51 protein-coding genes and 1 tRNA gene (2 of these 52 only partly in view) are annotated in these 57,168 nt (G+C 62.6%); 35 read left to right on the top strand and 17 right to left on the bottom strand.

Annotation, left to right across the window (positions count from 1 at the left end):
* On the bottom strand, positions 1–144 hold the 5' end (the start) of the coding sequence (locus tag FJ492_RS14265; protein WP_140770495.1) for an FAD-binding oxidoreductase. It extends 1,143 nt beyond the left edge of the window; 144 of the gene's 1,287 nt are visible here — the first part of the coding sequence; it begins with the start codon at positions 142–144; its stop codon lies beyond the left edge, outside the window.
* Between the two features lie 94 nt (positions 145–238).
* Complete coding sequence (locus tag FJ492_RS14260; protein WP_181166661.1) at positions 239–1,675, bottom strand: glutamine synthetase family protein; 1,437 nt, start codon at positions 1,673–1,675, stop codon at positions 239–241.
* A 147-nt stretch (positions 1,676–1,822) separates the two neighbouring features.
* Between FJ492_RS14260 and FJ492_RS14255 the strand changes: the two genes are divergently transcribed.
* Entirely contained in the window at positions 1,823–2,539 is a 717-nt protein-coding gene (locus FJ492_RS14255) for an HAD family hydrolase (RefSeq protein ID WP_140504700.1), read from the top strand.
* 72 nt (positions 2,540–2,611) lie between these two features.
* Here the strand turns inward: FJ492_RS14255 and FJ492_RS14250 are convergent, their stop codons facing one another.
* From FJ492_RS14250 to aceA, 3 genes are all read right to left on the bottom strand, one after another.
* Positions 2,612–3,025 (bottom strand): response regulator, encoded by a 414-nt coding sequence (locus FJ492_RS14250; RefSeq protein ID WP_246672679.1) that lies wholly within the window; start codon positions 3,023–3,025, stop codon positions 2,612–2,614.
* Positions 3,026–3,295: 270 nt separating this feature from the next.
* Entirely contained in the window at positions 3,296–3,538 is a 243-nt protein-coding gene (locus FJ492_RS14245) for a hypothetical protein (protein WP_006202762.1), read from the bottom strand.
* A 64-nt stretch (positions 3,539–3,602) separates the two neighbouring features.
* The gene (aceA, locus tag FJ492_RS14240) at positions 3,603–4,892 is read right to left on the bottom strand and encodes an isocitrate lyase (protein WP_140504696.1); all 1,290 of its coding nucleotides are present in this window, start codon (positions 4,890–4,892) and stop codon (positions 3,603–3,605) included.
* Between the two features lie 238 nt (positions 4,893–5,130).
* Here aceA and FJ492_RS14235 point away from each other — a divergent pair, with 238 nt between their 5' ends.
* From FJ492_RS14235 to FJ492_RS14210, 6 genes are all read left to right on the top strand, one after another.
* The gene (locus FJ492_RS14235) at positions 5,131–6,579 is read left to right on the top strand and encodes an XRE family transcriptional regulator (RefSeq protein WP_140770492.1); all 1,449 of its coding nucleotides are present in this window, start codon (positions 5,131–5,133) and stop codon (positions 6,577–6,579) included.
* A 136-nt stretch (positions 6,580–6,715) separates the two neighbouring features.
* Positions 6,716–7,687, top strand: a complete 972-nt coding sequence (locus FJ492_RS14230; RefSeq protein ID WP_140504693.1) for a DMT family transporter — start codon at positions 6,716–6,718, stop codon at positions 7,685–7,687.
* A 328-nt stretch (positions 7,688–8,015) separates the two neighbouring features.
* The gene (locus FJ492_RS14225; protein ID WP_140770489.1) at positions 8,016–9,113 is read left to right on the top strand and encodes a polyamine ABC transporter substrate-binding protein; all 1,098 of its coding nucleotides are present in this window, start codon (positions 8,016–8,018) and stop codon (positions 9,111–9,113) included.
* Positions 9,114–9,188: 75 nt separating this feature from the next.
* A complete protein-coding gene (locus FJ492_RS14220) occupies positions 9,189–10,325 on the top strand; it encodes an ABC transporter ATP-binding protein (RefSeq protein WP_140770486.1) in 1,137 nt (378 codons plus the stop codon).
* A gap of 8 nt (positions 10,326–10,333) precedes the next feature.
* A complete protein-coding gene (locus FJ492_RS14215; RefSeq protein ID WP_140770484.1) occupies positions 10,334–11,302 on the top strand; it encodes an ABC transporter permease subunit in 969 nt (322 codons plus the stop codon).
* The gene (locus FJ492_RS14210; RefSeq protein ID WP_015316315.1) at positions 11,299–12,117 is read left to right on the top strand and encodes an ABC transporter permease subunit; all 819 of its coding nucleotides are present in this window, start codon (positions 11,299–11,301) and stop codon (positions 12,115–12,117) included. Before FJ492_RS14215 ends, FJ492_RS14210 begins: the two co-directional genes overlap by 4 nt.
* Before the next feature lie 24 nt (positions 12,118–12,141).
* On the opposite strand, the gene FJ492_RS14205 is transcribed toward FJ492_RS14210, so the two are convergent.
* Entirely contained in the window at positions 12,142–13,995 is a 1,854-nt protein-coding gene (locus tag FJ492_RS14205) for an AsmA family protein (RefSeq protein ID WP_140770481.1), read from the bottom strand.
* 204 nt (positions 13,996–14,199) lie between these two features.
* On the opposite strand from FJ492_RS14205, the gene FJ492_RS14200 reads away from it, so the two are divergent.
* Positions 14,200–16,158 carry an acetoacetate--CoA ligase gene (locus FJ492_RS14200; RefSeq protein WP_140770479.1) on the top strand — a complete coding sequence of 653 codons (1,959 nt, stop codon included), beginning with the start codon at positions 14,200–14,202 and terminating at the stop codon, positions 16,156–16,158.
* A gap of 240 nt (positions 16,159–16,398) precedes the next feature.
* Here the strand turns inward: FJ492_RS14200 and FJ492_RS14195 are convergent, their stop codons facing one another.
* On the bottom strand, positions 16,399–20,397 hold the full coding sequence (locus tag FJ492_RS14195; RefSeq protein ID WP_140770477.1) for a PAS domain S-box protein: 3,999 nt from the start codon (positions 20,395–20,397) through the stop codon (positions 16,399–16,401).
* Between the two features lie 247 nt (positions 20,398–20,644).
* On the opposite strand from FJ492_RS14195, the gene FJ492_RS14190 reads away from it, so the two are divergent.
* Both FJ492_RS14190 and FJ492_RS14185 read left to right on the top strand, forming a co-directional pair.
* Positions 20,645–21,103, top strand: coding sequence for a phasin (locus FJ492_RS14190; protein ID WP_140713436.1), 459 nt, complete (start codon positions 20,645–20,647; stop codon positions 21,101–21,103).
* Positions 21,104–21,453: 350 nt separating this feature from the next.
* Positions 21,454–21,530, top strand: a tRNA-His gene (locus FJ492_RS14185).
* Between the two features lie 169 nt (positions 21,531–21,699).
* Here the strand turns inward: FJ492_RS14185 and FJ492_RS14180 are convergent.
* Positions 21,700–22,569, bottom strand: coding sequence for a LysR family transcriptional regulator (locus FJ492_RS14180; RefSeq protein WP_181166660.1), 870 nt, complete (start codon positions 22,567–22,569; stop codon positions 21,700–21,702).
* 235 nt (positions 22,570–22,804) lie between these two features.
* Here FJ492_RS14180 and FJ492_RS14175 point away from each other — a divergent pair, with 235 nt between their 5' ends.
* The 6 genes from FJ492_RS14175 to FJ492_RS14150 all read left to right on the top strand — a co-directional run bounded on the left by FJ492_RS14175 (position 22,805) and on the right by FJ492_RS14150 (position 27,913).
* A complete protein-coding gene (locus FJ492_RS14175; RefSeq protein WP_140713440.1) occupies positions 22,805–22,960 on the top strand; it encodes a DUF1127 domain-containing protein in 156 nt (51 codons plus the stop codon).
* Positions 22,961–22,976: 16 nt separating this feature from the next.
* Positions 22,977–23,954: an aldo/keto reductase gene (locus FJ492_RS14170; protein WP_246673746.1), complete on the top strand. Its 978-nt coding sequence runs from the start codon at positions 22,977–22,979 to the stop codon at positions 23,952–23,954.
* Between the two features lie 639 nt (positions 23,955–24,593).
* Positions 24,594–25,298, top strand: coding sequence for a Crp/Fnr family transcriptional regulator (locus tag FJ492_RS14165; RefSeq protein WP_246676029.1), 705 nt, complete (start codon positions 24,594–24,596; stop codon positions 25,296–25,298).
* Positions 25,299–25,771: 473 nt separating this feature from the next.
* The gene (locus FJ492_RS14160; RefSeq protein ID WP_051442742.1) at positions 25,772–26,203 is read left to right on the top strand and encodes a DUF2231 domain-containing protein; all 432 of its coding nucleotides are present in this window, start codon (positions 25,772–25,774) and stop codon (positions 26,201–26,203) included.
* A complete protein-coding gene (locus tag FJ492_RS14155) occupies positions 26,200–27,549 on the top strand; it encodes a sorbosone dehydrogenase family protein (protein ID WP_181166659.1) in 1,350 nt (449 codons plus the stop codon). The genes FJ492_RS14160 and FJ492_RS14155 overlap by 4 nt, the downstream gene beginning before the upstream one ends.
* Positions 27,550–27,694: 145 nt before the next feature.
* A complete protein-coding gene (locus FJ492_RS14150; RefSeq protein ID WP_140504671.1) occupies positions 27,695–27,913 on the top strand; it encodes a hypothetical protein in 219 nt (72 codons plus the stop codon).
* A gap of 161 nt (positions 27,914–28,074) precedes the next feature.
* On the opposite strand, the gene FJ492_RS14145 is transcribed toward FJ492_RS14150, so the two are convergent.
* On the bottom strand, positions 28,075–28,332 hold the full coding sequence (locus FJ492_RS14145; RefSeq protein WP_140504669.1) for a hypothetical protein: 258 nt from the start codon (positions 28,330–28,332) through the stop codon (positions 28,075–28,077).
* 245 nt (positions 28,333–28,577) lie between these two features.
* Complete coding sequence (locus tag FJ492_RS14140) at positions 28,578–28,994, bottom strand: HD domain-containing protein (protein ID WP_027144822.1); 417 nt, start codon at positions 28,992–28,994, stop codon at positions 28,578–28,580.
* Between the two features lie 460 nt (positions 28,995–29,454).
* Here FJ492_RS14140 and FJ492_RS14135 point away from each other — a divergent pair, with 460 nt between their 5' ends.
* The 3 genes from FJ492_RS14135 (at position 29,455) to FJ492_RS14125 (ending at position 32,217) form a co-directional block, all read left to right on the top strand.
* Positions 29,455–30,438, top strand: coding sequence for an ABC transporter substrate-binding protein (locus FJ492_RS14135; protein WP_140713442.1), 984 nt, complete (start codon positions 29,455–29,457; stop codon positions 30,436–30,438).
* Positions 30,439–30,532: 94 nt separating this feature from the next.
* On the top strand, positions 30,533–31,336 hold the full coding sequence (locus tag FJ492_RS14130) for an ABC transporter permease (RefSeq protein WP_140748272.1): 804 nt from the start codon (positions 30,533–30,535) through the stop codon (positions 31,334–31,336).
* 122 nt (positions 31,337–31,458) lie between these two features.
* Positions 31,459–32,217 (top strand): ABC transporter ATP-binding protein, encoded by a 759-nt coding sequence (locus FJ492_RS14125; protein WP_210241538.1) that lies wholly within the window; start codon positions 31,459–31,461, stop codon positions 32,215–32,217.
* A 115-nt stretch (positions 32,218–32,332) separates the two neighbouring features.
* Here FJ492_RS14125 and FJ492_RS14120 read toward each other — a convergent pair whose 3' ends face one another.
* Positions 32,333–33,952, bottom strand: coding sequence for a GMC family oxidoreductase N-terminal domain-containing protein (locus tag FJ492_RS14120; protein WP_140770470.1), 1,620 nt, complete (start codon positions 33,950–33,952; stop codon positions 32,333–32,335).
* Between the two features lie 387 nt (positions 33,953–34,339).
* Between FJ492_RS14120 and FJ492_RS14115 the strand changes: the two genes are divergently transcribed.
* The 5 genes from FJ492_RS14115 to FJ492_RS14095 are packed head-to-tail and all read left to right on the top strand — an operon-like array spanning position 34,340 to position 39,299.
* Complete coding sequence (locus tag FJ492_RS14115) at positions 34,340–35,614, top strand: NAD(P)/FAD-dependent oxidoreductase (protein WP_140770550.1); 1,275 nt, start codon at positions 34,340–34,342, stop codon at positions 35,612–35,614.
* A gap of 44 nt (positions 35,615–35,658) precedes the next feature.
* Positions 35,659–36,123 carry a RidA family protein gene (locus FJ492_RS14110; protein WP_140713446.1) on the top strand — a complete coding sequence of 155 codons (465 nt, stop codon included), beginning with the start codon at positions 35,659–35,661 and terminating at the stop codon, positions 36,121–36,123.
* A gap of 5 nt (positions 36,124–36,128) precedes the next feature.
* Complete coding sequence (locus FJ492_RS14105) at positions 36,129–36,803, top strand: DUF1028 domain-containing protein (RefSeq protein WP_140770468.1); 675 nt, start codon at positions 36,129–36,131, stop codon at positions 36,801–36,803.
* Positions 36,804–36,823: 20 nt separating this feature from the next.
* On the top strand, positions 36,824–38,332 hold the full coding sequence (locus FJ492_RS14100) for an aldehyde dehydrogenase (protein WP_140770465.1): 1,509 nt from the start codon (positions 36,824–36,826) through the stop codon (positions 38,330–38,332).
* A gap of 31 nt (positions 38,333–38,363) precedes the next feature.
* Positions 38,364–39,299, top strand: a complete 936-nt coding sequence (locus FJ492_RS14095) for a LysR family transcriptional regulator (protein WP_027144830.1) — start codon at positions 38,364–38,366, stop codon at positions 39,297–39,299.
* A gap of 15 nt (positions 39,300–39,314) precedes the next feature.
* Here FJ492_RS14095 and argE read toward each other — a convergent pair whose 3' ends face one another.
* Positions 39,315–40,475, bottom strand: coding sequence for an acetylornithine deacetylase (gene argE / locus FJ492_RS14090; protein WP_140770462.1), 1,161 nt, complete (start codon positions 40,473–40,475; stop codon positions 39,315–39,317).
* 223 nt (positions 40,476–40,698) lie between these two features.
* Between argE and FJ492_RS14085 the strand changes: the two genes are divergently transcribed.
* Positions 40,699–42,768, top strand: coding sequence for an NAD(P)-binding protein (locus FJ492_RS14085; protein WP_140770459.1), 2,070 nt, complete (start codon positions 40,699–40,701; stop codon positions 42,766–42,768).
* A 334-nt stretch (positions 42,769–43,102) separates the two neighbouring features.
* Here the strand turns inward: FJ492_RS14085 and FJ492_RS14080 are convergent, their stop codons facing one another.
* On the bottom strand, positions 43,103–44,425 hold the full coding sequence (locus FJ492_RS14080; protein ID WP_140770457.1) for an MFS transporter: 1,323 nt from the start codon (positions 44,423–44,425) through the stop codon (positions 43,103–43,105).
* Positions 44,426–44,631: 206 nt separating this feature from the next.
* On the opposite strand from FJ492_RS14080, the gene cyoA reads away from it, so the two are divergent.
* The 8 genes from cyoA (at position 44,632) to FJ492_RS14040 (ending at position 52,903) form a co-directional block, all read left to right on the top strand.
* Positions 44,632–45,813 carry a ubiquinol oxidase subunit II gene (cyoA, locus tag FJ492_RS14075; RefSeq protein WP_140770454.1) on the top strand — a complete coding sequence of 394 codons (1,182 nt, stop codon included), beginning with the start codon at positions 44,632–44,634 and terminating at the stop codon, positions 45,811–45,813.
* A gap of 10 nt (positions 45,814–45,823) precedes the next feature.
* Complete coding sequence (gene cyoB, locus FJ492_RS14070; protein WP_140504645.1) at positions 45,824–47,821, top strand: cytochrome o ubiquinol oxidase subunit I; 1,998 nt, start codon at positions 45,824–45,826, stop codon at positions 47,819–47,821.
* A 10-nt stretch (positions 47,822–47,831) separates the two neighbouring features.
* Positions 47,832–48,458 carry a cytochrome o ubiquinol oxidase subunit III gene (cyoC, locus tag FJ492_RS14065; RefSeq protein WP_140713461.1) on the top strand — a complete coding sequence of 209 codons (627 nt, stop codon included), beginning with the start codon at positions 47,832–47,834 and terminating at the stop codon, positions 48,456–48,458.
* Positions 48,455–48,832: a cytochrome o ubiquinol oxidase subunit IV gene (gene cyoD / locus FJ492_RS14060; RefSeq protein WP_140770452.1), complete on the top strand. Its 378-nt coding sequence runs from the start codon at positions 48,455–48,457 to the stop codon at positions 48,830–48,832. The genes cyoC and cyoD overlap by 4 nt, the downstream gene beginning before the upstream one ends.
* Positions 48,829–49,629 carry an SURF1 family protein gene (locus tag FJ492_RS14055; protein WP_140770450.1) on the top strand — a complete coding sequence of 267 codons (801 nt, stop codon included), beginning with the start codon at positions 48,829–48,831 and terminating at the stop codon, positions 49,627–49,629. Before cyoD ends, FJ492_RS14055 begins: the two co-directional genes overlap by 4 nt.
* The gene (locus tag FJ492_RS14050; protein ID WP_140770447.1) at positions 49,626–50,978 is read left to right on the top strand and encodes an ATP-binding protein; all 1,353 of its coding nucleotides are present in this window, start codon (positions 49,626–49,628) and stop codon (positions 50,976–50,978) included. The genes FJ492_RS14055 and FJ492_RS14050 overlap by 4 nt, the downstream gene beginning before the upstream one ends.
* Entirely contained in the window at positions 50,968–51,504 is a 537-nt protein-coding gene (locus FJ492_RS14045; RefSeq protein ID WP_210241537.1) for a response regulator transcription factor, read from the top strand. The genes FJ492_RS14050 and FJ492_RS14045 overlap by 11 nt, the downstream gene beginning before the upstream one ends.
* A gap of 136 nt (positions 51,505–51,640) precedes the next feature.
* Positions 51,641–52,903 carry a DUF763 domain-containing protein gene (locus FJ492_RS14040; RefSeq protein WP_140770445.1) on the top strand — a complete coding sequence of 421 codons (1,263 nt, stop codon included), beginning with the start codon at positions 51,641–51,643 and terminating at the stop codon, positions 52,901–52,903.
* An 18-nt stretch (positions 52,904–52,921) separates the two neighbouring features.
* Here FJ492_RS14040 and FJ492_RS14035 read toward each other — a convergent pair whose 3' ends face one another.
* Both FJ492_RS14035 and FJ492_RS14030 read right to left on the bottom strand, forming a co-directional pair.
* Complete coding sequence (locus tag FJ492_RS14035; RefSeq protein WP_027144841.1) at positions 52,922–53,122, bottom strand: KTSC domain-containing protein; 201 nt, start codon at positions 53,120–53,122, stop codon at positions 52,922–52,924.
* Positions 53,123–53,193: 71 nt separating this feature from the next.
* Positions 53,194–53,631, bottom strand: coding sequence for a GFA family protein (locus tag FJ492_RS14030; protein ID WP_140770442.1), 438 nt, complete (start codon positions 53,629–53,631; stop codon positions 53,194–53,196).
* Positions 53,632–53,799: 168 nt separating this feature from the next.
* Between FJ492_RS14030 and FJ492_RS14025 the strand changes: the two genes are divergently transcribed.
* Positions 53,800–54,411, top strand: coding sequence for an alpha-ketoglutarate-dependent dioxygenase AlkB (locus FJ492_RS14025; protein ID WP_140770548.1), 612 nt, complete (start codon positions 53,800–53,802; stop codon positions 54,409–54,411).
* Positions 54,412–54,597: 186 nt separating this feature from the next.
* Here FJ492_RS14025 and FJ492_RS14020 read toward each other — a convergent pair whose 3' ends face one another.
* The gene (locus tag FJ492_RS14020) at positions 54,598–55,383 is read right to left on the bottom strand and encodes a DUF1236 domain-containing protein (protein WP_140504630.1); all 786 of its coding nucleotides are present in this window, start codon (positions 55,381–55,383) and stop codon (positions 54,598–54,600) included.
* 123 nt (positions 55,384–55,506) lie between these two features.
* The gene (locus tag FJ492_RS14015; protein WP_140770440.1) at positions 55,507–56,292 is read right to left on the bottom strand and encodes an SDR family oxidoreductase; all 786 of its coding nucleotides are present in this window, start codon (positions 56,290–56,292) and stop codon (positions 55,507–55,509) included.
* Positions 56,293–56,391: 99 nt separating this feature from the next.
* Between FJ492_RS14015 and uxuA the strand changes: the two genes are divergently transcribed.
* Positions 56,392–57,168: the 5' portion of a mannonate dehydratase gene (gene uxuA / locus FJ492_RS14010; protein WP_140770436.1), read on the top strand. The gene runs 408 nt beyond the window's last position; the window shows 777 of its 1,185 coding nt (coding positions 1–777); its start codon is at positions 56,392–56,394; its stop codon lies beyond the right edge, outside the window.

Genomic DNA, 57,168 nt, shown 5'->3' with positions numbered 1-57,168 from the left:
CGCTGCAGACAGGCCAGTAAACCCGCCGCCGATGATGACGACATCGCAGATCCGGTCGCCGTCGAGCGCCGGATATTCAGGTCGTTGCCCAGCCGTGTCCTCATACCAGGATCGGCCAGGGGAGATTGGGGATTGATAAGGCATGATGTGGCGAAGACTCGAGGGAGTTTGGAAGGAATAGAAGAGAAGTAGCGAATAAGAAAAAAACCGATATTGTTTCTATTCGCTATTCGCCTCTTCAGACGTTGAGCAGCAGATATTCCCGCTCCCACGGACTGATCACTTCCATGAACGTCTCGAATTCCGCGCGCTTGATCGCGGCATAGGTGGCGGCGAAGGACTTGCCCAGCAACGCGCAGAGTTCCTCGTCGCCTTCGAACAGGTCCACGGCTTCGAGCAGGCTGCGCGGCAGGTCTATCTCGTCCGCGTTGGCGGTTGTCAGCACGGGCGGCTCGGCCTTGACCTTCCTGGTGATGCCGATCAGCCCGCAGGCGAGCGAGGCTGCCAGCGCCAGGTAGGGATTGGCGTCGGAGGACGGAATGCGGTTCTCGACGCGCCGCGCCGCAGGGTCGGAGCGCGGCACCCGGAACGCCGTGGTGCGGTTGTCGTAGCCCCATTTGTTGTTGACGGGAGCCGACGCCGCCTGCGTCAGCCGCCGGTAGGAGTTGACGTAGGGCGCGAACATCACCAACGCGTTCGGCACGTGCTTCTGCATGCCGCCGATGAAATGGAAGAAATCCTCGGTTTCGGAACCATCCTCGGCCGAAAAGATGTTCCTGCCCGTCTTCTTGTCGACGATCGACTGATGGATGTGCATGGCGGAGCCCGGTTGGCCCTGGATCGGCTTGGCCATGAAGGTCGCGTAGATCTCGTGCTTGAGTGCCGCCTCACGGATGGTGCGCTTGAACATGAACACCTGGTCGGCAAGTTCGATCGGGTCGCCATGGCGCAGATTGATCTCGAGCTGGCCGGCGCCCTCTTCGTGGATGAGCGTGTCGATCTCCAGCCCCTGGCTTTCGGAGAAATGGTAGATGTCGTCGATCAGTTCGTCGAACTCGTTGACGCCGGCGATAGAATAGCCGGCGCCGCCGCCGATCGCGCGGCCCGAGCGGCCGACGGGCGGGGTCAACGGATAGTCCGGGTCCGGATTCTTGCGCACGAGGTAGAACTCGATCTCGGGCGCCACGACCGGCTTCAGCCCAAGCCTGTCATAGGCTGCAAGGACGCGCTTCAGCACATTGCGCGGCGTGAACTCGACCGAGCGGCCGTCCTGGTGGACGAGGTCGCAGATCACGGCGGCCGTCGGGTCTTCTTCCCAAGGCACCACGGTCAATGTCGACAAATCCGGCATTAGCTTGAGGTCGCCGTCGTCTTCAGGGTAGTGGAAGCCGTTGCCGTCCTCTGGATAGCCACCGGAAATCGTCGTCATGAAGACGGCCGAAGGCAGCGCCAGCGAAGTGTTGGAGGTGAATTTCTTCGACGGCATCATCTTGCCGCGCGCCACGCCAGCCTGATCGGGTGTGATGCATTCGATATCCTCGATGCCGCGCCATTCCAGCCAATCGCTGACTTCCTTCCAGTTCTTCACACCACGCAGGTTTTTCACAAAGGCAGGCGTGCGCGCCCGTCCTCCGCGGCTCGACGGACGGACTTCCTTTTTTGCAGGCGGCATCATTCACCAGATTGAGTTGCGGATTTCGGAGTATAGCCGTGCCGCGCGATGGAAGGGAAGGGAGCCACCGCCGGCATTTTCCGTTGCAGGTTGAAAACCGCCCGCCGCTCGGCTTAGGTTTGGTGTCTTCCCGCATTCGAGAAGCCGGTGATGCGAACCAGCAGCGAACTGACCACGATCGGCTTCGATGCCGACGACACGCTTTGGCAAAACGAACAATTCTTCCGCATGACGGAGAAGCGCTTTGCCGCCATGCTGGCCGATCATGGCGAGGAGAAGCAGATCTCGGCGCGACTGCTGGAGGCCGAGAGGCGCAACCTTGCGATCTATGGTTTCGGCATTAAAGGATTTACGCTCTCGATGATCGAAACGGCGATCGAGGTCACCGACGGGCGCGTGCCGGCCTCGGTCATATCGGAGATTCTCGACGCCGGTCGCGAGATGCTGGGCCATCCGATCGAGCCCTTGCCCTATGCGCGCGAGACGGTCGAGAAACTCGCCGGCACCTTCCGCTTGGTGCTGATCACCAAGGGCGATTTGTTCGATCAGGAGCGCAAGCTGGCCGGCTCCGGGCTGGGCGATCTGTTCGATGCCGTCGAGATCGTCAGCGACAAGACGGCCGCGACCTATGCGCGCCTCTTCAACCGCCATGGCGACGGCCCGGCGAGGAGCATGATGGTCGGCAATTCGCTGAAGTCGGACGTGGTGCCCGCCATCGAGGCCGGCGGCTGGGGTGTCCATGTCCCGCACGAACTGACCTGGGTGCTCGAACATGTCGAGGCGCCAGTCGCAGAGCCGCGTTTCCGCCAGATATCGGATCTCGGTCAATTGCCGGAACTGATAGAAAGCATCGCGAAGCCAAGCTGATCGCGACTGCGATTATTTGCTTTTTGAATAAATCCGGGCGGAAAACCGCGGCACCACTGTCCCGGAATTGTCTCAGCGGTTGATCAGGCGATCGATCACCGGTTGCAGCCGTTCGGGCGTGATCGGCTTTGCCACCACCACGTCGACGACTTTCGCCAGGCCAAGGCTCTCCGGCGTGCCATTCTTGGTTGAAAGCAGGATCACGGGAGGAAGCGATTTGCCCGAAGTCCGGCGCAACATTTCGATGCCGGGCATCAGATTGTCGCAGTCCTTGTTGTCGGGGCCACCATCGAGGACGATCGCTCCCGGCACCAGCGTCCGCAAGGTTTTCGCTGCGATATCAGGCGGTTCCGAGATTGGTCTGAGCCCGGACCGTTCGACGATTTTCGATACGACGACCCGGTTGATCGGCGATTTCCCGACAACAAGCACCCGCGAGAGATCGCGGATCGTGTTGGTGCTTGAATCCCGGGTCCCCAGATTCACATGTTTTGCGGTCTCGCTCTCGCGGTTCACTGGGCACCCAAGTCGGCCAAGAAGTTCGCCCCCATTTCAATGCAGAGTTGAAATCTGGGCGACAATTGGCGTGAGATCGCACCCTTGTCAAGTTGAAATAAAAGAACCTGGAGGCGTCCTCCACAACAGTGGATTCAAAGCAACAGTACTGTACTGCTCTGTCCATGGCTTGGTTGCGTAAAAATAAAATTCACCTGCGCATTCATTGCGCAGGTGAAAGGCCGCCTAGACGATTTCGGATCAGCCATGGCTCTGTTGCGTGACGATGACCGGGATCAAAAGGTCACCCCAATTGCCGTCACCGCCATGATGCCTTGCGGAGCGCACGAGCTCCACCGAGACGCCCGCCTCCACCGCCTTCATCACCGACTGGTTGAGCCTGTGCAGATCGTTGGCCAGCATGCGGATCGTCGCCTGCTGGTCGACGCTCATCGTGGTCGATTGCTCTTCTGCCCGTTCCTTGACGCGGCTTATCGATGCCATTGGTCGTCTCCCATGTCCTTGCCCTCTCGGGCGTTTCCTCTGTTGGTCGTCTTTTTTGGCGAACTCACTCCGCCGCCGGCTTGAACTGCGCGTGCTCGGTCGACTCATGCATGGCGGTGGTCGATGACCGGCCCCCGGTGATCGCCATCGAGACGGCATCGAAATAGCCGGTGCCGACCTCACGCTGGTGCTTGGTCGCGGTATAGCCATTGGCCTCCGCCGCGAATTCCGCTTCCTGCAACTCGGAATAGGCCGACATCTGCCGCGCCTTGTAGCCGCGGGCGAGTTCGAACATGCCGTAGTTGAGCTGGTGGAAGCCGGCCAGCGTAATGAACTGGAACTTGTAACCCATGGCGCCCAGTTCCCGCTGGAACTTGGCGATCGTCGCGTCATCGAGGTTCTTCTTCCAGTTGAACGACGGCGAGCAATTATAGGCGAGCAGCTTGCCTGGATGGTGCCTGCGCACCCCCTCCGCGAATTTCTTGGCCTGCGCCAGGTCGGGCTTCGAGGTCTCGCACCAGATCAGGTCGGCGTGGGGCGCATAGGCAACGGCCCGTGCGATACAAGGCTCGATGCCGTTCCTGACCTGGTAGAAGCCTTCCACCGTACGGCCGGCATCATAGTCGACAAAGGGCTGGTCGCGCTCATCGATATCGGAGGTGAGCAGCTTTGCCGCTTCCGCGTCGGTGCGCGCCACGACCAGGGTGGGCGTGGCCATCACGTCGGCCGCGAGTCGCGCGGCGTTGAGGTTGCGGATATGCGCCGCGGTCGGGATCAGCACCTTGCCGCCGAGATGGCCGCACTTCTTCTCCGACGCCAGCTGGTCCTCATAGTGGACGCCGGCGGCACCCGCCTCGATGAACGCCTTCATGATCTCGAAGGCGTTGAGCGGGCCGCCGAAGCCGGCTTCCGCGTCGGCGACGATCGGCGCGAACCAGGTCTCGACCGAAAGCCCGTTGCCTTCGGAGGTCTCGATCTGGTCGGCGCGCTGCAGCGTGCGGTTGATGCGCTTGACCAGTTCGGGCGCCGCATTGGCCGGATAGAGCGACTGGTCCGGATACATCGCCGAGGCGGTGTTCGCGTCGGCGGCAACCTGCCAGCCCGACAGATAGATCGCCTTCAGCCCGGCGCGCACCTGCTGCATCGCCTGGTTGCCGGACATGGCGCCCAATGCGTTGACGAAGTCCTCCTCGTGGATGAGCTTCCACAGCCGGTTGGCACCCATTTCGGCAAGGCTCTGCCTGATCTGCACCGAACCTCGCAGCCGCTTCACATCCTCCGGCGAATAGGGACGTTCAATGCCGTTGAAGCGGCCTTCAGGCGCCGACGGGACGAGGTTGTAAAAATCAGTCATTGGTTCGCTCCGAAGGGTTTCTGCACGACGTCCGCGCGCCAGTTGTCGGGGGCACTTCTATGTGACTGAATTTACATTGCGACGCAAAATGAGCCACAAAAATCAGGAAACCTCGCCGGACATAAGGGAAAATCTGTGTTGTGTTTGACAGGAAGGCACTGTAAATTTGTCAATCCTGTAAAGACAAGCAGGCTGGGATCGCGGCTGATGTCGTGTAAATTCCTGTCAAGGATAGTCGATGGCTGATCAGAAGATTTTCGCCGGGCCGCGCATTCGCCGCATCCGCAACGCCAAGGGCCTGACCCAGACGGCAATGGCCGAGGGGCTCGGCATCTCGCCGTCCTATCTCAACCTGATCGAGCGCAACCAGCGGCCGCTGACTGTGCAGTTGATCCTGAAGCTGGCCTCCGTCTACAAGGTCGATCCGCACGACCTTCAGGGCGAGGCAAGGGGATCGGTCGCTGCCCTGAAGGAGGTGTTCACCGATCCGCTGCTGGTTGGCGAACTGCCGGGAGATCAGGAACTGATCGAGCTTGCCGAGGCGGCACCCAATGCCTCCGCCGGGGTGATAAAACTGTTCCGCGCCTATCGCGAGCAGGCCGAGCGGCTGTCCGACATCAACGAGCTTCTGGCGCGCGAGGGTCGGACGACAGCGCTCTCCGGCGCCCGCCTGCCGATCGACGAGGTGCGCGAGGTTTTCGAGCGGCGGCCGAACCATTTTTCCTCGCTCGAGGAAGAGGCCGAGGCGTTCACGTCGGTGCTTGATCCCGGCGACGACCTCTTTGGCGCATTGAAGGCATGGCTGAAGCGCGAATATGGCATTGTGGTCAAGGTTCTGCCGGTCGCCACCATGCCGAACTGGCGCCGCCGCTACGACCGCCACTCGCAGCGCCTGTTCCTGTCCGAGCGCCTGTCACCATTCGACCAGTTGCGTGAAGTCGCGATGGAGGCCTGCCTGATCCGCATGACCGTCGCGATCGCCGGCGAGATCCAGGCGCTGAGGCTGGCCACGGACGAGGCGCGCCGCCTTGCCCGCTTCGAACTCGGCCGCTATGCCGCTCACGCGCTGATGATGCCCTATCAGCCTTTTCACGCGGCGGCCGTTCGCTCACGCTACGACATCGAAGTCCTGCGCTCGCGCTTTGGCGTCTCTTTCGAGCAGGCGGCAAACCGGCTGACCATGCTGCAGCGGCCAGGTGCTTCTGGCGTGCCCTTCTTCATGCTCGAGGTCGACAATGCAGGAAACCGCTTTCGCAAGGCCGGCAGCCAGGGCTTTCCGCAAAGCCGCTTTGGCGGCGGCTGTCCGAAGCTTCCCGTGCATGTCGCCTTCACCCAGCCCGGTCAGGTCTTCGTCGAGGCGGTGGAAATGCCTGATGGCGCCGAGTTCCTGTGCATCGCCCGCACGCTGGAGGGGCCGCAAGGCGCATTCTCCGAACGCCCGCGCCGCACGGCACTGCTACTCGGCTGCGACATCGGCTTTCGCGACGACATCGTCTATGGCGCGGTGCTGCCTGGCGCGGCAGTCGGCGCGAAGGTGGGGGCAGGCACCATCGCGGCGACGCCTGTCGGCCCGGCCTGCCGGCTTTGCGAGCGCGTCGGCTGCCTGGCGCGCGCCGAGCCGCCGGTGACGCGACCCCTCGGCCTCGACGAGATGGTGACCGGCCTGAGTGCGTTCGATTTTCAGTAACGCTGCGGCAAAGGTGCCACAATCGTCGCCGGTCTCTGGATCACCCGCGGCTTAAGTCTTTGCGTTACGTGAACAGAGTAGTTTTTTGTCGTCCCTTGCGCATCGTCCCGTCCACAAAAGCTCGACAGTCGCGCCCATGACAGACACAGCATCATCTCCGACCCTTGTTGCATCGACCGGCCTTGCTACCTCGACAGTCTCGCCGCGCGACGAACGCGTCGGCATGCTTCTGGTCTTCCTGTCGGCGCTGATGTGGAGTTTCGGCGGCACCATCGCTCGCTTCATCAGCGCCGGTGACAGCTGGACGGTTATTTTCTGGCGTTCCGTTTGGGCCGCCGCCTTCCTGCTCTGCTTCATGGTCTGGCGTGACGGCTGGCGCGGCATGGTGAAGTCATTCCGGGACATGGGCTTGCCAGGCATTGCTGTGGGATTCTGCTTCGCCATTGCCTCGACCTCGTTCGTCGTGGCGCTTGCCTATACCACCGTCGCCAACATCCTCTTGATGCAGGCCGGCGTGCCGCTCCTGGCGGCCTTGTTTGCCTGGGCACTGTTTCGCGAAAGAGTAACCGTCGCGACCTGGATGGCCATTGCCGCCGTTATCGCCGGCGTAGCCATCATGGTGTCGGAATCACTGGATGGTGCCGTCTCGCCCATAGGCGATGGACTTGCGTTGCTGATCGCGTTCATGTTCTCGATCGCCACCGTCATCACGCGGCGCTTCTCCAGCGTGCGCATGACGCCGGCGACCTGTCTCGGCACGATCCTGGCGGCGGGCTTGGCTGCCTCGCAAGCCTCGACCTTCATGGTGTCGGCCGGTGACATGTGCTTTCTCTTCGTCTTCGGCATGGTCAATCTCGGCCTTGGCCTTGCTTTCTTCGCCACCGGCGCGCGCCTAATCCCGGCGGCGATCGCGGCACTGCTCGGCACGTTCGAGCCGATCCTGGGACCAATATGGGTCTGGCTCATCCATTCCGAGGTGCCGTCCGGGCGCACCATGATCGGCGGCGCGGTGGTGGTCACGGCGCTGCTTGTCCATATTGGGCTGGAATTCAAGCGCCAGGCACGGCCGCAGCGGGCTGGGGTCACCGGAGTGCCTTCGCCTAATTGATGCCGGCGCCGAAGCTTTGCCCATTGACAATGTCGCTGCCGCCCGGGCAGGCTGGGACTACGGCAACAACAAGACAGGCTTATCTTGCCAAGTCTCCCCGGCGGCTCGATCGAGACCGGACCACATTCTTGTATCTCTCTCCGCGCGGCGGCGAAAGCTTCTGACGGCACCGCAATTCCTTCCCGCCCCGAACGACCGGGTTGCCGCAGGCGGCGTGCCGGATGGCGCTTGTCGGCCTCTGGAAAGCTCAATAGTCTGAAGCAAAATGCCCGGCAGCGCGGCATGTCGCGACGCGCCGGCAATGGAACACTCACCAAAGGAGAATAGCATGATCCGCAAAGCGCTCTGGCTTTCGGCAACCTCGGTATTTCTGGCGCTTTTGACGCCCGCCGGTCACGCCGCGGACCGCGTCGTCAACGTCTTCAACTGGTCGGATTATATCGACAGTTCGATCATCGACGATTTCACCAAGAAAACCGGCATCAAGGTCGTTTACGATACGTTCGATTCCAACGAGATCCTCGAAACCAAACTGCTCGCCGGCGGCAGCGGCTACGACGTCGTTGTGCCGAGCGGCAATTTCCTGGCCCGCCAGATCCAGGCCGGTGTGTTCCAGAAGCTCGACAAGTCGAAGCTGCCGAACCTCTCCAACATGTGGGACACGGTTACGGAGCGCACCGCCAAATACGACCCCGGCAACGAATACTCGGTCAACTACATGTGGGGCACGGTCGGCATCGGCTACAACACCAAGAAAGTGCAGGCAGCGCTCGGCACCGATAAGATCGACAGCTGGGATGCTTTCTTCAATCCGGACAGCCTGGCCAAATTGAAGGATTGCGGCGTCTATGTGCTGGATTCTCCATCCGACATCCTGCCGGCGGCGCTGAAATATCTCGGTCTGGACCCCAACAGCACCTCGCCCGACGATATCGCCAAGGCCGAGGAAGCTCTTCTCAAGGTCCGTCCCTATATCAGGAAGTTCCACTCGTCCGAATACATCAACGCACTTGCCAATGGCGACATCTGCCTGGCGGTCGGCTGGTCGGGTGACGTGTTCCAGGCTCGCAACCGCGCGGTCGAGGCCAAGCAAGGCGTGGAAATCGGCTATTCCGTGCCGAAGGAAGGCGCCCAGATGTGGTTCGATCAGATGGCGATCCCCGCCGATGCGCCGCATGTCGCCGAGGCGCTTGAATTCATCAACTACATGATGACGCCGGAAGTGATCGCGAAATCGTCGAACTATGTCCTTTATGCCAACGGCAACAAGGCATCGCAGCAGTTCGTCGACAAGGCGCTGCTCGACGATCCCTCGGTTTATCCGGACGCCGCGACCTTGCAGAAGCTCTATACCGTCCAGCCTTACGATCCCAAGACGCAGCGCATCATCACGCGCAGCTGGACCAAGATCGTCACCGGCCAGTAGGCAATCCGACGCGACCCCGGCAGCCAACTGCCGGGGTCGATTTCTTTTGGGGAATAAAAAGTACGGAGTGGGGATATGAAATCGCTTGGCAGCATCCGCAGGGACTTCGCGCCATGGAACGACCCGAGGGCCAAGCCATATATTCAGTTCGACGGCGTCACCAAGAGGTTCGGCGACTTCACCGCCGTCAACAATCTGTCGCTGACCATTTTCGAGCGTGAATTCTTCGCGTTGCTCGGCGCCTCGGGTTGCGGAAAGTCGACGCTGCTCAGAATGCTTGCCGGCTTCGAGGAACCGACAGCCGGTCGCATCCTGCTCGATGGTCAGGATCTGCGCGGCATTCCGCCCTATCGCCGGCCGGTCAACATGATGTTCCAGTCCTATGCCCTGTTCCCGCATATGACGGTCGAGAACAACATCGCCTTCGGCCTCAAGCAGGAAGGCATGCCGAAGCCCGATATCGAAAAGCGCGTCGCCGACATGCTGAAGCTGGTCAAGCTCGAGCAGTTCGCCAAGCGCAAGCCGCACCAGCTCTCCGGCGGCCAGCGCCAGCGCGTCGCGCTTGCCCGCTCGGTCGCCAAGCGACCGAAGGTGCTGCTGCTCGACGAGCCGCTCGGCGCGCTCGACAAGAAACTGCGCGAGGAAACCCAGTTCGAACTGATGGATCTGCAGCAGGAGCTTGGTCTCACCTTCGTCGTCGTCACCCATGACCAGGAAGAGGCGATGACGATGGCCGATCGCATCGCCATCATGGACAAGGGCGAGGTGATGCAGGTTGCGACACCGGCGGAGGTTTACGAGGCTCCGACGTCGCGCTTCGTCGCTCATTTCGTCGGCAACGTGAATATGTTCGAGGGCAAGGTTGCCGAGCGCACCGACAAGACAACACGCATCACCGGCGCGACCGGAGCCCAGATCATCGTCGAGAATGGCGCCGCCGCAACAGGCGCCGACATCATCTTCGCCATCAGGCCGGAAAAGATCAGGGTTTCGTCGAAGAAGCCGGCCGATGCCGTCAACGCACTGGAGGGCGAGGTTTACGACATCGCCTATCTCGGCGACATGACCGTCTATCACGTCAGGCTGGATGACGGGCAGATCGTGCGGGCAAGCGCCATGAACGCGGCTCGTGTGACCGAGGATCCGCTGACCTGGAACGACCGTGCCTGGGTGTCCTTCCGGCCCGACGCCGGCGTCGTGCTGGCACGGTAGGGGCGGGCATGTCCAATACCGCCGTCGCCGATGCCGCTGCGCCATCGACTGCCGCCAATCCGTTCCTGACGCGTTTGGGTGCCGGCTTCGTCAGCCGGCTCGTCATCATCGTTCCCTATCTCTGGCTGCTGTTCTTTTTTCTCGTCCCCTTCGTTATCGTCTTCAAGATCTCGCTGTCGCAGACGGCTATCGCCATGCCGCCCTATACGCCGGTGCTCGATTTCAGGGACGGCGTTTCCGGTTTCTTCGCCGGCTTTCGCGACCTCAACTTCGACAATTATGTCTGGCTGACGCAGGACGCACTCTATTTCAAGGCCTACCTCACCAGCGTCGTCATCGCTGCCATCTCCACGGGGTTGACCTTGCTGGTTGGCTATCCCATCGCCTATGGCATGGCGCGCGCTCCGGCCACGATCCGCCCGACATTGCTGATGCTGGTCATCCTGCCGTTCTGGACGTCGTTCCTGATCCGCGTCTATGCCTGGATCGGTATTCTGAAGCCCGAGGGCCTGCTCAACCAGTTGCTCTTGTCGCTGCACGTCATCAATCAGCCGCTGGTGATCCTCAACACCTACACGGCCATCTTCATCGGCATCGTCTATTCCTACCTGCCGTTCATGGTGCTACCGCTTTATTCGTCGCTGGAAAAGATGGACTACTCCCTGATCGAGGCGGCCAAGGATCTCGGCTGTCCGCCGACCGCTGCCTTCTGGAAGATCACCTTTCCGCTGTCGCTGCCCGGCGTCATTGCCGGCTGCCTGCTGGTGTTCATCCCGGCCGTCGGCGAATTCGTCATCCCCGACCTGCTCGGCGGCTCGCAGACGCTGATGATCGGCAAGACGCTGTGGAACGAGTTCTTCGCCAATCGTGACTGGCCGGTGTCGTCGGCCGTTGCCGTCATCCTGCTGTTGCTGCTGATCGTACCGATCGTCTTGTTCCAGCATGCCCAGGCCCGCGCGCAGGAGCAGGGCAAATGAACACCACCTGGAGCCGCTTCAACATCACGTCGATCACGCTCGGTTTTGCCTTTCTCTATCTGCCGATCGTGCTGCTCGTCGTCTTCTCCTTCAACGAGTCCAAGCTCGTCACAGTCTGGGGCGGCTTTTCCACCAAATGGTACGTATCGCTGTTCCACAATCAGGGCCTGATGGACGCCGCGTGGGTGACCATCCGCGTCGGTCTGATTTCAGCGACGGTGGCCACGGTTCTCGGCACCATGGGGGCCCTGGCGCTGACCCGCTACACACGCTTCCGGGGCAGGGTCCTGTTCTCCGGCATGATCTTCGCACCATTGGTCATGCCTGATGTCATTACCGGCCTGTCGCTGCTCCTGCTGTTTGTCGCCATCGGCATGGATCGCGGCATGACGACCGTGATCCTCGCGCATATCACCTTCACAATGTGCTTTGTCGCGGTGGTCGTGCAGTCGCGGCTTGTCAGCTTCGATCGCTCGCTGGAAGAAGCCGCCATGGATCTTGGCGCACCGCCTGTGAAGACCTTCTTCCAGATCACGCTGCCAGTCATTCTGCCGGCGATCGTGTCCGGCTGGATGCTGGCCTTCACGCTGTCACTGGACGACCTGGTCATCGCCAGCTTTGCTTCGGGCCCTGGCGCCACCACGCTGCCGATGAAGATCTACAGCCAGGTCCGCCTCGGCGTGACGCCGGAGATCAATGCCGCCTGCACCCTCCTGATCGCGATCGTCACGGTTGGCGTGATCATCGCTTCGGTCGCCAACAAGCGGCGCGAGGTGCAGCGGCAGCTTGATGAGCGGGCCGCGCAACGCGGTTAGGAGCGGCGCTTCGGGCGCAAGGCGTTATTCGCCCGAAACGCCACGGCTGATGGGTGAAATGAACGGCGTGCTCCACGTTCCGCCGACGAAAAACGACGACTGGTTGGGCCCCTGCTGGCCGTTCTTTTGTGTTGCTGGCTGATCCGGCTGGATGACGCCGCCCGACAGCGCCAGTCCGCGTCCTGCGTAGGATGCGATGCCGGAAAGCCAGATCTTGTATTTCGCCGAATTGGCCTCCGCCTTGTCGAGTCTCGCCACGCCTCTTGAAATGGTTGCCTTCACTTCGGCGCCATCGATGGGCAGCGTCCCGTCCGAGACATCGTCGAGCGCGAAGAAGCCGCCTTGCTCGGTATGCTTGAGAAAGGCCGGCAGGTTGAACTTGCTGAGCGCGCCAGGGCCGAAGGTCGCCGAGACCGAGCCGTCGGCGTTTTCAAAGATCGAATCCCAGGTCCTTCCCGGTCCCTTGAGGATGACCGAAACGGTGCCGGTGCCGACCGGCACCAGCCGGGTCATCCCGGCCGCGGTACCGAACGCGCCACCATCGACGTCGGAGGCCAGCAGCCGGATTTCGACCTGGGTGCCCTCGGGTTTACGGTCGAAACGAAGGCTGGTCTGGATGTTGCCGCCAAAAGCCGAGGCGTCGGAGATGTCGAAGACGGAAAGACCGTCCTTGACCTGGGCGGTGGCCGCGACATCGGCAAGCTGGATACTCCCCGCCGTGGCACGGGCCGCCGACAGCCTGAGATCTAGATTGACCCGATCGGCGAAACTCGTGTCGACCTGACCCGGCTCGCCGCTGCTCGCCGGTCCCAGCGACGTGAAGGCGGACAGAAACGACCTGAGGTCGAGCGTGTCGAAGGCAAGTGTGCCCGAGATCACCGGTTGCGTCTCGCCAAGCGCCAGGTCCAGCGCGCCCATGCCCGGGTTGTTGTCCAGCGCCAGCGCCGTGTTTTCAAATTTGACGCGGCCGGCCGACGCCGTGACCTTGCTCGAAATGCTGACCGAGCCGATCGCCGCGCTCGGCGCGATGCCGGCCTGCGACCATTCCAGCACGCGGCGCAGCGAGGGCGCCGCGAATTTCACCTGGCCATCGAAATAGGCTTTTTCGGACATGTTGGCCGTGCCGTCGAAGGAGAAGGTGGCGGGCGCTGCCTTGAAGGACAAAGTGAGGGGTGCCATGCCCCCGGCAAACAGCACCAGGGGTCTCGGCGAGGCGGCATCCACGGTCACGCTTTCGCCGCGCCAGATCCCGGTCGCGGACAATGTCGCATTGCTGTTCATCGCCGCCCAAGTAGCCTGGCCGCTAAGACTGCTCAGGATCTCCACATCCTTGCCTTTGACGGACGCCACCATGCGGCCATCCCTGAACTCCACGGTTCCGAAAGTGTCGTCCGGCAGCTTGTCCAGGTCGGGCTTGGCGGGGTCCGCGTTGACCAGGCCACGGGCCGCGTCGATGGAGCGCGCGATGCGCCCGCCGGTCGGCGCCGTGGGCAGGAATAGCCCGCCCGCCGTGCGCTGCACCCGGATCGTCGGCCGCACCAGCCGTGCCGTGGAAAACACCACATCGCCCTGCAACGCCGCCATGGCCGAGAGGTCGACCTCGACCCGTTCGGCTTCGACGACGGGCGGCGCATCGGCATCCGTCCACTTCGACAGCGTCACATCGGTCAGGATCGCGCGGAATTTCGGCCAGACCTCGATGCGCGGCGACCCCTCGATGGCAACCCGAAAGCCGCTCCAGGCGCTCAATTCCCAGGCGATGCGGTCACGCACGATCCGCGTCGAGGCAATCAGCGGCAGGGCCGCGACCACCAGAGCGATGACGATCGCGGCAGCGCCGATCGCCCATACTCCGCGGCGGATCAAGGATGATGGCATATAGCCCCGTATGCTTCCATTCCGACAAAAACGATCGTCCGACGGGTGTAACCCCTGTCGTCACTACGACTTAGGGCTGACGCATTTCAAGTCTTTATGGCCCGGCGATGGCATTTGCGCACACCTGACCGCGTCAGCCCAACAAAATCTTGCTCTGCTGCGCTGCGATATGCATAAGCGATGACGACCTTGGGAGGATCGATCATGGCTGGCGAAGTACCGCTCTGGACCCCGACGCAAGACCGGATCGATGCCTCGCCCTTGACCGTCTTCATGAAGGTTGCGGCAGCGAATACCGGCAGTCCATTTTCATCCTACGCCGACCTTCACCGCTGGTCGGTCGAGAACCGGGAATCTTTCTGGGATCTTGTCTGGGATTTCTGCGGTCTTGAAGGCGACAAGGGCGAACGACTGCTGCTCGATGGCGAGAAGATGCCCGGCGCTTCTTTCTTCTCCGACGCGTCGCTGAATTTCGCCGAGAACCTTCTGAAAAAAACCGGTGCCGGCGAGGCAATCGTCTTCCGCGGCGAGGACAAGGTCGAGAGGCGGCTGTCGTGGAACGAACTGCACGGCCTGGTCTCGCGCCTGCAGCAGCTCTTCCTGTCGCTCAAGGTGAAGAAGGGTGACCGTATCGCTGCGATGATACCCAACATGCCCGAAGCCGTCGCCGCCATGCTGGCCGCCGCCTCGATCGGTGCGGTGTGGTCATCCTGTTCTCCCGATTTCGGCGAGCAGGGCGTGCTCGACCGGTTCGGCCAGATCGAACCTGTCATCTTCATCGCGCCAGACGGCTATTGGTACAATGGCAAGGCGATCGAGGTCGCCGACAAGGTCAAGGCGGTCGCGGCCAAGCTCGGCAGCGTCCGCAAGGTCCTGCTCGTCGACTATCTCGGCACCTCCGCCGATGTTGCTGATACCATCGACAAGGCGGTGGCGATGGAGGAGGCGCTGTCGCCCTTCGCCGTCAAACCCGTCATCTTCGAGCGGCTGCCATTTTCGCATCCGCTCTACATCCTGTTTTCGTCCGGCACCACCGGCATTCCCAAATGCATCGTCCATTCGGCCGGCGGCACGCTGATCCAGCATGTCAAGGAACACCGGCTGCATGCCGGCCTCGGCGACGGCGACCGCTTCTTCTATTTCACGACCTGCGGCTGGATGATGTGGAACTGGCTGGTATCGGGTCTGGCCTCCGGCGCCACGCTGCTGCTTTATGACGGCTCTCCCTTCCACCCCGACGGCAACGTGCTGTTCGATTTCGCCGATGCCGAGAAGATGACCTTCTTCGGCACGTCGGCCAAGTTCATCGATTCCGTGCGCAAGGCCGGCCTCAAGCCGATCCGCAGCCATGATCTGTCGACGGTGCGCGCCATCTCCTCCACCGGGTCGCCGCTTTCCCCCGAGGATTTCCGCTTCGTCTATGACGGCATCAAGAAGGACGTGCATCTGGCCTCGGTTTCCGGAGGCACGGACATCGTCTCCTGCTTCGTCCTCGGCGTGCCGATCGAGCCGGTCTGGACCGGGGAGATACAGGGGCCGGGCCTCGGCCTCGCCGTCGATGTCTGGGACGATGACGGCAAGCCGGTCAGGCAGGAGAAGGGAGAACTGGTTTGCACCAGGGCTTTCCCGTCCATGCCGATCGGCTTCTGGAACGATCCCGACGGCAAGAAATACCAGGCGGCCTATTTCGAGCGTTTCGACAATGTCTGGTGTCATGGCGATTTCGCCGAATGGACCGATCATGGTGGCATGGTCATCCACGGCCGCTCGGACGCGACGCTCAATCCAGGTGGCGTGCGCATCGGCACGGCGGAAATCTACAATCAGGTCGAACAGATGCCGGAAATCCTGGAAGCGCTGTGCATCGGCCAGGATTTCGACAATGACGTGCGCGTCGTGCTGTTCGTGCGGCTGGCCGCGGGTGTCCAATTGGACGAAGACCTGGAAAAACGCATCCGCGCCAAGATACGCAGCGGCGCCAGCCCTCGCCACGTTCCGGCCAGAATCGTCGCCGTATCGGATATCCCCCGCACCAAGTCGGGCAAGATCACCGAACTCGCCGTGCGCGACGTCGTGCACGGCCGTGCCATCAAAAATAGGGAAGCGCTCGCCAACCCGGAAGCGCTGGAACTGTTCAGGAACCTGCCGCAACTCGCCGAGTGACCGGCATGGTTAACGAAATATGTCGCGCGAATTTACCTAGATTTCACGAGTGGTACACATTCGTAAATTTTTTGGCGACCCGGTAAGGACTTGTTAAGGCCCGGCGTCGATAGTCGGATGTAACTTGAGGGAGAAATCCCGTTCCTCAGCCCCCGAGGATCTGAATTCAGCTCAAGCCCCCGTTGTGACAGCAATCTCATCTCTTAAGGCGTCCTTTGGACGCCTTTTCTTTTGGGCTTGTTATTCCGCCAGCACCCGGGTCGAGGGGAACGCAACCTCCACCAGCGTGCCTTCGCCGGGCGTCGAATTGATGGTGAAGCGGGCACGGTTGGCTTCCACCATCGCCTTGGTCAGCGGCAGGCCAAGGCCGGTGCCGTCGCCGCGCCCGCGCTTCAGGGCGTTGATTTGCTTGAATGGCTTCAGCGCCTGCTCGATCTCGGACTGGCTCATGCCGATGCCGGTGTCACGCACCCGCATGACGACATCGCCCGAGGTCTCGTAGGCGGTCGAGACGATCACCTGGCCGCCGGCCTGGGTATAGCGGACGGCGTTGGACAGGATGTTGAGCGCGATCTGGCGCACGCTGCGCAGGTCGGCCACCACTTCCGGCAGCCGCGAGGCGAAGCTGGAGCGGATGATGACCCGTTCGCGGTTGGCCTGCGGCTGCATCATCGCCACGGTTTCGGCCAGCGTATCGTTGAGCGACACCGCCTCATAAGCCATTTCCTGCTGGCCGGCCTCGATCTTCGAGATGTCCAGGAGGTCATTGACCAGATCGAGCACGTGGTTGCCCGAGCGGTTGATGTCGCGCAGATAGTCGCGGTAGCGGTCATTGGCGACCGGCCCGAACTTCTCGTCGACCATCAGTTCGGAAAAACCGATGATGGCGTTGAGCGGCGTGCGAATCTCGTGGCTGATGCGGGCGAGGAAATCGGTCTTCTGCGAGGAAGCGCGTTCGGCCACCGCACGCGCCTGGGTGAGGTCCTCCTCGGCTCGCTTCCATTGCGTGATGTCGCGCACCACGGCGCAGAAGCCGCTGTCGTTGGGCAGCCGGCCGATGGTCATGAACAGCGGGATGAAGCGCCCCTGTGCTTCGCGGCCGATCACCTCGCGGCCATCATTCAAGACGCTCGCCACGCCAGGCTCCAACAGGCCGGTGAGATAGTCGCGCGCCGCGCGCTGGCTCTCGATCGCAAACAGCGAGGCGAACGGCTTGCCGGTCACCTCGTCGCTGTCGAAACCGAACAGCGCTTCGGCCGGGCGGCTGATCGAACGGATGGTGCCGTCGCTGCCGATCAGCACCACCCCGTCTGTGGCGGTGTCAATGATGGTGCGCATCTCGGCGATGCGTGCCTTGAGCTCTGAAATGTCGGGCTGCGTTGGCTCCTCGCCGATCACGTGCAGGGCCACAGGCGCATCATCCTCGCCGGAGCGGCGCACGACCAGCATCAGGGCCTTGCCGTCGCGCCAGGGCACGGAGCGCAGGATGGCGTCGATAGGGAATTCCTGTCCATCGCGCGTCTTCAGCCGCAGCGCCCGGTCGCTGCCATCGGAGGCGTCGTCATCGGCATAAGGGTCGGCGAACAGAGCGCCGAGGCCGCCCGCATCCTCCAGGTCCTCCAGTGTCGCGTACCCGGTCAGGTCGAGGAATTCCTCGTTTGCATAGTGCAACTGGTCGCCCGAATGGATGATGAGCGGCACCGGCAGCTTGCCGAGCAGCGATGTATCCGGCGTCTTGTTTTCGGTGCCGGCGGAAAAAGCCGACGGCATGAACCCTTCGGTTTTGAGCGGCGGCACCTGCAGGCGCGGCCGCTCGGCAAATGTCTCGGTCGCCTCATGCCTGCCGCCGGTTCCGCCGGTGGTCGCAATCGTTTCCTCGCCGGATGCAGTCGCTTGCTCGCCGGCCCAGTCCTCATCGTCCTCGGCGTCGCGAAAATCGTCTGACGTCATGCTGTCGTCATCGGCCGGCGGTGCCTTGGCAGGTCCTGCCTGCGCTGCCGCCTCGCCATCCCCGATTATCTCCTGTGCCTCGGGCGCTGACGCCTCGTCGCTGCCGTCGGCGGCATGGGGAGGCTCGTCCTCCTTATCGGCATAGTCGAGCAGGGAGCCCGAAGCCCTCGGCGGCGGGGATTCGGAGCTCGGCGCCTGTTGTTCGACCTGGTCCGGCTGCGCACCGTCGAGCCGCGCCAGATCCCTCTGATCCTCGGCATCGCCCGGGGAAGGTTCGCCCGCACCCGGCTCGTCTTCAGCATCGGGCGCTGCCATCTCATGCGCCGGGCCGGTCACTGGTTCCTGGGTCGAATTTGTTGGCTCGACATCCGGGGTGGCGATGTCCACCGGCGGTTTCGTATCGGTCGCGGGTTTGGTCGCGTCGTGCGGCTCCGGCAAAGAGCCTGTTCCGGCACCTGGTTCCGCTTGCCTTGCCGGCTCGGCTGGTTTGGCCGCCGGCGGCTCTGCCGTGGAACTTTCTTTCTTCAGACGCTCGCCGATCTCGCGGAACGCGCTGCGCTCCAGCGTTGACAGCCCCTTGTCGTTGGCCGGCTGCCGGTGTTCCGCCAGCCGGATGACCTTGTCGGCGAAGCGCCGCTCCGGTTTGGGTACTATCGTCAGAGCCGGCACTTCGCCCTTGAACGGATCCGATGCCTTTGGCTCTTCAGCCTTCGGCTCCTCAGGCAGTGTCTCCACGGCCTCCGGTTTCTGTGCCGCCGGCATCTCGCCATTGGGCACCAATGCCATGCCGATCGCTTCCGGATCGACGACCGCATCCCCGGTTCGCGCGACGCCGAAGCCGCGGAAGCCTTCGAAGGCGCGGTTGCGGCCATAGACGGGCAATGCCGCCAGGTCGACCGGGACCTTCAGGTCGGTGCCGACGACGGGCCACAGCACCGAGCGGCCGGACCAGGTGTCGCGCCGCTCCAGCAGGCCGGCGATCTCGCCGGACGCATCAAGGCCGAAAGCCGCCGCGACATCCCTGAAGCGTCGGCCGATCACGTCGGCGGCCGGATGACCGACGACATCGGCGAATTCCGGTGACAGCGCGCTGAACTTGCCCTCGGCGTCGGTACGCCAGACAAAACGTATCGGTGCCGCCGAGCGGTCTATCGTCCGGGTGGCCGAAGCTGTAGTCGGAGCTGCCGGGGAGGCGACCTCGTCCTGCTTCACGCTGTCCGCCGAAGCCTCGGTGCCGGCCGCCTCGGCCACGCTTTTCGGTTCCGCGTCGTCTTCTCCGGCATTGAAATACCAATGATCGTGCTGTGCCGGCGTGCCCGCCGGTTGGTCATTGTCGGCGGCGACCGGTGCCGGCGCGGCCGGCTCCTCGATCTCCGGCTTTGCCCGTTTCGGCATATCGCCAGCGACGGGCTCGGAAGGGGCGGGCTCCTGTTCCATTTTGGCCGCCGTCGGCTGTTCGACCACCTCTGTCCGCGAAACATCGGCTGTCGGCTGCTTGTCCTGCCGAGACCCGGATTCTACAGCGGCGGTTTCCGCCGCCTCCATTGTGCCGCCAATCTCCTTGGCAGGGTTTTCCGTTGCCGCGGGCAAGCCGTCCGCCGAAGCCGCCGCGCCAGATGCGCTGTCCTCCAGTTGATCCTCGTCGATCACCACCAATAGATGCCGCTCCGGCGTCAGCCGGGCGAGGCCCGCCGGGTAGGAGGTCCTGCCGCCCGGAACGAGGCGCTTGACGATGCGCTCGCCCTCTGCCGCAACGTCGGCCACCAGGGCCGCCAGTGTCGCGGGCTGGATGCCCAGCGCCGAAAATCCCTCCGAGGCGGACTCGATATTGCCCTTGGCATCGATGAAGGCAATGAAATGGCCGTCTTCGGTCAAGCCACTGATCGCCCGGCTGGCGATCTCGGCCGCACTGCGCGAGCCGGTCTGCGCCGCCGGCACGGCCAGCATGATGGCATTCTCGCCATCGGGCAGCGTCACGGCACTGGCAAGAAAGCCGACGGCGCGGCTGGTCACGCCGGTCGCCAGGCGCACCGTGATCGAGCGATCGCTGCCGATCTGCGGGAAACTGCTGGTCGCCATGATCTGACGGCGCGCGATCAGCGGCAGCCGCGCCGAGGCGCCGATGATCGCTTCGATATCGGGATAACCGAACATGGCGGCGCCCGGCCCATTGGCCCAGATCACCTGCTCGAGGTCCACCGACAGGATCGCGATCGCGTCGCCGGCGGCAAACCGCTGGCGGACCGCGTCGAGTACGGCGACGTCAAGGAAGGAATATTCGGACGGCATGCGCTTGGCGAACCCTCACGGAGCGGCGAATTTGCAGTTAACGCTTTGTTAATAAAAGCCGCAGCCAAGAAGGTCCACAAGCCAGAACGTGCAAAGGCTGAATTTTGGCTGTTTGGTTAACGGCCGAAAATATTTTTTTGTGCACTGCAACAATGATATTGCAATGCACAAAAATTGCCTTTATATTGCCATCATACATGAACGAGACGGCTTTCTGTCAAAGCCGCTGCCGCTGAAAGGATGGAAAATGTCCAGGACCAAGACTGCCGAGACCATCGAAAACGTTGAATTCCCGAGCTTCGACGCTTCCAAGGCCACCGACCAGATGCGCGCTTTCGCCGAAAAGGGCGTTGAGCAGTCGAAAGAGGCCTACGCCAAGCTCAAGACCGGCGCCGAGGAGACCCAGAAGGCCCTGGAGTCGAGCTATGAAACCGCCAAGACTGTTTCCAGCGATCTGTCGCTCAAGACCATCGCGGCGCTGCGCGCCAACGCCGAGGCCGGCTTCTCGCATCTCGAAGCCCTGATCGGCGCCAAGTCGCTGTCGGAAGTCGTCGAGCTGCAGACCGCCTTCCTGCGCAAGCGCGTCGAGCTGACCGTCGAGCAGGCCAAGGACTTCCAGGCTGTTGCCTCCAAGGCGGCCGAGGATGTCTCGAAGCCGATCAAGACCGCCTTCGAGAAGGCGATCAAGGAAATCAAGGCCGCCTAATAATTGCGCATCGTCCGCGGATGCAACAAAAGGTCGCATTTTGTCGGACAAATAGATGTGAGATAGTGACGGTCAAGCGAATACCCGGCGGGTGGAACCTCCTCCCTTCACCTCCGGGGTGACCAGCCAGCACCTCCTCCCGCTGGCTCGTAACAGGAAAAGGCCGGCACCTCCTCCCGCCGGCCTTTTTCTTTGCCCGGCGAAAGGTGCACCGCTGTGGGGAAGTGGCCTTTGCTTTGCAAAAGCCTTGAATTAGAATTCATAAGCCCGTAAGGACGCATCGCCGAACGACAGAGCGGATCGCGGAGAATGAACCTTCCACCTCGATCCCGCTACCAACGTTAAGACGTGCCGTTGTAGCTCAGATGGTTAGAGCGCCGGATTGTGGATCCGGAGGTCGCTGGTTCGATCCCAGCCAACGGTACCATCGGGTTTCCGTTAATTAGTTGAATTTACTGTCTAACCCGGCCGCGTATGTCGAAATCCCACGCGATCGCGCATTTTGTGCTGTCTATTGTGCTGCAAATGACGCCTGGGAAGACATCGCGAAGCGCAAGACTCTGACGGCTTCCTGCGGCCGAGGCATCGTGCTGGCCTTACCGGATCGGCGTCTTGCCGCGAAACAGCGGCTGGTGCGCCCGCATCAAGGCGGTAATCCGGTCGGCGACTTTTCGTACCGGCGGGGAGTGACGTTCCTCGTGATGGGTAACGATCCATTGGTCGGTTTCGAGTTCGGCGATAGGCTGAGCGACGCGAACCAGCCGCGGATCGCTGTCACCCACGAAGCACGGAAAAATCGAAAGGCCGGCGCCGGCGGCCACCAGTTCGCGTACCGAATGGCTGTTGTTGCCGCGCACGGCGATGCGGTCGCCATGATGGGCTTGCAGCCAGCGCGCCGAAGCAATGTTTGCTCCTTCGCCGGTGACGCCGACAAACAAGCCGGCGGCGATGCCGTTGATCAGCTGGCGTCCGGAATAAATGGCGTGGGCGACCTTGCCGCTCTGACGGCCGGCCAACCACTGTTCGGTCGGGCGCTCGCTGCGGATGCCGATGTCGGCGGCACGGCGTCCGATGTCGACCCTGTCTGTGGTGGTGACGAACTCCACCCTTATGCCGTCATCGACCGTCCAGATATCGCCGATATGGGCGCAAACGAAGGCCGAGGTCCATGGCCCGGCCGAGACGCGGACAATGCGGTCAGGCAGGCTTCCCTCCCGCCAGCGGGTCAGCGACTGCATCGCTGCCTCGACATCTTCGGCGCGCCGCAGCAGTTCTTCACCGACCGGGGTCAGCCGGTAGCCGGTCTGCTGACGCACGAACAGCGGTTCGCCGATCTGCTTTTCGAGCGCGGTGACGCGTCGTCCAAGGGTGGCCGCGCTGAGGCGCGTGGTTGCCGTCGCCGCGCTCAAGCCACCAAGCCGCGCAACGTCTAGAAATAACCTCAGATCGTCCCAGCCGATATCCATTTTGCAGAAATGAAAAACTCCTTGCGACCGTGGCTGTAGCGCGAAGCGGGCGTCGCACGCAAGTATGTGGGCATTGGAAGTGTTGGACAATCCTGCCTGGCGGAACAGTGAGAAGCGCCTCGGCTGGCCAAGAAGCCAGCGCAACCCTTTCGATCGCGCAGGCGCTTGGCGCGGATGCTTTGCGCTTTCGATCAACCACGCGCGAGGGATATTCCGCGCGCCAAAGGAGACGATCATGTTGCATGAATTTCGACACCGCTTCGCCCGCTGGCTTGCCTATCGCCAGACGCTTGCGAGCTTGCGGCATGTCCCTGACAGCACGCTGGCGGATGCCGGCATTTCTCGCGAAGAAATCCGCGAGCGTGCCCGCTACGCCGGCCTGCGTCGTTGAGCCAATGGAGGCGGGCATGCAGATGATGAAGCTTTGGGATGGCGTACCGCGCATCGGCATCGGCACCTGGGCGGCGGGTGGCGCGGCGCGCTGGCATGACACGGCGACCATCTATGGCGAGGTCGACGACGTCAGGTCGCAAGCCGCGTTGGCGATGGCCTATGACATCGGCGCGCGGGTGTTCGACACGGCTGCCGCCTACGGCGCCGGCAATGCCGAGCTGATCCTTGGGCGGGCGTTGAAGGGCAAGGACGAAGCGGTCATCGTCACCAAGGTCGGCTATTTCGGCGATCCCGAAACGCGCAAGATCGCTCCCGAGGATGCCTCTGCCGCGGCGATCCGGACTTCGATCGACAATTCGCGGCAGCGGGTGAAGCGCGATTGTATCGACGTCGCGCTGCTGCACATCAACGAGTACCCGATCGAGCGCGCCGGCGAGGTGTTCGATACGCTCGGCCTGCTGCACCAGGAGGGCAAGATCGGCGGCTTCGGCTGGAGCACCGATCACCACGAACGGCTTGCCGCCTACGCGCCGCGCGAGGGTTTCGTGGCTGTGGAGAATGACTTCAATGTATTTACCCCGGCAAACGAGCTGATGGCCGTTGCGGCGCGCGAGGACCTCGTCTCGTTCAGCCGGCTGCCCCTGGCAATGGGGCTGCTCACCGGCAAATACACGCCGGCCATGAAGCTGCCCGCCGATGACGTGCGCGGCGGGAATGCCGAATGGATGGTGTTTTTCAGGGATGGCGCCGCCAACCCGCACTATCTGTCAAGGCTCGCGGCAATCCGCGACTTGCTCACCTCGGGCGGACGCACGCTTGCCCAGGGCGCGCTCGGCTGGATCCTCGCCAAGTCGGCAATTGCCTTGCCGGTTCCCGGTTTCACGCGGCCCGAGCAGGTCGAGGACAATCTCGGTGCGCTGGAAAAAGGGCCACTGCCGGCAGCAGTGATGGCCGAGATCGACGCCGTGCTGAATATTGCCGAGACCGGCTGACATTGCAGTCCGAAATTCGCGTCACCTCGGAGCAGAACTGCACACCGAGCTGATGCCGATTGAAAATCGGCGAATGTCATCTGCAAAGAGCTTCTGGGCGAAGACAACCAGGCACGGTTAAACCGCCAGAACGGGCTCGGTTCGAATTGATTCGCCAAGTTCAGTCCGAAGGCGTACAAAAAGGGGGTCGTCAGCAGCACAGTATGGGCATTGACGCTTGGGAGCGACCATCGCACTCCTGCCCAGGGTGAGGCTAGGATGTCATGGCGAAAGACCCTGAGCGCCCCGGTCTAGCGGCCGAAGCCGTGCGTACACTTGCCCGGGAATCGGGCGCTACCGAACAGCAGATACGTGACATAGTATCGTTGATAGGGTTCGACCGCTCCTCGATCCTCAGGGAAGCTCGCCTTCTGGCGAAGGATCGATAGCCGACGAAACCTGCGATTTGTCCACAGCAGCTACTGTCGGTTTCATACCGACACGCCCGCCCGCCTAGTGCTGGCCGGGTGGGACAGTCTATGTTTTGCCACCGTCGTTCGAGGGGCGCGGCCGGCCGAGAGATCCTAGTGCTCTTGCCCAAGTGGAGAGCATCTCGTGGATCACAAGGTTCTGCAGGCCAGGAGCGAGTTGTTGCGCCGGATGAGCGCGGACGATTTCGAGCGGCTGCGGCCACATCTCAAGAGTGTTTTCCTGGAGTTGCGCTCACCGTTGGAGAACGAAGGCCAAAAGATCGAGGCGGTCTATTTCTTGGAGAGTGGCATCGCATCGGTTGTGGCCAAGGCTTCGGCGACGGCGGAAGCAGAAGTGGGAATAATCGGCTTTGAGGGCATGACCGGTTCGGCGCTGATCATGGGCGACGAGCTGGCAAGCTTCGATTGTTACGTCCAGTCGACGAGCGAAGCGCTGCGGATGAGCGCTGGGCCATTCGTCGAAGCCTTGGAAGACAGCCCTACCTTACGGCCGTTCCTGTTGCGCTACGTCCAGTATCTCCACATCCAGACGAGCTACACCGCGTCGATCAACGCGCGGCACAGCCTTGAGGTCCGGCTGGCGAGATGGCTTCTGATGTGCAGCGACCGGACCGTGGGTGACAGGCTTATGATAACCCACGAGTTCCTTTCCGTCATGCTGGGCGTCAGGCGCCCCGGGGTTACCGTGGGGCTTCAGACAATCGAGAGCCATGGCTACATCCGAGCCCGCCGCGGCGAAATCACGATCCGCGATCGGAAAGGTCTCATGACGCTGGCACGGGACTCTTACGGCGCTCCCGAACTGCAATACCGTCGGCTGGTCGGAGATCTCGGTTCAAAGAACCCTTCTAGGCAGGATCGTCCGCCCACCTGACCGCCACCATTGCCGGGGTTGGTAGGCCGGATTGTGGGCCGGAAGTGCGGGAATGGCCGACGCGATAATGCCGGTTTGACGGCACATTGCCTAAGCTCGCGTCGGCCATTGCGGCATGGGGATGCCGCCTAGCCAATCTAGTGATCAAGGGATGGTCGACAACAAAGGTCAAATTGTTGGTAAGAAACGTACGAAGCTGAACTTTGTCTTGCGCCGATGGAGTGCCACGCAAGCCTGGCGGATCGCACTCTCGGGATAGAACATAACTTCCCGCCGCTGGCCGAGCGCCGTTACCCCGTCACGTTGCCGACGTTAGCCGTAGTCCCTTCGCATGCCGGCACCTCGCCGGCGCTGCTCATAGCCGACACCGGTCAGGCAATCACAAGTCCTTGAACGCAAACTGTTCCCGGAACATCTCAACTCCAGGTTTGTTTGGAGCCCCAGATGCTATCTGGAGCAGGGCGGAGAAATCCATGGTCAATTCCCGATCGATGCCGGTGGTCACCAGGCGCCCGATCTATCGGGCGCCAATGGCGATCGCCAATGCCTGTTTCATCGGCACGCTGCTGACCGACCTCGCCTATTGGCGGACCGCGGAGATGATGTGGACCGATTTTTCCGCATGGCTGTTGTTAGCCGGTCTGGTGATGGGAGCGCTTGCGGTGATTGCGGCCCTTGTTGATCTCTTCACCGGTCGAATGTTCCCAGTGCGCTGGGTCTATCTGCTCGGCAGCCTGGTAGTTCTTGTCCTTTCGTTCTTCAACGCGCTGGTGCACAGCCGTGATGCCTGGACGTCGGTTGTGCCGACGGGGCTCATCCTCTCCGCAGCGGCCGTGATCGTCTTGCTTCTCGTGTGGCTGCTGCGATGGAGCACGGGCCGCGCTCCCGGGGAGGTGGTCGAATGAGCGCCATGCACGTTTCCGACAGACACATCCGGCGTGCCGTGGGGTTAGGTCTGCTGTGCGGATCGCTTCTGGCATTGCCGGCCTGTAGCGACGACGACCCAGACCCAAGCGGCCAGGTCGGGCCGAACCCGACACTGCCTGAACCGACGCAATATCTTGTTCCGCCGATGCATGTCGCTTCGATCATTGGCTGGAAACAGGACGAGAAACCAACGGTTGCGAAGGGTTTGCAGATCCAGGCATTCGCCAAGGGATTGAAGCATCCTCGCTCGCTCTACACCTTGCCGAACGGTGACGTTCTGGTGGTCGAGTCCGTGGCGCCGCCCGGCGCCGCTATCAAACGCCCGAAGGACCTGATCATGGGCTGGATCGAGTCCATGGCGACGTCAGGCGGCGGCACCGAGGGAAGCAACCGCATAACCTTGCTGCGCGATACGAACGGCGATGGTGTGCCCGATCTCCAGAACGTCTTCCTCGACCATCTCAATTCGCCCTTCGGCGTGGCTCTGGTCGGCAACGACCTCTATGTGGCCAACACGGATGCCATCGTGCGCTATCCCTACACGCCAGGCGATACCAAGATCACCGCCCCTGGCACCGTGCTTACGCCGCTGCCCGGCGGTCCGATCGATCACCACTGGACCAAGTCTCTCGTCGCCAGCCCGGACGGATCGCTGCTTTATGTCGGGGTCGGCTCCAACAGCAACATCACGGAGAACGGCATCCAGGCGGAGAAGGACCGCGCCGCCATCTGGGAGGTCGACAGGGCGACAGGCCGTTCGCGCATTTTCGCAAGCGGGCTGCGCAATCCCAACGGTTTGAGCTGGGAGCCGCAGAGCGGAGCCCTTTGGGCCGTTATCAACGAGCGCGACGAACTCGGTCCCAATCTGGTTCCCGACTACATGACTTCGGTCAAGGACGGCGCGTTTTATGGCTGGCCATACAGCTACTATGGTCAGCATGTCGATCCGCGGGTGATGCCGCGGCGGCCGGACCTGGTCGCCAAGGCGATCCCCCCGGACTATGCACTGAGTTCTCATGTCGCGCCCCTGGGCCTGGCATTTTACACCGGCACCAATCTGCCCGAATCCTATCGCAACGGCGCGTTTGTCGGCGAACATGGCAGCTGGAACCGAAAGCGCTTCAACGGCTACAAGGTCGTTTTCATACCGTTCAATGGAGGTCATCCCGACGGCAAGCCTCAGGACGTCGTCACCGGTTTCCTTGACAATGACAACAAGGCACATGGGCGGCCCGTAGGCGTTGCTGTCGACAAGGCCGGTGCTTTGTTGATTGCGGACGATGTTGGAAACACCGTCTGGCGCGTGACTGCCGCACCTCGGTAGCCGTTTTCGGATCGTATGCGCAGGCAAGGCGCGTGATGATCTTGGCACGACTTGGTAAAAATCGTACAGTGAAAAGCCATCAAATCAAGCGCTTCTAAATACCTGCCACGCCGATATGGGCGGCGAGTCGGACGGACGAACGGCCATGTCGACAAATCCCGAACCGACCAATGTCGCCACGTCGGTGGACGCCATTCTCGATGAGTTGCAGGACAGCCCTTTCCCGTCGATGCAAGCCGCCATAGCGATCCTGCGGAAGCGGACCGGCACAGAGCGATCGGATGCCGATCTGAAAGGCTTGATCACCAAGAAAGCTGCTGTGCGGGGCATTCAGCTTTTTGACGAGGGCAGTACCGCAAATTGAGCCCAAGGCTGCTCATCTAGGTTCGTTATTGATGGATGTCGCTCGCGACGAAATACCGGATCGCGATTTGGTCAAAATCAAAGGTGTGCAATGACGCGGGCGCCCAGGTGTTCGGGCATCGCTTATCCTGACTGCCGAACGAAGCGCGTGACCTTGATCGGTCAGCGTAGGAGCCGCTGTGGAATTTCCACCACATTCTCCGATCCGGGCAACTCAAAGGCCATGGCCAACCGACGCAAGGAGGCCATTTCCACGATCAGCTCTTCGATCGAACGATCCGGCAAACCCGTCTTCACTTTCTGCCTTACCCTTGCTGTGAGTTCATGAACCCGGACAGGCACGAAAAGCGCGCTGTCGTCCAGCAATCTGCTGATTTCGATCACCACATCGGCGTCAATGTCTTTCGGCAATTCCCGCATGGGCGTCACCTTGGTCTCGAAGCGCCCCGAAGGCGATCAGGCATTGCGCCAGAAGGCATGCCGGACGCGGATCGATCTCCAGATTCATAAAACCACCCGCCCGGCGTGTCACGATAAAACATTTGTACGAAAATAACCGAACCGGCTGGCTCGCGTAATCCACACGTCTTGCCCGAAATCGCGGGCTACGGCATCGGCGCATGCCGCACACCATGGCTCAATTGCCGTCAGCATCCGGGCGCCTGTCACCTGGTGAACTCGTCATCAAGAATGCGCAACGCCTCTTCGTATTTGGCCGTGGGTGCTCCGATCTGCCGCGATTGCCAGATATTGTCGGTCAGATCAGCCCGTTTTACCGGCAGCGCCAATGGGTTCGATGCAGCCCGCCGCACGAATGCAAAATAGTCCTCGCCGTCTCTGCGCGTCATGGCGTCGACCGCGGCGGCGATCGTCGGTCCAAAGCCCGCCTCTTCAAGCCTGGTCCGGCTCCAGCCTTCGCCTTTTTCCAGAACGTCGTGCAGATAGGCGACGACTTTCTGGTCCATCGTCTCGACAGCGTCGACCACCCGACGGCAATGATCGATATAGGGGCCTCCTGTCTTGTCGTGCTGCGATGCATGGGCCTGCTCCGCAATCTTGGCCGCCCGATAGAAAATACTCATCGCATCCATCTCCGCCTTGCCCCCGCGAGCCGCAGCCTTCAGGCACCAATACCGCTCCCTGGTTTCGCGGTGCGGCAAGTCCATGCGGCAGCAAAACGCCGGCCGCCGGCGTCGGTTCCTGTCCTTTTGCAGGAGCGAGTTCCCGCACGGGACGCTCGTCGGTTCCGAGCGCCATGGCATCGAGGCCGCTTCCGTTGACGGAGCCGGCGGAAATAGACCGGCAAGAGGGGCCAGAACCAGGCAGCCGATTGGGTATCGATCGCGCTTCGGTTTCGACGAAGCAATGGGCAGAAAAAGACTTCTTTTTGCGATCCGGCCCGAATGCTCTCTTGCGGACCTTAGAACACGCAAGGCTCGCTTGGGAGGCGACGCCCAAACAAGAGCGGCTGCCAAAACAAGAGCCGGCATACGCCGCTAGAATGAGGCCGATGCCGGCAACAGCCATAGGGGAACCACAACAATGAAGACATTTCGAAACTGCCTGATGAGCGCGGTCGGCGCAGGCTTGCTGGGCCTGGGGCTCGCCGCTCCTGCCAACGCCGGCGCCATCCGTCTTGGCATGACGACCTGGGTGGGCTACGGGCCGCTGTTTCTTGCCCGCGACCTTGGTTACTTCAAGGAGGCCGGCGTCGATGTCGACCTGAAGGTCATAGAAGAATCAGCTCTTTACATGGCGGCGGTCGCCGGTGGTGATCTCGATGGCGCCGCCTCCACGGTCGACGAGCTGATGAAGTACCGCTCGGACGATCTCTGTTTCAAATACGTCCTGGCGCTCGACGACAGCCACGGCGGTGATGGTGTCGTCACGCAGCCCGACATCAAGTCGCTCAAGGATCTGAAGGGTCAGCAGGTGGCCTTGAACGAGGGCTCCGTTTCCGAATTCTGGTTCAATGTGCTCTTGAAAAAAGAAGGCATGACCGAGGACGACGTCACCATCACCAACATGACCGCCGATGACGCGGCGACCGCCTTCATCGCCGGCCAGGTTCCCGCCGCCGTGACCTGGGAGCCGCATCTCACCGAAGTCCGCAAGGGCGGCAAGGGAAAGGTGCTGATCGATTCGACGACCACCCCTGGCCTGATCGTGGATGTGATCGCCCTCAAATGCGATCTCATCGAAAAGCATCCCGAGGACGTAAAGGCCCTCGTCAAGGGCTATTACAAGGCGGTCGAGTACATCAAGACCAATCCGGAAAAAGCCTATGAGATCATGGCCAAGGGCATTGGCGGCTATCTCGAAAAGCCCGAGGATTTCGCGGCCGGCGCCAAGGGCGTGCGCTATTATGACCGCGATCGTAACCTGGAATTCTTCGGCACGCCGCAGAAGAGCGAGGCGTCCGAACTGGTGAACTTCGCGCAGGACATCTGGGGCAAGGCCGGCAAGCTCAAGATGACGATCGACGCGAAAACCATCCTCGACACCGATTTCATCAGGGAACAGTGAGCCTTCGAGAAACCGGGGTCAGTCCGCCTGGACCGCCCCCGATTTCCCGGCAGGCCCGAACTTCGCGCTTCAGAACATCAACGGAGGCCATCCCATGGCACAAAGGCGGACAGCGTGGACACGCCTGACGACCCCATTCGCCAACATTCCAGCCAGCACGGCAACAACACTCGCGCTGGCGATGTGGGTGGTCGTGATCGGCGGCTGGGCCCTGCTGTCCTATGGCCGCGTCGTTCCGAACATGTTCCTGCCGACGCCTGGAACCGTGCTGCAGACGACCTATCGCATGTCTCTGGACGGCAGCCTTTTTTACCACACTTTGACCAGTGCCAAGGTGGTGATCCTGGGCTTCATCGTCTCCTCGCTGATCTCGGTGCCGCTGGGATTGTGGATGGGGACATACCGGGTGGTGCAGGCGCCGCTGGAGCCGTTGGTCAATTTCATCCGCTACCTGCCCGTGACCTCCTTCGTGCCCCTGTTCATCCTTTGGATCGGCATCGGGATCGAACAGCGCATAGCGGTCATATTCTTCGGCACCTTTTTCCAGCAGCTGGTGATGATTTCCGACTGTGCGCGCAGTGTGTCCAGGGACCTGGTCAACGCATCCTACACTCTGGGCACCAAGCGCAGCGAAGCCGTGTGGCACGTCATTTTCCCGGCCGCGCTTCCAGCCATCCTCGACACGCTTCGCGTCACCATGGGCTGGGCCTGGACCTATCTGGTCGTGGCCGAGCTCGTCGCCGCGTCCAGCGGTCTCGGTTATATCAGCCTGAAGGCGATGCGAGGCTTCCAGGTCGATGTGATTTTCATGGCGATCGCCGCGATTGGGCTTCTGGGCCTTGTCACCGACACGGCGTTCCGCATTATCCGGGCGAGGGTCGCGCCATGGGCATCCTGATGTTGAACGCAACCTCGCAAACCGCGGTCGGATCAAGGGTAGCAATGAGCGAGACCATCAAGGCGAATGATCTGGCCGGCTCGGCCGCGACGACCGGCGATCCGCGCTCGACCGGCACGACGATGTCAATCGAGGACGTGACATTGCGTTACGGCGACGCCAACGGCGTGCTGGCACTGGACGATGTGTCGCTGAAGGTGGCCAAGAACGAATTCTGTGTGATCGTCGGCCCTTCGGGATGCGGCAAATCCAGCCTGCTCTACCTTGCGGCCGGCCTCAATGACGCGACTTCGGGCAGCATCAAGGTCGATGGCCGCGAAGTGATCGAACCCGGTCCCGACAGAGGCATGGTGTTCCAGAGCTACACCTTGTTTCCCTGGCTCACGGTGCGTGCCAACATCGAATATGGGCCCAAGCGCAAGGGCCTGCCGGCGGGGCGGCGCAAGCAGATCGTCGACCAGTATCTAGACGAAGTCGGCCTCGCGCCCTTTGCCGACCACTACCCCGCCCAGCTTTCCGGCGGCATGAAGCAACGCGTCGCGATCGCACGCGCCCTTGCCAACGATCCGGCCGTTCTGTTGATGGACGAGCCCTTCGGCGCTCTCGACAGCCAGACGCGCGGCACCATGCAGAAACTGCTTTTGCGCGTCTGGGAGCGGCAGCAAAAGACGGTGCTGTTCGTTACCCACGATATTGACGAGGCGCTCGTCCTGGGCGATCGCGTCTTGGTGATGACGGCCAGGCCCGGCAAGATCAAGGCCGAGATCAAGGTCGACATCCCCAGGCCGCGCTCTATGGACGTGATCCTCGAACCCGAGTTCATCGCGCTCAAGCGGCGCATCCTTGGCCTTTTGCACGACGAGATCGACGAGGATCATTGATGCACGTCGCCCAAACGCATGCCCACGGGCTCGACCCGAGGGTCTGCAGCGGTTTTTGGGAAAACAGCGTGCTACCAAACGTCGAGCGGACCCATTCGAAAGGCGGGGCGGATTCCTACCTTTCGCCGTGATGCGCCGAGCCCAGGATCATCTCCGAGGCCTTCTGTCCGATCATCATGCTTGGCGCATTCGTGTTGCCGCCGATCAGCTTCGGCATGACTGACGCATCCGCGACCCGGAGCCCAGCCACGCCTCGCACTTTCAGCGTCGCCGGATCGACGACCGCCATCGCGTCCGTCCCCATCTTGCAGGTCCCGACGGGGTGGTAGACGGTCAACGCTTCGGCGCGCAGATAAGCGAGGATCTCGTCGTCGCTGCGGATATTCTTGCCCGGAAGCATTTCCTTGCCACGCACCGGATCGAACTCGGATGCGGCGAGGATCTTGCGCGCGATCTTGATACCTTCGACAAGCACCATGGCGTCGTCTTCATCGGCGAAGAAGCGGTGGTCGATGAGAACATCGCGGCGAGAACTGTCCCGTGACAATCTGATCTCACCCACGCTTTTCGGTCTGAGCACGCAGGTATGAATGGCGTAGCCGTGGCCATATTCGATGAGCCTGCCGCGATGGCTGCGATAGCCCGGCACGAAGTGGAACTGAATGTCGGGCAGGCCGTTCGCATGCCTGGTTCTCGCAAAGCCACCGGCCTCAACATAATTGGTGGTGAGCATCCCCTTTCGCCGCGCGAAATACTGGACGGGCGCTGCCATGATGCGGGGCAGGTTGGCAAGCGACAGGCCGAGCGTCCTGGTGCTCCTGGAGCGCACGGTGATCATGCCGTCGACATGGTCCTGCAGGTTCTTGCCGACACCCGGCAGGTTGAGAACCGGCGTGATGCCGATTTGCCGCAGCTCGTCCGCGGGGCCGATGCCGGACGCCATCAGGATCTTGGGCGAGTTGATGGCCCCGGCGCAGAGTACGATCTCGCGGCTGGCCGCGAATATTTTTTGCTGGCCATCATGGCGCACGCGCAGTCCAGTCGCGCGCCCTTCGGCGATGACAAGTTCGATCACCTCGCATGCGCTGAGCAGCGTCAGGTTCCTGCGATCGAGGACCGGACGCATGAAAGCGGTGAAGCTGCTGAAGCGCTCGCCCCGATTCTGCGTGACGTTGTAGATCCCGACGCCGAACTGGCTCTCTGCATTGAAGTCTTTGTTGGCGGGCAGGCCGGCACGTTCGCCAGCCCTGACGAACATCCCGGAGAGCACGTTCGGATCACGCGGATTGTCGACCATAAGCTCGCCGTCCGTGCCGTGATAGCGCGGGTCCTGGGCGATTAGGTTGCGCTCCAGCTTCCTGAACACAGGCAGCACGTCGCTGTAGGCCCAGCCGGCGCAGCCGAGCGCTGCCCATTCGTCATAGTCCTCCGCGGCGCCGCGAATATAGACCATCGAGTTGATCGAACTCGATCCGCCCAGCGTCTTGCCCCGGTTGACCGGAATGCTGCGGTTGTTGAGATGGGGCTGTGGCACGCCGACGAAACAATAGTCGTAATTCGGGTTGCCATAGAGCGACAGAATGCCTGCAGGCACCCTTACCCGCGGGCTGTTATCACTGCCGCCGGCCTCTATCAGGCACACCCTGACCGATGGATCGGCGCTCAGCCGATTGGCCACCACGCAGCCCGCCGACCCCGCGCCGACGACGATGTAATCATAGCTCTCGGTCTTCATGCCAACCCCTCGAGGAGGCCGGCGCTCGAGGCATTGCGGAACGGGCCGCTGCGGTAGCGCATCCTGTTCCGCAACCAGTTCCGTGCCGACACATGCCCGGCTTCGCCCGCCACATCGTGCGGCGCTGCGGGTCCGACCGCTGAAACTGTAAATGCGTCTATCGGCGTGAGAAATTCGGAAATGGTTACGCGTGACTTCGGAGATTCGTTATGGGCGCCCACCGGCACGTGCTGCTACTTGTGAGCGCCAATAACGAGATGACCGGATGACGCGCGGCCTGTCTGGAACACGGTGAAATGGATCACCCGGGGCTGCATCCGCCAGCCGCCGGAAATCGGTTTCATCCCGTGCGGCGGGAGCTGTCGAATGGTCAGAAGAGGACTGGGCATGTCGGTTGAGACGATAGACACGCTTGTCGTTGGCGGCGGCCAGGCGGGGGTGGCCATGAGCGAGCACCTGAGCAAGTGCGGAGTGCCTCATCTCGTCCTCGAACGTGGCCGCATCGCCGAGCGCTGGCGCACGCAGCGATGGGACTCCCTGGTTGCCAACGGCCCGGCCTGGCACGATCGCTTCCCGGGCATGGAGTTTCCGCGGACGGCCCCCGACGGCTTTCCCTCCAAGGACGAGGTCGTCGACTATTTTGTCGCTTACGCCAAGCAGATCGATGCGCCGATCCGCAGCGGCGTGGAAGTCAAACTCGTGCAAAGAAATGTCGGTCGGCCCGGCTTCCGCGTCGAGACGTCCGATGGCGTGATCGACGCCAACAGCGTCGTTGCCGCCACCGGACCGTTCCAGATCCCCGTCATTCCGCCTGTTGTCCCTGAGGAGGCTGGCATCCTGCAAATCCATTCCAGCGCGTACCGCAATCCGGCGAAATTGCCAAAGGGCGGTGTGCTGGTGGTCGGAGCGGGATCATCGGGCGTGCAGATCGCGGACGAGCTCCAGCGCGCGGGAAGGCGCGTCTATCTTTCGGTCGGCCCGCATGACCGCCCGCCGCGGGCCTATCGCGGGCGCGACTTCTGTTGGTGGCTGGGCGTTCTCGGCAAATGGGACCTCGAAACCCCAGGACCCGGCACGGAACATGTCACGATCGCGGTGAGCGGCGCGCGCGGCGGTGAAACGATCGATTTCCGCCGGCTGGCGGCGCAGGGGCTTACCTTGGTCGGCATGACTAGGACCTACCAGGACGGGCTGATGAGCTTCGCGCCTGATCTTGCGAAAAACATCGCTCGCGGCGACGCCAGCCTGATGTCACTGCTGGATGAAGCCGACGCCTATGTCGCGCGCAACGGTCTGGACCTTCCGGAAGAGCCCGCTGCCCGCCGGATCGAACCGGATCCGGAATGCATGACCAATCCGATCGGCGAACTGCACCTGGCCAAGGCCGGGATAGCGACGATCATCTGGGCGACGGGCTTTGCCGCCGACTATAGCTGGCTGAAGGTCAACGCCTTTGACGAGAAGGGCCGGCCCAGGCACCACCGCGGCGTCTCGATCGAGCCAGGAATCTATTTCCTGGGGCTGCCCTGGCAGTCGCGAAGAGGTTCCAGCTTCATCTGGGGCGTATGGCACGACGCCAAGCACGTGGCCGACCGCATTTCGACGCAGCGCAAATATCTGGCCTACCATGCCGCCGCGAAGCGCGAGGCCGTGGACGCCTGACCAAAGCCGACGACAGCTGCGAGCCCGACCTGATGGAGACCAACATGGCGCATACGCGAATTCGCACCTTCAATACCAAGGATACCTATCCCGAGCAGAAGCTCGACAACGATCTGTGCCAGGCGGTCATCACGCGGGGCGGCCGCACGATCTATCTGCGCGGCCAGTGTCCGCAGGATCTCGACACCGCCAACACCATCGAGAGCCACGATCCGGTCGATCAGACCCACAAGGTCATGCAGAACATCAAGCAGCTCATCGAGGAATGCGGCGGGACGATGGAGCATCTGGTGAAGGTGGTGATCTATCTGACTGATGTGCGCCATCGCGAAGCCGTCTACCGGACGATGGGCGAATACATCAAAGGCGTGCATCCGGTTTCGACCGGCCTCGTCGTGTCGGCCCTGGCGCGGCCGGAATGGCTGGTCGAGATCGACGGCACGGCCGTAATTCCGGATGATGACACAGCCATCATCCGGAATGATGGCGCAACCATCAGCCCGGACTGAGCGCCATGACCTTCTCCATCGTCGCACGGTGCCGGCGCACCGGCATGTTCGGAGTGGCGGTATCCTCGTCATCTCCGGCGGTGGCGGCCCGCTGCGCCTATGCGCAGGCGGGCGTCGGGGCTGTTGCCAGCCAGAACGTCACGGACCCGGCGCTCGGGCCACGAGCGCTGGAGCTGATGGCGCGGGGCGCCTCCGCCACTGAGGCCGTCGCGATCCTGAAGCGTACGGCCGCTTTCAGCGAATACCGGCAGGTTCTGGCGGTCGACGCGGCCGGCGGCAGCGCAATCCATTCGGGGCCGAAAGCGCTCGGCATCTGGGCCGAGGCGCGCGGCGAGGACGTCGCCTGCGGCGGCAACCTGCTTGCCAGCGATAGGGTTCCGCAAGCCATGATGGATGCCTTTCTCGCCTCCGAAGGCGACATCGGTGACCGGCTGATCGCCACCATGCGAGCGGCGCTCGAGGCCGGCGGCGAAGCGGGACCTGTCCGCTCCGCCGGCATGAAACTGGTGCGCAATGTCTCATGGCCCGTCGCCGACCTGCGTTGCGACTGGAGCGAGGAGTGTCCGATCGAGCAGCTGGCAACGCTGTGGGACATCTATAAGCCCCAGCTCGATGCTTATGTCACGCGCGCCCTCAACCCGTCCGGTGCGCCAAGCTACGGCGTTCCCGGTGACGAGTAGTTCGACAATCTGGAGCCGGCATGAGCGAACTCAGTCATAAGGATTGGATCGGCAAAGCCTCGGCTATCCGTTTTCGCGACAGGGCCTTCATCGACGGCAAGGCAATGCCCGCGCGCTCCGGCCGAACCTTCGCCAGCGTCAATCCGGCCACGGGAGCAACGCTCGCCGAGGTGGCCTCCTGCGGCGAAGAGGACATCGACCTTGCGGTCGCTGCCGCGCGCCGCAGCTTCGAAGCCGGCGTCTGGTCGCGAGCGAGCCCCCAGCATCGCAAGCAAGTGCTGCTGCGGCTGGCGGAATTGCTGCGCGAGCACCTGCAGGAATTGGCGCTGCTGGAATCGCTGGATATGGGCAAGCTTGTCAAGGACGCCGCGACCATCGACGTGCCGGGATCGGCGGCGATCTTCCAGTGGTATGCAGAAGCGATAGACAAGATCTATGACGAGGTGGCGCCGACGGGCCGGGGTGACCTCGCTTTGGTACGGCGGGAGCCGCTTGGGGTCGTGGGTGCCGTCGTGCCATGGAACTTTCCGCTCGACATGGCGACCTGGAAATGCGCGCCCGCGCTGGCTGCGGGCAATTCGGTGGTGCTGAAACCCGCCGAGCAGTCGCCTTTCTCGGCACTCAGGCTGGCCGAGCTCGCCATGGAGGCGGGCTTGCCGGCGGGCGTCTTGAATGTGGTGCCCGGCCTCGGCGAGACGGCCGGCCAGGCACTTGGCCGCCATACGGACGTGGATTGCCTTGCCTTCACCGGATCGACCGCTGTCGGCAAGATGTTCCTGCAATATTCCGGCCAGTCGAACATGAAGCAGGTCTGGCTGGAGACCGGTGGCAAGAGCCCTAATCTGGTGTTCGCCGATTGCGGCGATCTGGATGCGGCCGCCGACATGGCCGCCTTCGGCATCTTCTTCAACCAGGGGCAGGTATGCTCGGCCAATTCCCGGCTTCTGGTGGAGCGCGGCATCAAGGATGCGCTGGTCGAGAAACTGGTGCGGCGGGCAGCGGCGACCCAGCCCGGCGATCCGCTCGACCCAGCATCCAGGATGGGTGCGATGGTGGACGCGCGCCACGCCGCGACCGTCATGCGTTTCATCGATGGCGGCAAGAAGTCGGCACGGCTGGTGACTGGTGGCGACCGGGTCGCCGTCGACGGGCGCGGCAGTTTTGTGCAGCCCACGATCTTCGATGACGTCTCGCCCGACGACCCGCTTGCCTGCGACGACATATTCGGTCCGGTCCTGTCGGTGATCGCCTTCGACACCGAAGACGAAGCGCTTCGCATCGCCAACGACAGCGCCTACGGCTTGGCCGCATCGCTGTGGACCGACAGCCTGTCGCGGGCGCATCGCCTCGCGGAAAGACTGCGCGTGGGCACGGTTTCCGTGAATACGGTCGATGCGCTGAGCCCGATGACTCCCTTTGGCGGTTTCAAGCAGTCCGGCTTCGGACGCGACCTGTCGCGGCATGCGCTCGACAAATACACCGCGCTGAAGACCACCTGGATCAAGTATAGAGAAGCGGCCGCGACTTGATCACCGGCTGCAAACCGGCAACATAGCCACCATGCCGCTCCGCTTCACGCTCAGACAACTTGAATATTTCGTCGCCGTTGGCGAAGCGGGTTCGATCGCCAAGGCGGCCGAGCAGGTGAATGTCTCGCCGCCGTCGATCTCGGCGTCGATCGCTCAGCTCGAAGCCGAGTTCGGCGTCCAGCTTTTCGTGCGCAAGCATTCGCATGCGCTGGCGCTGACCGCAGGCGGGCGCCTGTTCCTCAAGGAAGCCGCGCGCCTGCTCAACGACGCGGACGCGCTGCACGACATTGCCGGCGATATCGCCGAAAAGGTGCGCGGACCGCTGGCGATCGGCTGCCTGCTCACTTTCGCGCAGATCGTGCTGCCGGCGCTGCGCAAGAAATTCGAGGATGCCTATCCCGATGTGCGCGTCCGGCAATTCGAGCGCAACCAGGGGCAACTGTTCGAGATGCTGCAGCGTGGCGAGATAGATGCCGCGCTGACCTACGATCTGGAACTGTCGCAGGACATGACCTTCGAGCCGCTGATGCAGTTGCCGGCCTATGTGATGTTGCCGGCCGCGCATCGCCTGGCGGCGAGGGCAGGCATCACGCCCGAGGAGCTGGTCGATGAGCCGATGGTGCTGCTTGATCTGCCCTACAGCAGGGAATATTTCCTGTCGGCTTTCCAGCCCAGGGGCCTGCGGCCCAAGATCGTCGAGCGCACCGGCGACATCGCCGTGATGCGCTCGATGGTCGCTAACGGCTTCGGCTACGGCATCGCCAATATGCGGCCGCTCAACACCATGTCGCCGGACGGCAAATTGCTTGTCTTCGTGCCTCTGCTGGGGGACCTCAGGCCGCTCACGATAGGAATTGCCTTGCCGAACGCAGAGCATCGCACGCTGACGGTACAGGCGTTCATCGACCACTGTCGTCGCTTCGTCGTCGAGCAGGGCGTCTTTGGAACCGAACGCATCGTAAAGTGAGGGCTGCCGTGCGGATCACGATGGCCAGCCGTCCGTGAGCCGTTCGAGCAATCTGTCCAGCATCCCGTCGCAACGCCGCAGCTGTTCGACGCTGACAAATTCATCCGGCTTGTGTCCCTGCGCCATCGAGCCAGGTCCGCAGACCACGGCAGGCGTGCCGAGATTGCGGCTGAACAATCCGCCTTCCGTGCCGAACGCGACTTTCATCGTGTCATTGGCGCCGGTCAACGATTTGACGAAGGCCACCGCCTCCGATGCGGCCGGCGTGTCGAGGCCCGGATAAGTGTTGGTGATCTCGATTTCGATTGCGGCCTCGGCCGCGATCGAAACGGCGTCCTCAGCTATGCGTGCCGCGGCGTCGCGCAGCCTGTCCAGAATGCCGGCGGCATCGTCGGCGGCAATGTTGCGGATCTCGAAATCGACCTGGCAGAGGTTGGGCACGATGTTGAGCGCGACGCCGGCATCGATCTTGCCGACATGAACCGTCGTGTAGGGGATGTCGTAGTCGCCGTCGCGGGCGCCGTCGCGGGCCAATCGTTCCTGTTCGTCACGCAAGGCACGCACGAAATCGCAGCCGAGGTGGATGGCATTGAGCGCCAGTGGGGCGAGCGCCGAATGGCCTTCGCGTCCCCTGCAGACGGCGCGAGCGGCAAGCTTGCCCTTGTGCCCGGTCGCCACCTGCATGTTGGTCGGCTCGCCGACGATGCACAGCAGCGGCCGTTGCGGTGCTGCGCTCAGCATTTCGATCAGGTCGCGCACGCCCAGGCAGCCGACCTCCTCGTCATAGGAGAGCGCCAGATGCAACGGCGTGCGAAGCGCCATCTTGGAAGCCCTGATGCAGACGGCGAGCGCGGAGGCCACAAAACCCTTCATGTCCGCCGCGCCGCGTCCGTAAAGCTTGCCGTCGCGCTCGGTCATTTCGAAAGGCGGCAGCGTCCAGTTCTGGCCGTCGATGGGGACGACATCGGTGTGGCCGGACAGCATGACACCGGGCCTGCCGGCCGGGCCGATGGTGGCAAAGAGGTTGGCCTTGTGCCCGTCCTCGCTGTGGACGATCTGGCAGGCAACGCCGCTCGCCTCGAGCAAGTCGGCCGCATAGCCGATCAGGTCGAGGTTGGAGTCGCGGCTCACCGTCGGGAAAGCGATCAGCCGTTCGAAGATCCTGATAGTGTCCATTTTCTGTCTCTCCGTAGGGTCCTGGCTGTCTAGCATCATGCCGCCGATGCTCTGAAGTCGCATTTCGCTCAGCCCCGGTTCAACACAGACTAATCCGCCCCAGTGCCGCGATTAGGCGCGTCCTAATCGGCACAGAAGAAATCCGTAGTTTTCCCGCGCCGGCTCCAATTTATGAGTAGTTTCGGCAGCACCGGGAGTGCCGAGCCGGCCCGGAGGAAACACCATGCGCGACCCACGCTACGACATCCTGTTCGAGCCGATGAAGATAGGCCCGGTGACGGCCAAAAACCGCTTCTATCAGGTTCCGCACTGCAATGGCGGCGGCTATCGCGATCCGTCCGCCGCGGCAGAGATGCGCCGCGTCAAGTCCGAAGGGGGCTGGGGTGTCATCTTCACCGAGCAGACGGAAATGCATCACACTTCCGAGATCACGCCCTTCATCGAACTGCGGCTATGGGATGACGCCGACATTCCGGCTTTGGCCAAGATGGCCCGGGCCATGCACGAGCACGGCGCGTTGGCTGGCATCCAGCTCGCCTATTCCGGGATCAACGGTCCCAACCTCTACAGCAAGGAGGTGCCGCGCGGCCCATCGGCGTTGCCGATCCGCACCTTCACCAACGATCCGGTTCAGGCGCGCGCCATGGACAAGCAGGATATTCGCGATTTGCGCCGCTGGCACCGCAATGCCTTCAAACGTGCGAAGCAGGCGGGTTTCGACCTGGTATGCCTCTATGGCGCGCACGGCTTCGGCATCATCCAGCATTTCCTGTCAACCGCCACCAACCAGCGCGTCGACGAATATGGCGGCTCGTTGGAAAACCGTTCGCGGCTGATGCGCGAGCTGATCGAAGAAGGGCGCGACGCGATCGGCGACACGTGCGGCCTGACGCTCAGGCTGTCGCTGGACGAGATGATCGGCGAACTCGGCTTCGCCAATTCGGAAGTCCGCGACATGATCGAGATGCATGCCGAACTGCCCGACCTGTGGGATCTCGCGCACGGCGCCTGGGAGGATTGCTCGGGCCCGTCGCGTTTCAAGGACGAGGCGGCGCAGGAAAGCCTGGTGTCGGGCACCAAGAAGCTCACCTCGAAGCCGGTCGTCGGCGTCGGCCGCTTCACTTCGCCTGACGTGATGGTCAGGATGATCAGGTCGGGAACGCTCGACTTCATCGGCTGCGCCCGTCCGTCGATCGCCGATCCCTTCCTGCCGAGGAAGGTCGAGGAGGGCCGCATCGAGGACATCCGCGAATGTATCGGCTGCAACATCTGCATCACCGGCGACATGACCATGTCGATCTCGCGCTGCACGCAGAACCCGACCTTCATGGAGGAATGGCGCAAGGGCTGGCATCCGGAGCGCATGCAGGCCAAGGGCGACAGCGACAGCGTGCTGATCGTCGGCGCCGGGCCTGCCGGACTGGAGGCCGCCCGTGCGCTTGGCCTGCGCGGCTATAAAGTGGCCATCGCGGAAGCCGGCACCGAACTCGGCGGGCGTGTGGCGCGCGAAAGCAAACTTCCAGGCCTGTCGGCCTGGGGCAGGGTGCGCGACTATCGGCAGTATCAGCTCGGCCAGATGCCTGATGTCGACATCTATTTCGAAAGCCGGCTTGCGGCGGATGACATCCTGTCCTTCGGCTTCCAGAACATCGCCATCGCCACCGGATCGACCTGGCGCCGTGATGGCGTCGCGCGTGCCCATGTCGTGCCGATGCCGATCGACGCCGCGATGCCGGTCCTTACGCCCGACGATCTGATGGCCGGCAAGGTTCCAGATGGCAACGTCGTGCTGTTCGATGACGACCACTATTACATGGGCGGCGTTCTCGCCGAGCTGATGGCGCGTCGGGGAACGAAGGTGACCTTGGTGACGCCATCGGCCTATGTCTCGGACTGGACCCGCAACACGCTGGAGCAAGGGGCCATTCACCGCCGCCTGGCTGAACTCGGGGTCGATATCGTGCTCAACAGGACCGTCACGAGTATCGCTTCGGGCGGTGTCGTGACGGCTTGCGTCTACACCGGCGCGAAACAGGATCTGACGGCCGATGCCGTCGTACTTGTCACGTCGCGCGATCAGGACGACGCCGTTTGGCGCAACCTCAAGGCCCGGGAAAGCGAGTGGGCCGACGCCGGCATCCGTTCGGTCAAGGTCATCGGCGATGCCGAAGCACCGGGACCCATCGCCTGGGCAACCTATGCCGGCCATCGCTTCGCTCGCGAGCTGGACGAACCCGACATCGGCGACGCCTTGCCGTTTCGGCGGGAAGTCGCCGCACTGGCGGCGGAATAGAACGCCAGGGGCGCGGCAGATCAGACCGCCCTTCCTGGTCGAAGAAATGCGAGGTTCGGCCCGCAGGCCGACCTCGGCGCCGGTTCGAGCGCCGATCCTTGATTGGGGACGACGAGGCAGGTCTGGCCCCCTTCCAACTCGACATGGAGGAGCGTGACGGCGCCGGGTATTCGGCGAGCCTTACCTATGGCTGCCGCGATCCTGCTCCTGTGCTCCGACGCCGCGAGCTTCGTCTAGGGCGCGGCGCTCGACGTCGATGGCGGTTCGATGTTCCGCTGACCGACAGGGCAGAGGCTCCGGCGATGCTCGCTGACCCTTCTCGCCATTTATAGTGTCAATCGACCGGACGGTCCGCGGCCGAACGCCGTCTATCAATCCACAAGGCAAGCAAGGTGCAGGCCGCGCCCGAGAGCAGGTAGGCGCCCGCCGCGATGAGGCCGAAATTGCCGGCCAGCAGCAGAGCTGCGAGCGGCGCGAAGCCGGCGCCGAACATCCACGCGAAATCCGAGGTTATCGCCGAGCCGGTATAGCGGTGGTGTCGCGAAAAGCTCGATGCGACGACGCCTGACGACTGCCCGAAGCTCAACCCCAGCAGGATGAAGCCCAGCACCATGAACAGGATCTCGCCAACGGTACCGCCATCCAGAAGCTGCGGGGCAAAGCCGCTGAACGTCCCGATGGCGATCGCCGAACCGCCGAGCAGCGCACGGCGTCCGACACGATCGGCAAGTGGGCCAGACGCGACGATGGCGGCGATGCCGAACAGCGCGCTCACCGCCTCGATCGCCAGGAAGCGTGCCGGTCCCTCATTGGTGAACAGGAATACCCAGGAGAGCGGAAACACCGTCACCATGTGGAACAGGGCGAAGCTCGCCAGCGGCGCGAATGCGCCGACGACGACGTTGCGGCCTTCGGCCCTGATCGTGTCCCTTATGCGCGTCGGCTGCAGGTCGCCGCTCTCGTACAGTTTCGAGAATTCGGGCGTCACCACAATGCGCAGCCTGGCGAACAGGGCCACGACATTGATGGCGAAGGCGACGAAGAAGGGATAGCGCCAGCCCCAGGCAAGGAAGTCGTCGGCCGACAGATTGGCCACGAAGAAGGCGAAGAGGGCGCTGGCCACGATGAGGCCGATCGGCGCGCCCAGTTGCGGGATCATGGCGTAGAAGCCGCGCCGGTTCCGCGGCGCGTTCAGCGCCAGCAGCGAGGGCAGGCCGTCCCACGTCCCGCCAAGCGCCACGCCCTGCCCGATGCGGGCCAGCGCCAGAAGCCAGATCGCAAGCACGCCGATATCGCCATAGGCGGGAAGGAACGCGATGGCGACGGTCGAGGTGCCGAGCAGGAACAGCGCGATCGTCAGTTTCGCACCGCGACCGTAGGCGCGGTCGATGGCCATGAACAGAACGGAACCGAATGGACGGGCGATGAAGGCCAGCGCGAAGATGGCGAAGGAGTACAGCGTTCCGACGAGCGGATCATGCGTTGGAAACACCAGCTTGGGGAACACGATGACGGACGCGATCGCATAGACGAAAAAGTCGAAGAATTCCGACGTCCTGCCGACGATCACGCCGACCGCGATATCGCCCGCGCTGACCTGGCCGTGGTCCGAGCCGATCAGCCCGCTGTCTGTTTCGCCAGTCGAAGTATGAGCCATCTTGTCCGTTGTCACCGCGTGGAATGAAATATTTGGGGCCCAACTGCGGCAATCCCATTGTGCGCTGCACACTGTGCCAGACCCACCCCGGCTGGGCATTGGACAAATTGTCCAATGTCACCACGCCGCCGCCGGCAGTAGCCCTTGATCGATACCGCACTGCAACATCCCAACGCGTTGCGGCGGTCCATCGAGGGCAGCGTCTGATGAAACGATTTGGAGCCTTGCTTCTGCTTCTCCTGGCCGGGCTGTTGAGCGGCTGCGATATGGTCGTGCTCGCGCCGGCGGGCGATGTCGCGGCCCAGCAGCGCGACCTGCTGGTGGTCTCGACCCTGCTGATGCTGATCATAATCGTGCCGGTCATGGCGCTGACTGTCTTTTTCGCCTGGCGCTACCGGCAATCCAACGCCTCGGCGACCTATGCGCCGGACTGGGATCATTCGACGAAACTGGAACTGGTGATCTGGGCAGCCCCTCTGCTGATCATCATATGCCTTGGCGCGCTGACCTGGCTCGGCGCCCACCTGCTCGACCCATACCGCCGGATCGACCGGATCGAAGCCGGCCAGCCCGTTACCCAGCTTCACAAGCCGCTCAGGGTCGAGGTCGTGGCGCTCGACTGGAAATGGCTGTTCATCTATCCGGATTACGGCATCGCCGCCGTCAACGAGCTGGCGGCGCCGGTCAACCAGCCGATCGATTTCCGCATCACCTCGTCGGCGGTGATGAATTCCTTCTACATTCCAGCCCTTGCCGGCCAGATCTATGCCATGCCGGGCATGGAGACGAAGCTGCACGCCGTCATCAACCGGCAGGGCACCTATAGCGGTTTCTCCGCCAACTACAGCGGCGCCGGCTTTTCGGGCATGCGCTTCGCCTTCCACGGCCTGCCCGACCAGGCCTTCGACCAGTGGGTGGCACAGACCAGGACCGCGTCGGCGGCGCTTAACCGCGACAGTTACCTCGAACTCGAAAAGCCGAGCGAGAACGAACCGGTCCGGCACTACGCGTCCGTCGATCCCGCCCTTTATGGCGCCATCCTCAATCTGTGCGTCGAGCGCGGCAAGATGTGCATGAACGAGATGATGTCGATCGACGCCAAGGGTGGTCTCGGTCTTGGGGGGGTGCGCAACACCTTGCCGCTGCAATACGACAAGCTCGCCCGGCGCGGCGCGGTGTTCGGAAACGATCCCTCTTATGTCGCAAGCATCTGCACGGCGGAAGAGGCCGCTGCCGTCTCGCGCGCCTCCCGCGATGCCTGGCCGACCTATTGGCCGGCGAAGAACCTGTCCCCGCTTCGCGGGGCGGGACTGCTCCGGCCAGGGACAGACAGCCGTAGCGCCGAGGCGGATACGCCGACCGTCGGCCTGCTGCGGCGTGAATTGTGAGAGACCGCCGATGCCCGATACGCTGACCAAATTCATCTTCGGCCGCCTCACCTGGGACTCGCTGCCGCTGCACGAACCCATCGTCGTCGCCACCTTCGTCGCGGTGGCGCTCGGCGGAATCGCGCTTCTCGGCGTGATCACCTATTTCAAGCTATGGGGCTACCTCTGGCGCGAATGGTTCACCAGCGTCGACCACAAGAAGATCGGCATCATGTACATGGTGCTGGGCCTGATCATGCTGCTGCGCGGCTTCTCGGACGCAATCATGATGCGCCTCCAGCAGGCCATCGCCTTCAATGGCTCCGAGGGCTACCTGAACTCACATCACTACGACCAGATCTTCACCGCCCACGGCGTCATCATGATCTTCTTCGTGGCGATGCCCTTCGTCACCGGACTGATGAACTTCGTCGTGCCGCTGCAGATCGGCGCGCGCGACGTCTCCTTTCCGTTCCTCAACAATTTCTCGTTCTGGATGACAGTCGGCGGCGCCATTCTGGTCATGGCCTCGCTGTTCGTCGGCGAATTCGCCCGCACCGGCTGGCTTGCCTATCCGCCGCTCTCCGGCATCGGCTACAGTCCCGATGTCGGCGTCGACTACTATATCTGGGCGCTGCAGGTGGCCGGCGTCGGCACGACGCTGTCAGGCATCAACCTGATCTGCACGATCATCAAGATGCGCGCGCCCGGCATGACGATGATGCGCATGCCGGTCTTCACCTGGACGTCGCTCTGCACCAACGTGCTGATCGTCGCCTCCTTCCCGGTACTGACGGCGGTGCTCTCGCTGCTGGCGCTCGACCGCTATGTCGGCACCAACTTCTTCACCAACGACTTCGGCGGCAACCCGATGATGTATGTGAACCTCATCTGGATATGGGGTCATCCGGAAGTCTACATCCTCATCCTGCCGCTGTTCGGCGTCTTTTCCGAGGTCACCTCGACCTTCTCCGGCAAACGCCTGTTCGGCTACACCTCGATGGTCTACGCCACGGTGGTCATCACCATCCTGTCGTACCTCGTGTGGCTGCACCACTTCTTCACAATGGGCTCCGGCGCTAGCGTCAATTCCTTCTTCGGCATCACGACGATGATCATCTCGATCCCGACCGGAGCGAAGATCTTCAACTGGCTGTTCACAATGTACCGGGGCCGTATCCGCTTCGAACTGCCGATGATGTGGACGGTGGCCTTCATGCTCACCTTCACCGTCGGCGGCATGACCGGCGTGCTGCTTGCCGTGCCGCCGGCGGATTTCGTCCTGCACAACAGCCTGTTCCTGATCGCCCACTTCCACAATGTCATCATCGGTGGCGTGCTGTTCGGCCTGTTCGCCGGCATTGCCTACTGGTGGCCCAAGGCCTTCGGGTTCAAGCTCGATCCGTTCTGGGGCAAGGTCTCGTTCTGGTGCTGGGTGGTCGGCTTCTGGTTCGCCTTCATGCCGCTCTACATCCTCGGCCTGATGGGCGTGACGCGCCGCATGCGGGTGTTCGACGATCCCTCGCTGCAGATATGGTTCGTCATCGCCGCGTTCGGCGCGGTGCTGATCGCCTGCGGCATCGCCGCCTTCCTGATCCAGATATTCGTCTCCATCCGCAGGCGCGAGGCGCTTGCCGATACGACCGGCGATCCCTGGGACGGCCGCACGCTCGAATGGTCGACCTCTTCGCCGCCGCCTGCCTACAATTTCGCTTTCATGCCAGTCATTCGCGACAACGATGCCTGGTATGACATGAAGCAGGCCGGCTACATCAGGCCGCTTGCCGGCTTCAAGCCGATCCACATGCCAAGCAATACCGGCACCGGCATCATCCTGGCCGCCTTCAGTGTCGCGCTCGGCTTCGGCCTGATCTGGTACATCTGGTGGCTGGCGGCGCTGAGCTTCGTCTGCCTCATCGCCACCGCGATCGGCCACACCTTCAACTATCACCGCGACTTCCACATTCCGGCGTCCGAAGTCACGCAGACGGAGGAGGCGAGGACGACGCTCCTCGCCGCTCAAGGCTAAGGGTTTGAGCATGACATTGACGGCAATCACGGCCGGCACCGAACCGGTCTTCCATCTGGAAGAAGAGCATGCGCACGCCGAAGGCGGCTCCACCATGCTCGGCTTCTGGCTCTATCTGATGAGCGACTGCCTGATCTTCGCGATGCTGTTCGCCGCCTATGGCGTGCTTGGCGGCAACTACGCGGCCGGGCCGGCTCCCAAGGACCTGTTCGACCTCGATTTGGTGGCGGTCAATACCGCCATGCTGCTCTTGTCCTCGATCACCTATGGCTTCGCCATGCTGGCCATGGACAAGGGCCGTGTCGCGGCGACGCAAGCCTGGCTTGCGGTGACCGGCCTGTTCGGCCTGGCGTTCCTGTCGATCGAGCTCTACGAATTCGCGCACATGATCCATGAAGGCGCCACGCCGCAGCGCAGCGCCTTCCTGTCGTCCTTTTTCACGCTGGTCGGCACCCACGGTCTGCATGTCACCTTCGGAACCGTCTGGCTGGTGACGCTGATGGTTCAGGTCGCGAGATTTGGCCTCATCGAGGCGAACCGCCGCCGGTTGATGTGCCTCAGCATGTTCTGGCACTTCCTCGACGTCGTCTGGATCGGCGTCTTCACTTTCGTCTATCTGATGGGGATGTTGCGATGAGCGCTCATGATCATGCCGAGGGCCACGGCCACGCCCATGGTGGAGCAGCACACGGATCGTTCCGGGGCTATCTGACCGGCTTCGTCCTGTCGGCGATCCTGACCGCCATTCCATTCTGGCTGGTCATGACCGGCGCCATCGACAACAAGCAGGCCACGGCCATCGTCATAATGGCCTTCGCGGTCGTGCAGATCGTGGTCCATATGATCTTCTTCCTGCATATGAACGCCGGCTCGGAAGGCGGATGGTCGATGCTGGCGCTGATCTTCACACTGATCCTGGTCGTCATCGTGCTGACCGGCTCGCTCTGGGTGATGTACCATCTCAACGCCAACATGATGCCGGGGCTACACGACATGCGTGAGATGCCATGAGCCTGGCGGCGGGCCCTGGGAGGACAACCATCGAGGCGATCGGACGTCCCGTCCCGCTAGAGGGCGCCGGCGGATCGTCCGCGTCGCGCCTTGGCCTTGTGCTGCTCGGACTTCTCGGCGTGCTGGTGTTTGTCGGGCTCGGCATATGGCAGCTGGAAAGGCGGATCTGGAAGCTCGACCTGATTGCCCGTGTCGACCAACGCATTCATGCCCCGATTGTCGATGCGCCTGGCCCGGAGAACTGGAACGGCATCACCGCTGCCGGTTTCGAGTATGGTCATGTGCGATTGGCGGGACGTTATCTGGGCGACGCCAACACACTGGTGCAGGCGGTGACGGAGCTTGGCGGCGGTTATTGGGTCCTGACGCCGATGCGAACCGACCGTGGCTTCGTGGTGCTGGTCAACCGCGGCTTCATTCCCCAGGAGCGCAAGGCTGAGTTCGAGCGGGAGAGGGGCCGCCTAACCGCGCCGGTCGTCATTGACGGGCTGTTGCGCATGAGCGAACCCGGCGGCGGCTTTCTGCGCAAGAACGACGCCACGGGCAATCGCTGGTATTCGCGAGACGTCGCAGCCATCGCAACCACGCGCAGCCTGACGACCAGTGTCGCTCCCTATTTCGTCGATGCGGAAGCATCCGGCATAGAGGGCTGGCCGCGCGGCGGGCTGACCGTCGTGACTTTCCGCAACAGCCACCTGGTCTATGCTTTGACCTGGTTCACGCTCGCTGCGATGCTCGCCATTGCCCTGGCCAGGCCGATGATCGGCCGCCGCCGGCGGCAAGGACCCGCGAGATGAGCGTCCCCACGCAAGCGCATCGCCATGACAAATCCCTGGTGGCGGCATCCCTTGCCGGCAAGAACGGGGCAGTATCGCATACCGATGCGACAAACAGGAAGAACCTGTTCCTGCTTATCCAGCTGCGTTGGCTCGCGGTGGCGGGTCAGGTGCTCACCATTCTGGCGACGGAATACTGGTTCGATATCCCACTGCCGCTGGCGGAGATGGCCGGCGTGGTGCTTTTCCTGGTGGGCCTCAACATCTTCAGCCTGCTGGTCCTGCGCGGTATCAGGCCCATCAGCAACACCCAACTCTTCGTCGCGCTCATCTTCGACATGGCGGCACTGACGACGCAGCTTTACCTGAGCGGCGGCGCGTCCAATCCGTTCGTATCGCTCTACCTCTTGCAGATCACGCTCGGCGCCGCATTGCTGACGCCAAGGTTTACCTGGATCCTCGTGGCGGCTGCCTCGGCCTGCTTCGTCTTCCTCATCTCCCTCTTCCAGCCGATCGCGATCCCGCATCATGGCGGCAGCGATCTCCTGTCCCTGCATATCAGGGGCATGTTCATCTGCTTCGTGCTGGCGGCCGGACTGATCGTGATCTTCATGACGCGCATCGACCGCAATCTGCGCGAGCGCGACGCCTATCTCGCCGATCTGCGCCAGCGCTCGGCCGAGGAGGACCACATTGTGCGCATGGGCCTGCTGGCCTCGGGCGCCGCGCACGAACTCGGCACGCCGCTTGCCACGATATCCGTCATCCTGTCCGACTGGCGCCAGATGCGCACCGTTGCGCGCAACCGCGAACTGGCGGCCGATGTGGCCGAAATGCAGGCGCAGATCGAGCGCTGCAAGCGCATCGTGTCCGGGATCCTGATGTCTTCCGGCCAGGCGAGGGGCGAGGGAACGATACGCACGACGATTCGCGGTTTCCTCGACAATCTGGTCGAGGAATGGCGCACCAGTCGCCAGCCATCCAAGCTGGAATACAAGAACGATTTCGACCCGGACGAGCAGATCGTGTCCGACACGGCGCTGAAGCAGGTCATCTTCAACCTGTTCGACAATGCTCAGGAAGCATCGCAGGATTGGGTTGGCGTCACTGCCGAGCGGCAGGGCGACAAGCTGGTGATTTCCGTGCGCGATCGCGGGCCGGGCTTCGACGAGGGTATTCTGGCAGCGCTTGGTCAACCCTATATGTCGAGCAAGGGACGGCCAGGCGGGGGTCTTGGTCTTTTCCTCGTCATGAACGTGGTCCGGAAACTGGGCGGCGATTTTTCGGCGCGCAACATGGAGCAGGGCGCCTGTGTTATCCTTTCGCTGCCGCTGGCGGCGCTGACCGATGGAGATGATCGTGAGGCCTGATCGATCGCTGTTTATCGTCGAGGACGACGCGACCTTCGCGAAAACGCTGAAGCGCTCCTTCGAAAAGCGCGACTACGACGTGGTCGTCTGCCACGACCGGGATGCATTGCTCAGCGCCCTCGAAACAGCTGTTCCGGCTTACGCCGTCGTCGATCTCAAGCTTGGGGCTGGCGGCTCCGGGCTGGAGTGCGTCAAGCTGCTCAGCGCCCGCGATGCTTCGACCAGGATCGTCGTGCTGACGGGCTTTGCCAGCATCGCCACCGCTGTCGAGGCAATCAAGCTCGGCGCGAGCCATTACCTGGCGAAACCCGCCAACACCGATGACATCGAAGCCGCCTTCGGCCGTGCCGAGGGCGACGTTTTCGTACCGCTTTCCAGCCGGCCCACCTCGATCAAGAACCTGGAATGGGAGCGCATCCACGAAACGCTGGTCGAAACCGGCTTCAACATCTCCGAAACGGCTCGCCGGCTTGGCCTGCACCGGCGCACTCTTGCCCGCAAGCTCGAGAAGCGCGTGGTGAGATAGCAGAGCGCCGTTGCTCTCGTGACCGGACCGAGCCGGGTCTGGCTCATCGGCCATCCGGGTGCGAGCATTCAGTGCTTCCTTGCCCGGTCCAGGATACCTATTTGTTTGAGATTCGCGGACATAGGAGCAGGCAAACGTGGCGCAACGATCGGGCAGTGCTGATCTTCCCCTTCACGGCGGGCGTGTGCCGAAATGGCTGGGCGATCGCATGACGCGTCTCGGCGCCGTCATGTGCGAGGCGATCATCCATCATTATGGCCGCAATGAATTGCTGCGACGCCTTGCGCATCCGTTCTGGTTCCAGTCCTTCGGCGCCGTTATGGGCATGGACTGGCATTCTTCCGGCATCACGACCAGCGTCGTCGGCGCCTTGAAACGCGGTCTCACGCCGCTGTCGGGCGAACTCGGCATTCATGTCTGCGGCGGCCGTGGCGCGCATTCGCGCAAAACTCCGCATGAACTTGCCGCCATCGGCGAGCGTATCGGCTTCGACGGTGCGCGCCTGGCAACCGCCAGCCGGCTTGTCGCCAAGGTGGACAGCGCCGCCGTTCAGGATGGTTTCGACCTCTATTTGCACGGCTTCATCGTCACCAACGATGGCGACTGGGTGGTGGTGCAGCAAGGCATGAACGGCGACAGCAAGGTGGCGCGGCGCTATCATTGGCTGTCCGAAGGTTTGAAGAGTTTCGTAGACCAGCCGCATGCCGCCATCGAAGGCGCCAACCAGGGCGAGATCGTCAATTTGACCGATCGGCGCGCCGAGGCCTCGCGCCAGGGACAGCTTGACCTGCTCCAGGATCTTGGGCCGGACCGCATCCTTCGAGAACTCGCCGCCCTGGAACCCTGCACCGCACCGGCTCCGGCGCAGCCATTGTTGCCGCATCTGGTCATGCCGGCTCACCATGATGTCCGCGAAAGCGATGTCGTGATGCATCGCCTTCACGGCAACATGGCCGCGGCCGCCGAGCGAGGTCCCGCCGATTTCGCCGAGCTTCTCCTTGTTCCTGGTGTGGGCGCCCGCACGGTGCGGGCGCTGGCCCTCGTTGCCGAAGTGGTGCATGGCGCGCCTTGCCGGTTTTCGGATCCGGGCCGTTTTTCGCTGGCGCATGGCGGCAAGGACAGGCATCCGTTCCCTGTTCCGCTCAAGGTCTATGACGAGACGATCGGCGTGCTGAAGTCCGCCGTGCAAAAGGCCAGGCTTGGTCGCGAAGAGGAAATCGGTGCATTGAGGCGGCTCGACGATCAGTCGCGGCAGGTCGAGCGATACGTCACCGGTCCCAGCCTTAAGGAAATTGTCGCCGGAGAATTCGATCAGTCGCATCTGCTTGGCGGCCGCAGTGTCTTTGGTTGGGAGCCGGCGCCGGATCAGATGCCCGCCGAGCAGAACAACAAGGCATGACGGGCCGCTGGCGCCGCATCACGCCACGCGACGGTATCTGTAACGGTCTCGAATGAATTCATTGAAGAAGCGGCCTTTCGAGGAAGCCTTCATGAACGCGGCGTAGGTTGCCGGTGCGACGTCCTCATAGTCATAGCGGTTGCCGCTCGGCACGAACCAGACGGAGAGCGTCCTGGTCGCGGGATCGTATTGCGTGTTTCGGATCGCGGTCGACGGCATGCTGGCACCTGACGGCTCAGCCACATAAACCCGCCAGGCATGGTGCGGTTCCGTTCCGCCACCCGACCTCGCTACCTGTCGCGGGGATTGCCGAACTTCCTGTCGCGCTTCCTCGAATATCGATCGATACGCGGCAGCTTGTCGGCAAAGTCGACCCACGGCAGTCTGAGGTTCCAATAGGCATGGGCCTGTGGCCGCAGCCCTTCGGGTCTGTCGAAGAACCCGATTGTCAGGTAGAGCTCGTCCGGCAGGCCTTCGTCGCTATAGCCTATCGAGCTCCCGCATTCGGGACAGAAAGTGCGGACAACGCCCGGCGTCCTGGAGAAAGCCTTTGGCGTTCCCTTCAAAAGGCGGAACTGGCTCGGCCGATATCCGACCCAGATGGTGAGCGGGCTGCCGATCGCCCGTCGGCAATCGTCATCGTGATCGTAGCATATCCAGAAGGGCTCACCGTCCATGGCGGCGGCAATCGCCCCGCAAAAGCAGGCCCCGGTTTGAACGCGCGGCATCCGGCACTCCAAGGCTGGAACATGTCCGGCGGCCCCCGACGGAACCGCCCTTGCCTAAACTTTCACGCCGTCCCAGCGTTCCATTGCGCCGGTGTTGAGATGTGTCCGAAGCAAGCAAGCGCGGTTCCCTGTATTGCCTTGCGGTCTGGCCTTCACCATCTAGGCACAATGTCGCCGCTCAAACCGAAAACAGCCGGCCGTGTGGCCCAGTATGATCTCTTCGGTGCCGTTCAGGATGATCTACCGGAGGGTTTCGCCTACCAGCCCGGACTGATCACACCGCAAGAGGAAATCGACCTCGTCCGGCATCTTGAAGGACTGCCCTTCAGACCCTTCGACTTCCACGGCTATCTGGCAAACCGGCGTGTCGTCGGTTTTGGCCTTCGCTACGATTATGACCGGCGCGAGGTCGTCGACGCACCGCCTATACCTGATTTTCTGTTGCCCTTGCGCGAGCAGGTCGCGGCCTTTGCGTGCCGGCCCACCGAAGCCTTCGCGCAGGTCTTGATCAATGAATACCGGCCCGGCGCCGGCATCGGCTGGCACCGCGACAAGCCTCATTTCGAAGACGTCGCGGGCGTTTCGCTGCTGGCGCCCTGCGATTTTCGCCTTCGACGCAAGAATGGGTCTGGATGGGACCGCCGGACCATCACGGTCGAGCCGAGATCGGCCTATCTCATGACGGGCCCTTCGCGGTCGCAATGGGAGCACAGCATCCCGCCGCTTGCCGAGCATCGCTACTCGATTACCTTGCGGACATTGCGGCCTCGGAATCCCTGAGCATACGCTGAGGCCTGCACGAGGAAGCTTTCCGCACCATCTCGCCCATAGCGCTCAACCCGACCCGCGTACGGCGGGGCGGGTTGAATGATCTCGTACTCTACCTCTTTGTTTTTACGCAATTCCCTAGGGAAAGCGCTACGTGCTTTTCCCGGGAAAACCGCTACGCACTTTCCGGGAATTGCTCTAGGTCAGTATCAGCACGATCTTGTACGTATCCGGATCGACGATGACGATCCGGCCGTCGGCGAGGACGAAATACTCGTAGCTCTCGTACGCCGGGACGAGCTTGACGATGCGGGCCGGCAAACGATGCAGCCTGATCTTGTGCCGCGGAACTTCGACGCCGACCGAGACGTCGAAGTCGACGCTGGCTACCGGCTCGACCTTGGTTTCCCGGATTACCTGAGTGATCTGGGTCTTCTGTTCAACCGTCACATTGTTAATGGAAGCGGTCGAAGTCTTGTCCTGCGTGGACGCTTTGCCCTGGGCCTGCTGGTCCGTCGTAGTGCCGGCCTTGCCCTGGGCTTGCTGATCGGTCTGGACCTTGGTCTTGTCCTGGGCCTGCTGGTCGGTCGTGGTGCCGGCCTTGCCCTGGGCCTGCTGATTGGTCTGGACCTTGGTCTTATCCTGGGCCTGCTGGTCCGTCTTGGTACCGGCCTTGCCCTGGGCCTGCTGATCGGTCTGGATCTTGGCCTTGCCCTGTGCCTGCTGGTCCGTGGTGGCGCCGGCCTTGCCCTGGGCCTGCTCGTCGGTCTTGACCTTGGCCTTGCCCTGAGCCTGCTGATCAGTCTGGGACTTGGTACCCTGTGCCTGCTCTTTCATCTTCGAGCCCTTCTGGCAGTTGGTCGTGCCGGAAGCGCAATTTGTGTCCGCTCCTGATTGGCTGTCGGCGGGCTGCTGCGACTGGGCCATGGCCGTCCCGCAGCCGAGCCCGATCGCAAGCATGCTGGTAATGAGAACATGTTTCATAGGAAATCTCCTTCGGAGAGTTCGTCCCTTCAAGGGGTAAAACTTCGGCCAAAAAAGATTGTTCCGAACTAGATGCGTTAATGCCACCACCCCCGATAGAGCCCAAGTCCGGCCTTCATGGCGCTACTTCACGCCGATCCCGGCGGTGAGGCCGCCGTCGATCTTATAGTCCGCGCCGGTGCAGAAGCCGGCCTTCGACGAACACAGGAACGCTATGAACTCCGCCACCTCTTCCGGCTCGCCGATACGGCCGAGCGGATGGGCCGCGCCGAAGCGCCTGTAGGCCTCTTCGACATCTGCGTCGCTGCCGCCGTCGCCACGCGCGGCCTTTTCGAGGATCGGTGTGCGGATCGAGCCCGGGCTGACCGAATTGACCCTTATGCCCGATGCGGCATAGTCGAGCGCCAGCGAACGTGTCAGTGTATGGATGGCGCCCTTGGTCGTGGCATAGGCGGCGACGTTTTGCTGGCAGGCGAAGCCCTGCACCGAAGCGACGTTGACGATGGCGCCGCCGCCCCGCTTGATCATTTCCGGGATGCCGAAATGGGCGGTCAGATAGATCGAGCCGACATTGACCGTCATCGCCCGGTTCCAGGTTTCCCAGTCGGTCGTCGTCGCCGTTCCATAGGGATGCACCGCCGCCGAATTGACGATGACATCGATGCCGCCGAATTTCGCCACGCCGGCCGCGACCGCCTCGCGCACCTGGTCGGAAACCGAGACGTCCACCGTCCGCACCAGAACGCTCGCTCCGGCCTTGGCGAGGCTCTCCTGCATGGCGGCATTGGCTTCCCGATCGAGGCCGCAGGCGACGATCGCGGCACCCCCCGCCGCAAGGCGTTTGGCAGTTGCCAGGCCGATACCGGTCGTCCCTGTCACCAATGCCACCTTGCCGTCAAAATCCTTCATCGCGGAAGCTCCTTCATTCGTTATCGAAACCGGCTCTTAGTTTGACACTCATCATGATCAAACAATAGGTTGCCGGTCTCTCGCAAAAAGGAAGTGGCAATGGAACAGTGTTGGCGCTGGTACGGTCCCGATGATCCGGTGACGCTTGAACATGTCAAACAAGCCGGCGCCACCGGCGTGGTTTCAGCGCTCCACCAGATTTATGACGGCAGGGCCTGGCCCGAGGCCGATGTGCTTGAGCGCAAGCGCATCATCGAGGCGGCTGGGCTGACCTGGTCGGTTGTCGAGAGCATTCCGGTCCACAATTCCTTCAAGATAGGCACGCCGGAGCGCGAGCGCTATGCCGGCTATTATCGCGACAGTATCCGCGTGCTCGCCAGGGCCGGCATCCGGACGATCTGCTACAATTTCATGCCGGTGGTCGACTGGACGCGCACCGACCTGGCCTACCGGCTGCCGACGACCGGCTATGCCTTGCGTTTCGACGCTATCGACTTTGCCGCCTATGATCTCTTTGTCCTGCAGCGCAAGAATGGCGCGCGGAGCTACACGCCGGCGCGTATCGCCGAAGCCGAGAAGCGGCTGAAGGTGCTGACGCCGGAGCAGATCGACCAGATCGAGCGCAACCTGATCGCCGGCCTGCCGGCGACGGAGCGCAGCTATAATAGGGACAGTTTCCGCGAGGCCCTGGCGGAATACGATGCGATCGGGCCAAAGGAACTGCGCGACAACCTGGCCTGGTTCCTGCGCGAGATCATCCCGGCGGCCGAAGAGGAGGGTGTGCGCATGTGCATCCATCCCGACGATCCGCCGTTCTCGCTCTATGGCCTGCCGCGCATCGTTTCCACGACAGAGGATGCGCGCTTCATCCTCACG

Origin of the sequence: Mesorhizobium sp. B2-5-4, assembly GCF_006441095.1 — a bacterium.
Lineage (GTDB): Bacteria > Pseudomonadota > Alphaproteobacteria > Rhizobiales > Rhizobiaceae > Mesorhizobium > Mesorhizobium salmacidum.
This window is presented reverse-complemented; position numbering and strand designations above follow the sequence as displayed.

Excerpts from the sequence above, each read along its gene's own strand:
- FJ492_RS14260 (WP_181166661.1), bottom strand. The coding sequence starts at position 1,675 with ATGATGCCGCCTGCAAAAAAGGAAGTCCGTCCGTCGAGCCGCGGAGGA.
- FJ492_RS14255 (WP_140504700.1), top strand. The coding sequence starts at position 1,823 with ATGCGAACCAGCAGCGAACTGACCACGATCGGCTTCGATGCCGACGAC.
- FJ492_RS14245 (WP_006202762.1), bottom strand. The coding sequence starts at position 3,538 with ATGGCATCGATAAGCCGCGTCAAGGAACGGGCAGAAGAGCAATCGACC.
- aceA (WP_140504696.1), bottom strand. The coding sequence starts at position 4,892 with ATGACTGATTTTTACAACCTCGTCCCGTCGGCGCCTGAAGGCCGCTTC.
- FJ492_RS14235 (WP_140770492.1), top strand. The coding sequence starts at position 5,131 with ATGGCTGATCAGAAGATTTTCGCCGGGCCGCGCATTCGCCGCATCCGC.
- FJ492_RS14230 (WP_140504693.1), top strand. The coding sequence starts at position 6,716 with ATGACAGACACAGCATCATCTCCGACCCTTGTTGCATCGACCGGCCTT.
- FJ492_RS14225 (WP_140770489.1), top strand. The coding sequence starts at position 8,016 with ATGATCCGCAAAGCGCTCTGGCTTTCGGCAACCTCGGTATTTCTGGCG.
- FJ492_RS14220 (WP_140770486.1), top strand. The coding sequence starts at position 9,189 with ATGAAATCGCTTGGCAGCATCCGCAGGGACTTCGCGCCATGGAACGAC.
- FJ492_RS14215 (WP_140770484.1), top strand. The coding sequence starts at position 10,334 with ATGTCCAATACCGCCGTCGCCGATGCCGCTGCGCCATCGACTGCCGCC.
- FJ492_RS14210 (WP_015316315.1), top strand. The coding sequence starts at position 11,299 with ATGAACACCACCTGGAGCCGCTTCAACATCACGTCGATCACGCTCGGT.
- FJ492_RS14205 (WP_140770481.1), bottom strand. The coding sequence starts at position 13,995 with ATGCCATCATCCTTGATCCGCCGCGGAGTATGGGCGATCGGCGCTGCC.
- FJ492_RS14200 (WP_140770479.1), top strand. The coding sequence starts at position 14,200 with ATGGCTGGCGAAGTACCGCTCTGGACCCCGACGCAAGACCGGATCGAT.
- FJ492_RS14195 (WP_140770477.1), bottom strand. The coding sequence starts at position 20,397 with ATGCCGTCCGAATATTCCTTCCTTGACGTCGCCGTACTCGACGCGGTC.
- FJ492_RS14190 (WP_140713436.1), top strand. The coding sequence starts at position 20,645 with ATGTCCAGGACCAAGACTGCCGAGACCATCGAAAACGTTGAATTCCCG.
- FJ492_RS14180 (WP_181166660.1), bottom strand. The coding sequence starts at position 22,569 with ATGGATATCGGCTGGGACGATCTGAGGTTATTTCTAGACGTTGCGCGG.
- FJ492_RS14175 (WP_140713440.1), top strand. The coding sequence starts at position 22,805 with ATGTTGCATGAATTTCGACACCGCTTCGCCCGCTGGCTTGCCTATCGC.
- FJ492_RS14170 (WP_246673746.1), top strand. The coding sequence starts at position 22,977 with ATGCAGATGATGAAGCTTTGGGATGGCGTACCGCGCATCGGCATCGGC.
- FJ492_RS14165 (WP_246676029.1), top strand. The coding sequence starts at position 24,594 with ATGAGCGCGGACGATTTCGAGCGGCTGCGGCCACATCTCAAGAGTGTT.
- FJ492_RS14160 (WP_051442742.1), top strand. The coding sequence starts at position 25,772 with ATGGTCAATTCCCGATCGATGCCGGTGGTCACCAGGCGCCCGATCTAT.
- FJ492_RS14155 (WP_181166659.1), top strand. The coding sequence starts at position 26,200 with ATGAGCGCCATGCACGTTTCCGACAGACACATCCGGCGTGCCGTGGGG.
- FJ492_RS14150 (WP_140504671.1), top strand. The coding sequence starts at position 27,695 with ATGTCGACAAATCCCGAACCGACCAATGTCGCCACGTCGGTGGACGCC.
- FJ492_RS14145 (WP_140504669.1), bottom strand. The coding sequence starts at position 28,332 with ATGCGGGAATTGCCGAAAGACATTGACGCCGATGTGGTGATCGAAATC.
- FJ492_RS14140 (WP_027144822.1), bottom strand. The coding sequence starts at position 28,994 with ATGAGTATTTTCTATCGGGCGGCCAAGATTGCGGAGCAGGCCCATGCA.
- FJ492_RS14135 (WP_140713442.1), top strand. The coding sequence starts at position 29,455 with ATGAAGACATTTCGAAACTGCCTGATGAGCGCGGTCGGCGCAGGCTTG.
- FJ492_RS14130 (WP_140748272.1), top strand. The coding sequence starts at position 30,533 with ATGGCACAAAGGCGGACAGCGTGGACACGCCTGACGACCCCATTCGCC.
- FJ492_RS14125 (WP_210241538.1), top strand. The coding sequence starts at position 31,459 with ATGTCAATCGAGGACGTGACATTGCGTTACGGCGACGCCAACGGCGTG.
- FJ492_RS14120 (WP_140770470.1), bottom strand. The coding sequence starts at position 33,952 with ATGAAGACCGAGAGCTATGATTACATCGTCGTCGGCGCGGGGTCGGCG.
- FJ492_RS14115 (WP_140770550.1), top strand. The coding sequence starts at position 34,340 with ATGTCGGTTGAGACGATAGACACGCTTGTCGTTGGCGGCGGCCAGGCG.
- FJ492_RS14110 (WP_140713446.1), top strand. The coding sequence starts at position 35,659 with ATGGCGCATACGCGAATTCGCACCTTCAATACCAAGGATACCTATCCC.
- FJ492_RS14105 (WP_140770468.1), top strand. The coding sequence starts at position 36,129 with ATGACCTTCTCCATCGTCGCACGGTGCCGGCGCACCGGCATGTTCGGA.
- FJ492_RS14100 (WP_140770465.1), top strand. The coding sequence starts at position 36,824 with ATGAGCGAACTCAGTCATAAGGATTGGATCGGCAAAGCCTCGGCTATC.
- FJ492_RS14095 (WP_027144830.1), top strand. The coding sequence starts at position 38,364 with ATGCCGCTCCGCTTCACGCTCAGACAACTTGAATATTTCGTCGCCGTT.
- argE (WP_140770462.1), bottom strand. The coding sequence starts at position 40,475 with ATGGACACTATCAGGATCTTCGAACGGCTGATCGCTTTCCCGACGGTG.
- FJ492_RS14085 (WP_140770459.1), top strand. The coding sequence starts at position 40,699 with ATGCGCGACCCACGCTACGACATCCTGTTCGAGCCGATGAAGATAGGC.
- FJ492_RS14080 (WP_140770457.1), bottom strand. The coding sequence starts at position 44,425 with ATGGCTCATACTTCGACTGGCGAAACAGACAGCGGGCTGATCGGCTCG.
- cyoA (WP_140770454.1), top strand. The coding sequence starts at position 44,632 with ATGAAACGATTTGGAGCCTTGCTTCTGCTTCTCCTGGCCGGGCTGTTG.
- cyoB (WP_140504645.1), top strand. The coding sequence starts at position 45,824 with ATGCCCGATACGCTGACCAAATTCATCTTCGGCCGCCTCACCTGGGAC.
- cyoC (WP_140713461.1), top strand. The coding sequence starts at position 47,832 with ATGACATTGACGGCAATCACGGCCGGCACCGAACCGGTCTTCCATCTG.
- cyoD (WP_140770452.1), top strand. The coding sequence starts at position 48,455 with ATGAGCGCTCATGATCATGCCGAGGGCCACGGCCACGCCCATGGTGGA.
- FJ492_RS14055 (WP_140770450.1), top strand. The coding sequence starts at position 48,829 with ATGAGCCTGGCGGCGGGCCCTGGGAGGACAACCATCGAGGCGATCGGA.
- FJ492_RS14050 (WP_140770447.1), top strand. The coding sequence starts at position 49,626 with ATGAGCGTCCCCACGCAAGCGCATCGCCATGACAAATCCCTGGTGGCG.
- FJ492_RS14035 (WP_027144841.1), bottom strand. The coding sequence starts at position 53,122 with ATGCCGTCGACCGCGATCCGAAACACGCAATACGATCCCGCGACCAGG.
- FJ492_RS14030 (WP_140770442.1), bottom strand. The coding sequence starts at position 53,631 with ATGCCGCGCGTTCAAACCGGGGCCTGCTTTTGCGGGGCGATTGCCGCC.
- FJ492_RS14025 (WP_140770548.1), top strand. The coding sequence starts at position 53,800 with ATGTCGCCGCTCAAACCGAAAACAGCCGGCCGTGTGGCCCAGTATGAT.
- FJ492_RS14020 (WP_140504630.1), bottom strand. The coding sequence starts at position 55,383 with ATGAAACATGTTCTCATTACCAGCATGCTTGCGATCGGGCTCGGCTGC.
- FJ492_RS14015 (WP_140770440.1), bottom strand. The coding sequence starts at position 56,292 with ATGAAGGATTTTGACGGCAAGGTGGCATTGGTGACAGGGACGACCGGT.